General features: G+C 58.9%; 36 protein-coding genes and 1 pseudogene (1 of these 37 only partly in view). 11 read left to right on the forward strand and 26 right to left on the reverse strand.

The genetic code is table 11. The features are described 5' to 3' along the window. Positions 1-283, forward strand: partial view of an aldo/keto reductase gene (locus DD236_RS06960; RefSeq protein WP_109093655.1) — the 3' portion only. 650 nt of this gene lie to the left of the window's left edge; the window shows 283 of its 933 coding nt (coding positions 651-933); its start codon lies off the left edge, out of view; it ends in the stop codon at positions 281-283. A gap of 4 nt (positions 284-287) precedes the next feature. On the opposite strand, the gene DD236_RS06965 is transcribed toward DD236_RS06960, so the two are convergent. After that, entirely contained in the window at positions 288-1,004 is a 717-nt protein-coding gene (locus DD236_RS06965) for an HNH endonuclease family protein (RefSeq protein WP_243410044.1), read from the reverse strand. 108 nt (positions 1,005-1,112) lie between these two features. Between DD236_RS06965 and DD236_RS06970 the strand changes: the two genes are divergently transcribed. Together DD236_RS06970 and DD236_RS06975 are read left to right on the forward strand one after the other, a co-directional pair. Then, the gene (locus tag DD236_RS06970) at positions 1,113-2,663 is read left to right on the forward strand and encodes a helix-turn-helix transcriptional regulator (RefSeq protein ID WP_109093656.1); all 1,551 of its coding nucleotides are present in this window, start codon (positions 1,113-1,115) and stop codon (positions 2,661-2,663) included. A gap of 289 nt (positions 2,664-2,952) precedes the next feature. Further along, the gene (locus DD236_RS06975) at positions 2,953-4,335 is read left to right on the forward strand and encodes an SLC13 family permease (protein ID WP_109093657.1); all 1,383 of its coding nucleotides are present in this window, start codon (positions 2,953-2,955) and stop codon (positions 4,333-4,335) included. 40 nt (positions 4,336-4,375) lie between these two features. Here the strand turns inward: DD236_RS06975 and DD236_RS06980 are convergent, their stop codons facing one another. The 4 genes from DD236_RS06980 to DD236_RS06995 all read right to left on the reverse strand — a co-directional run bounded on the left by DD236_RS06980 (position 4,376) and on the right by DD236_RS06995 (position 10,597). Continuing rightward, positions 4,376-5,647 carry a hypothetical protein gene (locus DD236_RS06980; protein WP_207785730.1) on the reverse strand — a complete coding sequence of 424 codons (1,272 nt, stop codon included), beginning with the start codon at positions 5,645-5,647 and terminating at the stop codon, positions 4,376-4,378. A gap of 335 nt (positions 5,648-5,982) precedes the next feature. Continuing rightward, positions 5,983-6,582, reverse strand: coding sequence for a TetR/AcrR family transcriptional regulator (locus DD236_RS06985; protein ID WP_109093658.1), 600 nt, complete (start codon positions 6,580-6,582; stop codon positions 5,983-5,985). After that, on the reverse strand, positions 6,575-8,227 hold the full coding sequence (locus tag DD236_RS06990; RefSeq protein WP_109093659.1) for an ABC-F family ATP-binding cassette domain-containing protein: 1,653 nt from the start codon (positions 8,225-8,227) through the stop codon (positions 6,575-6,577). Before DD236_RS06990 ends, DD236_RS06985 begins: the two co-directional genes overlap by 8 nt. A gap of 90 nt (positions 8,228-8,317) precedes the next feature. Further along, on the reverse strand, positions 8,318-10,597 hold the full coding sequence (locus DD236_RS06995) for a glycoside hydrolase family 3 C-terminal domain-containing protein (RefSeq protein WP_109093660.1): 2,280 nt from the start codon (positions 10,595-10,597) through the stop codon (positions 8,318-8,320). A gap of 323 nt (positions 10,598-10,920) precedes the next feature. On the opposite strand from DD236_RS06995, the gene DD236_RS07000 reads away from it, so the two are divergent. Then, positions 10,921-11,610 carry an MgtC/SapB family protein gene (locus DD236_RS07000; protein WP_207785731.1) on the forward strand — a complete coding sequence of 230 codons (690 nt, stop codon included), beginning with the start codon at positions 10,921-10,923 and terminating at the stop codon, positions 11,608-11,610. Between the two features lie 78 nt (positions 11,611-11,688). Here the strand turns inward: DD236_RS07000 and poxB are convergent, their stop codons facing one another. Then, a complete protein-coding gene (gene poxB, locus DD236_RS07005) occupies positions 11,689-13,413 on the reverse strand; it encodes a ubiquinone-dependent pyruvate dehydrogenase (protein WP_109093661.1) in 1,725 nt (574 codons plus the stop codon). A 991-nt stretch (positions 13,414-14,404) separates the two neighbouring features. On the opposite strand from poxB, the gene DD236_RS07010 reads away from it, so the two are divergent. Further along, a complete protein-coding gene (locus tag DD236_RS07010; RefSeq protein WP_109093662.1) occupies positions 14,405-15,103 on the forward strand; it encodes a hypothetical protein in 699 nt (232 codons plus the stop codon). Positions 15,104-15,356: 253 nt separating this feature from the next. On the opposite strand, the gene DD236_RS07015 is transcribed toward DD236_RS07010, so the two are convergent. The 5 genes from DD236_RS07015 to DD236_RS07035 all read right to left on the reverse strand — a co-directional run bounded on the left by DD236_RS07015 (position 15,357) and on the right by DD236_RS07035 (position 22,428). Then, positions 15,357-17,078 (reverse strand): alpha-N-arabinofuranosidase, encoded by a 1,722-nt coding sequence (locus DD236_RS07015; protein WP_109093663.1) that lies wholly within the window; start codon positions 17,076-17,078, stop codon positions 15,357-15,359. Positions 17,079-17,081: 3 nt separating this feature from the next. Then, positions 17,082-18,893 carry a glycoside hydrolase family 35 protein gene (locus tag DD236_RS07020; RefSeq protein WP_109093664.1) on the reverse strand — a complete coding sequence of 604 codons (1,812 nt, stop codon included), beginning with the start codon at positions 18,891-18,893 and terminating at the stop codon, positions 17,082-17,084. An 80-nt stretch (positions 18,894-18,973) separates the two neighbouring features. After that, a complete protein-coding gene (locus DD236_RS07025) occupies positions 18,974-20,329 on the reverse strand; it encodes an ABC transporter substrate-binding protein (RefSeq protein ID WP_109093665.1) in 1,356 nt (451 codons plus the stop codon). Positions 20,330-20,449: 120 nt separating this feature from the next. Further along, positions 20,450-21,487, reverse strand: coding sequence for a carbohydrate ABC transporter permease (locus tag DD236_RS07030; RefSeq protein ID WP_207785732.1), 1,038 nt, complete (start codon positions 21,485-21,487; stop codon positions 20,450-20,452). Beyond that, a complete protein-coding gene (locus DD236_RS07035; RefSeq protein ID WP_109093666.1) occupies positions 21,487-22,428 on the reverse strand; it encodes a carbohydrate ABC transporter permease in 942 nt (313 codons plus the stop codon). The genes DD236_RS07030 and DD236_RS07035 overlap by 1 nt, the downstream gene beginning before the upstream one ends. A gap of 115 nt (positions 22,429-22,543) precedes the next feature. Between DD236_RS07035 and DD236_RS07040 the strand changes: the two genes are divergently transcribed. Continuing rightward, the gene (locus DD236_RS07040; protein WP_207785733.1) at positions 22,544-23,647 is read left to right on the forward strand and encodes a LacI family DNA-binding transcriptional regulator; all 1,104 of its coding nucleotides are present in this window, start codon (positions 22,544-22,546) and stop codon (positions 23,645-23,647) included. 104 nt (positions 23,648-23,751) lie between these two features. Here the strand turns inward: DD236_RS07040 and DD236_RS07045 are convergent, their stop codons facing one another. The 4 genes from DD236_RS07045 to DD236_RS07060 form a co-directional block, all read right to left on the reverse strand. Then, positions 23,752-24,039, reverse strand: coding sequence for a hypothetical protein (locus DD236_RS07045; protein ID WP_109093667.1), 288 nt, complete (start codon positions 24,037-24,039; stop codon positions 23,752-23,754). A 62-nt stretch (positions 24,040-24,101) separates the two neighbouring features. Beyond that, positions 24,102-25,031 (reverse strand): VOC family protein, encoded by a 930-nt coding sequence (locus DD236_RS07050; RefSeq protein WP_109093668.1) that lies wholly within the window; start codon positions 25,029-25,031, stop codon positions 24,102-24,104. 142 nt (positions 25,032-25,173) lie between these two features. Beyond that, positions 25,174-26,235 carry a zinc-binding dehydrogenase gene (locus tag DD236_RS07055; RefSeq protein WP_207785735.1) on the reverse strand — a complete coding sequence of 354 codons (1,062 nt, stop codon included), beginning with the start codon at positions 26,233-26,235 and terminating at the stop codon, positions 25,174-25,176. Between the two features lie 97 nt (positions 26,236-26,332). Continuing rightward, entirely contained in the window at positions 26,333-27,904 is a 1,572-nt protein-coding gene (locus DD236_RS07060) for a xylulokinase (RefSeq protein WP_109093669.1), read from the reverse strand. A gap of 232 nt (positions 27,905-28,136) precedes the next feature. Here DD236_RS07060 and DD236_RS07065 point away from each other — a divergent pair, with 232 nt between their 5' ends. Continuing rightward, the gene (locus tag DD236_RS07065) at positions 28,137-29,276 is read left to right on the forward strand and encodes a glycoside hydrolase family 3 N-terminal domain-containing protein (protein ID WP_133246074.1); all 1,140 of its coding nucleotides are present in this window, start codon (positions 28,137-28,139) and stop codon (positions 29,274-29,276) included. Between the two features lie 26 nt (positions 29,277-29,302). Here DD236_RS07065 and DD236_RS07070 read toward each other — a convergent pair whose 3' ends face one another. Further along, a complete protein-coding gene (locus DD236_RS07070) occupies positions 29,303-30,298 on the reverse strand; it encodes a hypothetical protein (protein ID WP_109093671.1) in 996 nt (331 codons plus the stop codon). Positions 30,299-30,446: 148 nt separating this feature from the next. On the opposite strand from DD236_RS07070, the gene DD236_RS07075 reads away from it, so the two are divergent. Next, positions 30,447-31,118, forward strand: a complete 672-nt coding sequence (locus tag DD236_RS07075; protein WP_109093672.1) for an NUDIX hydrolase N-terminal domain-containing protein — start codon at positions 30,447-30,449, stop codon at positions 31,116-31,118. On the opposite strand, the gene DD236_RS07080 is transcribed toward DD236_RS07075, so the two are convergent. Both DD236_RS07080 and DD236_RS07085 read right to left on the reverse strand, forming a co-directional pair. Next, a complete protein-coding gene (locus DD236_RS07080) occupies positions 31,106-31,972 on the reverse strand; it encodes a P1 family peptidase (RefSeq protein WP_109093673.1) in 867 nt (288 codons plus the stop codon). The two genes, DD236_RS07075 and DD236_RS07080, sit on opposite strands and share 13 nt — an antisense overlap. 148 nt (positions 31,973-32,120) lie before the next feature. Next, positions 32,121-33,182 carry an NADH:flavin oxidoreductase/NADH oxidase gene (locus DD236_RS07085; protein ID WP_109093674.1) on the reverse strand — a complete coding sequence of 354 codons (1,062 nt, stop codon included), beginning with the start codon at positions 33,180-33,182 and terminating at the stop codon, positions 32,121-32,123. 163 nt (positions 33,183-33,345) lie between these two features. On the opposite strand from DD236_RS07085, the gene DD236_RS07090 reads away from it, so the two are divergent. After that, positions 33,346-33,768 (forward strand): organic hydroperoxide resistance protein, encoded by a 423-nt coding sequence (locus tag DD236_RS07090; RefSeq protein ID WP_109093675.1) that lies wholly within the window; start codon positions 33,346-33,348, stop codon positions 33,766-33,768. A gap of 3 nt (positions 33,769-33,771) precedes the next feature. Here the strand turns inward: DD236_RS07090 and DD236_RS07095 are convergent, their stop codons facing one another. The 4 genes from DD236_RS07095 to DD236_RS07110 form a co-directional block, all read right to left on the reverse strand. Further along, on the reverse strand, positions 33,772-34,206 hold the full coding sequence (locus DD236_RS07095) for a Fur family transcriptional regulator (protein ID WP_109093711.1): 435 nt from the start codon (positions 34,204-34,206) through the stop codon (positions 33,772-33,774). A gap of 132 nt (positions 34,207-34,338) precedes the next feature. Then, on the reverse strand, positions 34,339-35,946 hold the full coding sequence (locus DD236_RS07100; protein WP_109093676.1) for an aldehyde dehydrogenase family protein: 1,608 nt from the start codon (positions 35,944-35,946) through the stop codon (positions 34,339-34,341). Between the two features lie 69 nt (positions 35,947-36,015). Further along, positions 36,016-36,336: a branched-chain amino acid transporter permease gene (locus DD236_RS07105; protein WP_109093677.1), complete on the reverse strand. Its 321-nt coding sequence runs from the start codon at positions 36,334-36,336 to the stop codon at positions 36,016-36,018. Then, positions 36,333-37,085, reverse strand: a complete 753-nt coding sequence (locus DD236_RS07110; RefSeq protein WP_207785736.1) for an AzlC family ABC transporter permease — start codon at positions 37,083-37,085, stop codon at positions 36,333-36,335. Before DD236_RS07110 ends, DD236_RS07105 begins: the two co-directional genes overlap by 4 nt. Before the next feature lie 141 nt (positions 37,086-37,226). Between DD236_RS07110 and DD236_RS07115 the strand changes: the two genes are divergently transcribed. Further along, a complete protein-coding gene (locus tag DD236_RS07115; RefSeq protein ID WP_109093678.1) occupies positions 37,227-38,348 on the forward strand; it encodes a calcium:cation antiporter in 1,122 nt (373 codons plus the stop codon). A gap of 58 nt (positions 38,349-38,406) precedes the next feature. After that, entirely contained in the window at positions 38,407-41,157 is a 2,751-nt protein-coding gene (locus DD236_RS07120; RefSeq protein ID WP_109093679.1) for a phosphoenolpyruvate carboxylase, read from the forward strand. Positions 41,158-41,320: 163 nt separating this feature from the next. Here DD236_RS07120 and DD236_RS07125 read toward each other — a convergent pair whose 3' ends face one another. The 4 genes and pseudogenes from DD236_RS07125 to DD236_RS12055 form a co-directional block, all read right to left on the reverse strand. After that, positions 41,321-41,866 (reverse strand): YceI family protein, encoded by a 546-nt coding sequence (locus DD236_RS07125; protein WP_109093680.1) that lies wholly within the window; start codon positions 41,864-41,866, stop codon positions 41,321-41,323. Positions 41,867-42,159: 293 nt separating this feature from the next. Beyond that, the gene (gene istB, locus DD236_RS07130; RefSeq protein ID WP_109093681.1) at positions 42,160-42,930 is read right to left on the reverse strand and encodes an IS21-like element helper ATPase IstB; all 771 of its coding nucleotides are present in this window, start codon (positions 42,928-42,930) and stop codon (positions 42,160-42,162) included. A gap of 78 nt (positions 42,931-43,008) precedes the next feature. After that, on the reverse strand, positions 43,009-44,085 hold the full coding sequence (locus DD236_RS07135; RefSeq protein ID WP_165819855.1) for a Mu transposase domain-containing protein: 1,077 nt from the start codon (positions 44,083-44,085) through the stop codon (positions 43,009-43,011). Positions 44,086-44,127: 42 nt separating this feature from the next. Beyond that, positions 44,128-44,420 (reverse strand): annotated as a pseudogene (locus DD236_RS12055) (HTH domain-containing protein); the annotation flags it as partial.

Consider the following 44,420-nt stretch of genomic DNA (forward strand, 5'->3'; position numbering starts at 1 on the left):
GGCATGGTCCCCGTTCCAGAGCGACCTCGGCAAGGGAACCTATTTCGAGAATCCCGATTACCCAGAGCTGAACGAGGTGCTCAACAAACTCGCCAACTCCCACGGCGTGAAGTCTGAAACAATCGCCACGGCATGGATCCTGCGCCATCCGGCAAATATGCAGGTCATCGCGGGCACCATGAATCCGGATCGCCTTCGCGCGATCGCGGCCGGAGCTGACATCAACCTCACCCGCGCTGAGTGGTACCAGATCTATCGCGCCGCCGGTTACACCGTGCCGTAAAGCCCTAACCCTTCGGTACCTCCTGATCCGGACACGATGCGAGTACTCCGGCCATCGCATCGTGTTCGGCTTGGGTGACCCACAGCGAATACTTGTCCTTCACCCCGATCTGCCGCGCAACGTAATCGCATCGGTACGCCTTGTTGGCAGGCAGCCAGGTGGCCGCGTCCCCATCAGACTTTTTCTGATTAGCCGGCCCGTCCACTGCAAGCAAGTTGTAGGGATCGTTCGCGAACTCCCGGCGCTCACCCTCACTGAGCTGTTGCGCGCCCTTTTGCCACGAATCCGAAAGAGCCACTACGTGATCGATCTGCACGGCCGTGGAGGTGTCCTGCCCACGTACGAAATTGATCGCTGTGCCCGTGTATGGGTCGTCTAACGTGCCCGAAAGCACTACACATGTGCCGTGTTTATACGCCTTATCGGTGAGATCCCGGTCCAAAATATCGTTACGCGTATCGCACCCGTTGCGATCCACGTCCGCCCAACGCGGTCCGTATTCTTCGCGCGAGTACCCCGTTTTCGGCGCCCTTCCTTTGATGGGGAGAGTTTCGAGGGTTTCAGCTGCGCCCGTTTGTGACGACGACGAATTCCCTCCGCCGTCCATCCCATCTACGAAATAATCTGCACCGAAGCCGATCATGAGTACAACCGCAATAGCCAGCGCCACCCCGGAACTTCGATTCTTGCGGACATGAGTTCGGGCACCCGGCTTCGGCAATTTTTCTCCTTTTATTGCACGCAATTCCAACCTTCGGAACTTTATCGCCCAATGAAGACAAAGTGGTAAACATAGTAGGTGTGGCCATCCACCAACGAAGGAGGGGACATGTCCAATATGTCACCTGCTAGTCCGAGCACAATAGAGGGCGCGGCAGCTTACATAGCTGCGATTGAAAAGGCATTCAACTCGGGGGATCTGCAGAAGGTTTCTACCCTGATCGAGCATGATTTTGTCACGGCGTGGTTCGGGCTCTTGCCCAGCAGGTTCATTGAGATCGTCAACACGATTCGTCGCGACGGTGGCGACGTTTCCCCGTTCATACAATTCGTCGCAGCGTTCATGACTTCGCCTTTTCCAAGTACGGACGGAAACACCGAGCTCGAGGACCTCGCGATATCGGTGGAAGGACGGGGTTATCCCTACGACTCCTTCCTCTCCTACGCGCGCACTCTCGGATTACGGGTACAAGGGCGTTCCGTGGAGGCCCTCGAAATTGCGGATGAACTAGTGGCGGTGAACCGCGTGGCGTCCCTCTTCGATTCAACGATGGGATGGACGCTGTTCACAACCGTTCAGCACGGCGTTACCGCTATGCTTGCCGGAGACTTCGCGGCAGCTCTGACGAGCTTCACGTCCGCGCGCATGCATGCCACGATCCCTTCACTGGGCTTCTTTGTTCGCGATGCTTGCGTGAAGTCCGCCATGATCGAAGCGCTCTACGGGGATCCAGAACGTGCCCGCGGCCTGCTTCGCGAACTCGACCACACACCGCGTACCGCAAGCTGGGTAGAGGATGGCACAGATGCTCTCCGTACCTTGATAGAAGCCGCCCTTGAAATCTCCGATACCTACGCAGCATTGGAAAAGATCGATGATATTCCGCTGAACGCCGTGGGAGAGATGTGGCCGTTCTATATTGCGTGCCTCCAAAGAGTCATGATGCGGCACGGAGATAATCCAGAGGGCAATGCACGGTACCAGCATTATGAGGGTCTCCCCTTCCCTAAAGTGGAGCGGCAGGGCGTCACGGCCTCTGTTTTGCCGTTGTGGGGAGCTTACATCTCAATAGTCCACGGGAACCTTGACACAGCACGCGAACGCCTAGAAACTGCTGACCCCAATTTCCCTCCCGTTAAGCTTACGTTAGCGCTCATCGAGCTGCTCGGCGGACGCCCGCGTGAAGCACTAGACATCGCCTCAGCTCTCAGGGCTAAAACCACCGGCCTCAGATCTCTCGAATTACAACGCCTCGGCCTGGTTGCAGCCGCTCAGCTCCAGTTGGGATCGGTTGATGGGTGCCGCTCCGCCTTGAAAAGCGTGCTGAAGATAAGTGGCGGGCTGCGCCCCTACGAGGTTGTCTGGTTCCCTGTACCGGTACGAGAGTTCGCTGAAAATGAGTTTAAAGAATGGCCAAAGGCCACCACCAGCTCTGCGCCAGGATTCCGAATGTTCCCGGCATATCAGGATCGGCTGACCGATCGCGAATTGGAAATCCTTCGCTCACTCGCCAAAGGTCTCACCCGCGAACAGATAGCCAAAGCCGATTTTGTCTCAATCAACACCGTTAAAGGGCATCTGAGAGGCCTCTACCGCAAGCTCGGCGTCACCTCGCGTAACGCTGCGGTGATCGAAGGTGAACGGCGAGGTTTGTTGTAGAGAGAGGCAACGTCGTCGTCGTTAAAAAAATACGTAAGGCCCCATACTAGTGGACGGCGGGACTTAGGTCTGCCAGAACAACGCATTCCCAAGGACTAGTCTCGAAACAGTATTGCTCTTGTCAGCAAATGCCGCGTCGCATCTGAGCTGACAATCCTGGCGTCTCGTCCATCCAGACGGAATGCCTGTCCAATTAAGCAGGGTCAGCTTCAGTGTGACCCTGCTTCAGTTTGAGCGGGGCCGGTGTCCTGCGCGCAAGTCAGGAGATGCTGGTTTGAAAAAGCACTGGATGCTTCTAATGCTCGCAATAGTCACGTTCGGGTTAGTCACCTACGTGGTGCCGTTCCCCGAAACACTGAGCCACGAGGCGCGGGCAACGCTGGGAGTAGCTGCGTTCGCGATCATCGTGTGGATGACTCAGGCGGTCTCTCAGGGATTGTCCGGACTCATTATCGTGTTCTTGCTGGCAATCTCTGGTGCAACCGATCTCAATGGGGCTCTTGTTGGATACTCCAACAGCTCACTGTGGCTCATCGTGATCGGCTTCATCATGGCGGGCGCGATGGAAAAGTCTCAACTCTCCAAGCGTATCGCCCTCGCGCTAGTTCGCGTTGCCGGGGGCTCGCCCATCAAAATCTATTGGGCCGTGGCCGCCGTTCTTGCGGTTCTCACCTTCCTCGTGCCATCCATCACGGCGCGAACACTCCTCATGATCCCGATCATTCTGGGAATCGGAAAGGCTTTTGAGGCCGAGCAAGGCAACTCCAACATCGTCAAGGCACTCTTGTTCATCGTGGCCATGAGCGGCACCATGATGAGCATTGGCGTACTCACCGGTCACGTAGGCAACCCGATCACGGCGGGCCTCATCGAAGGCGCCACCGGGGAGGCCGTCAGCTGGTCCGAATGGTTCAAGATCGGCGGGCTACCCGCGTTCTCACTGGCCGCCATCTCCGTCTTCATCATCCAGAAAATGTGGAAGCCCGAGGTAGGCACACTCGAATCTGCCGGAACCTATGTGCACCGCGAGCTCGCCGCTATGGGGCCGATCACCCGGGACGAGAAGTACACTGCCGTAGTGTTCGTGGCCACGCTCTTGCTGTGGGCAACCGATTCGTTCCACGGATTTGCAGTGGGCGTGATCGGGCTGCTCTCGATCATCTTCCTTATGCTCCCTGATATCGGGGTCATGACCTGGAAGGAAGCCCAACCAAAGGTCCCGTGGGACGTCTTCGTGCTGTACGGTGCGGGCCTGTCCATGGGAACCGCGCTCACCACCTCCGGCGCGGCCGAATGGCTCGCGAGCACGCTGTTCAGCCCGCTCAACAACCTCTCGATTCCGATCCAGCTCATCATCATGATCTGGGCCATCACACTGCTCCAAGTGTTCTTCACCGGCGGCGGGCCCAAGACAACTGCTCTGACGCCCATCGTCATCGCCCACGCCGTTACTATCGGGGCCGATCCACGGGCCTTCGCTCTGGTGCTCGGCATGAACATGCACCATCAGTACCTGCTGCCGGTTTCCAACATGCCCAACGCCGTTGCCATGGGAACCGGGGAGATCACCTCCCGCGAGCTCAACAAGACCGGCGCCGTCATGAGCGTTCTGGGCGCGGCCTTCATGAGCCTTATGGTGGTGACTTACTGGACGTGGATCGGGCTGGTTTAAGGGGTTAGCCGGCGGTACGAGACATCCGGTTCTACTCCCGCTATGCCACGGAGATCAGAAGCAGCAAGCCGGGGATCACGAGGAATACGCCGAGGACCCACGAAACAACGTACAGCTTATTCTGAGCGCCGAGCCGCGCCAGCCAGAGCGCGCCCTTAACGGGCAGCGGACGCAGGAACGGCAGGCCGAAGATCACCGCGGCGCAGAACAGATTGTAGAGGACGTGCACGTAGGCGGCTTGCAGCGCGAGTTCGCCCTCGAACCCGGTGAATGCGAACGCGGCGATAAGCGCGGTTAGTGTGGTGCCAATGTTGGCACCAACGGTGAATGGGAAGATCTGCTTGACCGTGAACTTGCCTGACCCCACGAGTGGCACGGCAAGGCTGGTTGTTGTAGATGATGACTGGACCATCACTGTGATGAGAGTTCCCGAAATGAGGCCGGAAATCGGGTTACGGCCGATCGCTGCGTGGAAGATTCTTTCGGCTCTTCCCACCATGAGCGCCTTGAGCATCTTGCCGATCAGGTTGATGACGGCCAAGATCAGCACGACTCCCAGAACGATCAGGATGATTCCTGCCCAGACTTCCGGCAATGGGCTGACTAACCATTTCAGAATGTTGACGCCGGGATCGATGAGCGCACGCACCGCGCCTCCGATGCCCGCGAATGCGGCGGCAACGGGTCCACCTCCAGAGCCGCCCGTAGCCTCGGCGAGCCACGCCGATGAACGCTCGAGAATTCCAAACGATAGCTCGAGAGGCAGGAAGATCAATACCGAGAGCAGGTTGTACATATCATGTACGCTGGCCGCCCCGAATGCACGCTGAAAGACCAACTTGTCCTTCGCCATACCCAGACTCACCAGCGTGGAGGTCACGGTGGTTCCGATGTTTGCGCCCAGCAGGACGGGAATCGCAATTCCGATCGGCAACCCACCGGCCACCATGCCGACGGTGATGGCCGTGGTGGTGGATGAGGACTGGGTGAGAACCGTGGCAAGAATGCCGATCACAAGCCCAACGAACGGGTTGGAGGCGAACTGGAAAAGCTCGCCCGCCTGCCCTCCCGTTGCCATCGTGAAACCGGCTCCGATTCCAGAGACAGCCGTGATCAGCACGTAGATCGCAGCCGCTACAAGGAGCCAGTCACGTGCTGTCTTACCCCGGCCGCTGGGCCTCTTAACGCGGCTGGGCGCGTAAGGCCCTTCCCGAGGAGGCTCAGTGATCGGCTGTTCGCTGATCTGGGGCTCACTCATGGTCTGATCTAGGGCTTGGGCGCGATCCCCGGCAACTATAACTGCCGCGCTCACGCCACTACCGTCCAAACGATTTTGGCCATAGATAGAGTCTGGCGAGCGAACACAAACTCACGGCCACCAATAAGTGAACATTAGGTGAACACTCCACGCACAATCAGTGTTGCCGTGATCGCGGAGACGTTGAGCCCGCCCTAAGTCCTACTTTCCCACGAGCGTCGGGGCCGGCCTACTGATTAGCTGAGCCGACTTACGGATTAGCGGGGCCAGCATACGGATTAGAAGGCCGTGGGTCTGGCATGCCCAACTACCCCACGAGCGCAGCGACCGGATGCTTCTCAACGTTGTGCTAGTAGCCGCAGATCCAGAAAGGAGCTCAATCCGGTCCGTTAGCGACCCGGCGTGACAAGGCGCGTTAGGAATGAACGTAAGAGGCCGCAGGCATCGATGGAGGCCCCGGTGCCGTGCGGCGTGATCATGTCAACCGTCAGCCCACCGATGAAAGCGGCTATGTGCTGAGCATTGGTGCGCGGTGTCTGTGAGCCCAGCGCCGCGAGCGCCTCCTCCAGTACTGCGACTAAGTCCTCCCCCATTTGGCGAACCATGTCAGCGAATACTGGCATCGTTCGTGAGGCCATGACAAGCTCCGTGACCACGATGGCTTCCTCGCGGCGGTCCGCGTCAAGCGGGAGAACGTCCTCCACTATTTTTTGAAGGCCGGCTACAGCTGCGGTGCCACTCAGCCCGCGGAGGGCGCTGGCAGGGTGCATGGCAAGGCGCGCTCCCATCCGGTCCCCTGCCTCGCCAGCCACGGCGATAAGCAAATCCTCGTGGCTGCCGAAGTAGTGGCGCACAGAACCGACGTTGATTCCCGATTCGTCGGCTACCTTCCTGAGCGAGACGCTACCAATTCCTTCCGCAACAAGAAGGCGGAAGGCCGCCTCGACCACCTGCTGGCGGCGAAGGGCCGGATCCACCCGCCTACTCATCACTACCCCATACGAGCTCGGAGCTTTCGTTAACTTCGCCGTCCGCACCGAAAACAAGGTATCTATCGAAGTCCCGAGCAAACCATCGATCGTGAGTCACTGCCAGAACCGTTCCCTCGTATGTCCGGAGCGCCTCTTGGAGGGCCTCGGCCGATTCTAGATCGAGATTGTCTGTGGGCTCGTCCAGCAGCAGCATCGTGGCCCCACCTAATTCCAGCAAGAGCACCTGAAAGCGAGCCTGCTGACCGCCGGACAGCGAATCGAAGTCCTGTTCTGCCTGATGGTTGAGCTCATAGCGGGCGAGGGCCCGCGATGCCTGTTCTCTTGCCATGCCGGAACGGCGTGCATCTCCCCTATGCAAGATATCAAGGAGGCTCCGGCCCGCCAGATCTGGCCGGTCCCGGTTCTGCACGAACCATCCGGGCTGCACGCGCGCACCGAGCTTTGCGATTCCCTCGTGTTCAACCGGCGCAATCGTAATATCAGGAGGTACTTGATCCGCCTCCGGCGTTGTTCCCCCAGCCGCCAAGAGCCGCAGAAAGTGGGACTTGCCCGAGCCGTTAGATCCCAGCACGGCCACACGATCGCCATACCACGCCTCAAAATCAAACGGGAAGATAAGATCTGTCAGCTCCAACTGCTCGCACACAAGCGCACGCTTACCTGTGCGGCCGCCTCCTAGACGCATTTTGAGCTTGCGCTCGGCCGGCTGCTCCTCAGGCGGGCCCGCCGCCTCGAACTTGGCCAGCCTAGTCTGGGCCGCCTTGTAGCGGGAAGCCATACCATCGTTGTAGGCGGCCTTCTCTTTATAGTTTTGGACTAGCCGGCGGAGCTTCGCATGCTCCTCGTCCCAGCGGCGCCGTTGTTCGTCCAACCGCTCAAAGCGCTGATCCCGCGATTTGTGATAGCTGCGAAAGCTGCCCGAGTGAATCCAACACGTGTTGCCGGCAGCCCCCACCTCAAGGGTGGCTATCGAGGTGGCCGTTTGGGCCAGTAGCTCGCGATCGTGACTCACATAGAGCACACCTTTCTTCGTTGCCTGAAGCTGGCTCTCTAGCCACCGCTTGCCCGGAACATCCAGCGAGTTATCCGGTTCATCTAGCATGAGGAGATCATGAGGTCCCCGAACCAGCGCCTCAAGAGCTAGCCGTTTCTGTTCCCCGCCCGAGAGCGTGGATACCGGGCGCTCGCGGCATTCATCGAATGACAAGCCCAATGCGGACACAGTGCACGTGTCCCACAAAACCTCTGCCTCGTATCCGCCCGCATCGCCCCACGCGGCTACTGCTCCGGCATAGGCCATCTGGGACTGCTCACTTCCTTTGGTGAGCATTGCATGCTCGGCCGCCGCTAAGTTCTTGGCGGACCGTTGGATCGCGGCAGGTGCAACACCCAGCAATAGCTCGGCCACCGTCCCTCCCGTGACGAACTGGCGGAGTACGCCGAGGGTGCCAGACAACGTCACAGCACCCTCACTCGGCTGAAGTTCGCCCGTAATGATCCGCAGCAGCGTTGTCTTGCCAGCCCCATTGGCCCCGATTAGCGCTAGCCGTTGACCTTCTCCCACATGAAAAGACACCTCGCGAAGCAGCGGACGGCCGTCAGGCAGCGTGTATGAGATCGAATTGAGGTCTAGATGGCCCATACGCCCGAATCTATCACAGCTGTGATAGAAACGATGAAACTAAGCTACCATTGAACCCCGCGTTTACCGCGTCACTCGGCGTCTACCTAGTCACTCACCATTCGCCGCGGCGATCAGCTGCGCCAACTGCGCCTTGTCCATGCCCATCCCAAACGCCGCCAATCTGCCAATCGGGAAATCAGCGAGCATCCTCTGCATCGCAACCGGGTTCATGATCGCGTCGCCGCCGTCCCCACTCGCGCCGCCTTCTGTGCCAGCCGCGCCCGCCGCATCCATCATCCCCGCCATCTGCTTCTGAAGAACCGGCCCAACCACGGGATTCGCGAGCACGTCCCCGATCGAGGAGTTGAGGGTCAACGGTAGCGAAACCGAATCTCCGGCTATCTCAACGTCTACCTGCCGGCGCAGGTCCCGGCTGGAAGCACCCACATCGATTCGATAGGTTCCGCCTTCCACAACAAACCGATTCACCCGCTCATCCCAGTACGCCAGATCCTCACGCCGCACGATGAGCTCCACCCGCCGGGTCTCGCCGGCCGGAATATCCACCGGCGCGAACGCAGCGAGCTCGCGTGGCGCCCGCTCCACCTCGAAATCGGGGAGGCCCACGTACACCTGCACCACTTCGCGGCCATCGCGGGAACCCGTGTTGGTCACGTCAAGTGAAATCGCCAGATCTCCATCACTGTAAACCGCAACATTCGGCTCCCCGTATCCGAACGTCGTGTAGGAAAGCCCGTGCCCGAACGGGAAGGCCACATCTATGTCCCGGAAGTCGTACCAGCGGTACCCCACGTAGATACCCTCCGCATATCGCACGTGCCCATGGGCGCCAGGGAACGAACCGTAGGCTGGCGTATCCTCCAGCCGCAGCGGGATAGTTTCCGCGAGCCGACCGGCCGGGTTTACCGTTCCACTCAACACGTCCGCGATCGCCGATCCACCCGCCTGGCCGAGCAGCCAAGCCTCCACGATGGCCGGAACTTCTTCCTTGAACGGCAAGGCTACGACGGATCCGTTTGATAGGACGACGACGGTCTTTTCGTTCACCGCCCTCACCGCCTCAATTAGGTCAAGCTGAACTTGGGGTAGATCGATATGCTCGCGATCGAATCCTTCGGATTCCTCCGCCTCGGGCAGTCCGGCGAACACCACGGCCACGTCCTGCTTGGACGCGAGCGCCACCGCCTCCTCGCGCAGCTCCTCTGCATTCGAGCCGTCGAACGTGAATCCGGGTGCGAACTCCATCGCCTCACCCTTGAGCGAGGTGAACGCGTCCAGAGCATTGTCCACCTGAGTCGGGTTGATATGGGACGATCCGCCACCTTGGAACCTCGGTGTCCGCGCAAATTCCCCGATCAACGCTACGGTTTGGTCGGGGTGAAGGGGAAGGACGTCGTCGTCGTTCTTCAAAAGAACAACGGAACGCCCCGCAACCTCGCGAGCCAAAGCGTGGTGGGCGTGAACATCTAGCGGACCTGAGATTTCGGGACGGTTCTGCGCACGGGAAACCAGATCAAGTACCCGTGTAGCAGCTGTGTTCAGAACCTCCGGATCGAGGGAGCCATCGCTTACCGCTGCGACGATCTCCGCGTCCGTGGCCCCTCCGCTAGCCGGCATCTCTAGATCCATTCCCGCCGCGAGCCCGGGGACGCGTTCGTTGACGGCTCCCCAATCCGAGACCACTAGGCCGTCGAACCCCCACTCCTCACGCAGCACCTGAGTGAGCAACCAGGGGTTCTCGGAGGCATAAACGCCATTGATCTTGTTGTAGGAACACATGACGGTCCACGGCTTGGCATCCTTGACCACGCGCTCGAAGGCACGCATGTAGACCTCGTGGAGCGTGCGCATATCCACGTCGGATGAGATGCGCATGCGGTCAGTCTCCTGATTATTCGCCGCGAAGTGCTTGAGCGAGGCGCCCACGCCCTTGGACTGGATGCCTTGCACGAGCGCGGTGCCGAGCGCGCCTGCCACGATCGGATCCTCCGAGAAGTACTCGAAGTTGCGGCCGCACAGCGGGGACCGCTTGATGTTAATGCCCGGGCCGAGAATCACGGCAACGTCCTCGATCGCTGATTCGGTACCGAGCGCCTCACCTACGCGGCGTGCCAACTCCGGATCGAAAGTGGAAGCTAGCGCAACCGCAGGCGGGAAACAGGTGGCGGGGACGCTCGCATTCAGGCCCAAGTGATCCGTCTCCCCCGCCTGCTTGCGCAGGCCGTGGGGCCCGTCCGTCATCATGATGGGAGGGACTCGCTGGTCAATACCTTGCGTATGCCAGAAATCTTGCCCCGAGGTGAGCGATGCCTTCTCCTCGATGGTCAGATTGGCGAGCTGATCTTGGGCATGTGGCGAGGTTGCCATGTGTGAGTCCTTTCGGAGTGCTGGGTTACCGAGTCGAATAATGGGGCGTTTGGAGAAGTGACGCTGGCGAGCATTCCGAGGCGAAGAGGTGCCACATCCTCCACCAGCGGCCGGTTCATTCGCCGTATGTCACCTCCCCTGGTGTTGCGCCTTACCCCGAGCGTGGGTCGGTCCTTCAAACCGATCCCCGGGATTGCGTCAAATCTCCGAGTGAGCGGACGCTATGCCCCACATCACACTGTGCCACCGCTCTTCAGCCATCGCAACCAAAAACCGTGGCCTCTGCGACGCCACCGCGCTAGGCTCGCATCCAGAGGAGAATTATGGACTATTTTGCAATGCCAACAACCGGGCAGATGCTGGCGATTCTGTTTGCATTCGTGCTGAGCGCCCTCATCGGGGCCGAGCGGGAACTACGGCACAAGGACGCTGGGATGCGCACCCACGTGCTCGTGGGCGTGGGCAGTTGCCTATTCACGCTGGTTTCGATCGGAGGATTTCCTGCGGACCTGACGGGGAACCTTCGCTGGGACGGCTCGCGCATCGCGGCCCAAATCGTCTCCGGTATCGGATTCATTGGCGCTGGCGTCATCTGGTTCCACCACGATGCCATCCGCGGCCTCACCACGGCCAGCGCCATCTGGGTGGCCGCCGCGATCGGCATGGCTTGTGGCGCCGAAATGTTCAGCGTTGCCATCATGGTGGTGCTCGCCTACTTCCTTCTGGTACTGGCGATCGCCCCGCTCTTCCACTGGATAACCAAACGCACGGGCCAAACCATCCAGATCTCCTATGAGGACGGGCGCGGGATCCTGCGCGAGCTCCTCCTCGAAATCTCCAAGCGAGGTTTTGGCTCGGAAGTCCTCTCCTCGCGTCGCCTCAAGTCAGGCGAGGAACAATACGCGCAGGTCAACATCCGCCTCAAGGGCAGCCATGATCTAGCCACCCTCGTCAGTTGGCTCTCCGAATTTGACGGCGTCCGTGAGGTGCAGATCGCAGACGAGGTGGAGTAACTGCCAGATTAGCTAACTGAGCGCCGAAAAAGGCCCACCGGTTGTGGCGGTGGGCCTTCGTCGTCGTCCTAAAAACCGCTAGAAGATCTGGCGGAGATTGGTCTTGGCAAGATTCAGAATCTCATCGCCGCGGCCGGAAAGAACCGTGCGCAGCGTGTACAGCGTGAAGCCGCGCATCTGCTCAAGGTTGATCGTGGGCGGCATGGACAGCTCCTGCCGATCGGTGACGATCTCAACGAGTGCCGGGCCATCATAGGCAAAGGCTTCGCGCAGCGCGCCCTCCACCTGATCGGATTCCGTCACGCGCACGCCGTACAGGCCAACCGCACGGGCCACGGCCGAGAAATCTGGGTTCGAGAGTTCAGTGCCATAGGTGACGAAGCCGGCGGCCTTCATCTCCAACTCTACGAAGTTCAGGGACGAATTCGAGAACACGATAATCTTCACGGGGAGGGGCTCGTTCTGCTTAAACGTCAGGAGCTCACCAAGCATCATAGCAAGCCCGCCATCGCCCGCCAGAGCCACAACCTGCCGCTTGCGGTCCGCCGCCTGAACTCCGATCGCCTGGGAGACTGCGTTCGCCATCGATCCATGGTTGAACGAGCCAATCAGCCCGCGCTTACCATTCATCTCCAAGTAACGCGCAGCCCATACAACCGGCGATCCCACATCCGGCAGGAACACAGCATCATCTGCCGCGAGTTCGTTGACGAGGCGCGCCACGTACTGGGGGTGAATGAGTTTGCCGCGGGCCGTTGGCGTTGCCAGCTCGTCAAGCTTCTTGCGGGTCTTCTTGTAGTGATCGATGGAAGAATCAAGATGGGCTTGGGACTTCTTCGGCTTGATCAGCGGAAGCAACGCCTCGGCGGTATCCCGCACGTCCCCAACGATTCCTAGATCCAGTGGCGTCCGGCGGCCAAGATTTTCACCGCGAATATCCACCTGAACCTTCAGCGCATGCTCCGGATAGAACTGCTGGTACGGGAAGTCCGTGCCGAGCATCAGGACCAGATCCGAATCCTCCATCGCACGATAACCCGACGTGAAGCCAAGCAGCCCCGTCATCCCTACATCGAACGGATTATCGTGCTCCAAGTATTGCTTGCCCCGTAGAGCGTGGACGATCGGCGCCTTGAGCGCATCTGCCAGCGCAATCACCTCGTCGTGAGCGTCTGCCGCACCGGCTCCGGCAAGGATGGTCACCTTCTTTGTATCATTAAGCAGGGATGCCGCGCGCTCCAGTTCCGCCTTCTGGGGGATGACGCGCGGCCGGGCCGTAGTTATCTGCGCGATGTTGTTTGAAACCGCTTCGTCTAGAGCCACGTCACCTGGAATAACGACGACGGCGACACCCCTCTTCTCCACCGCGGCCTGCATCGCAAGGCGGAGCACACGAGGCATCTGTGCGGGGGTAGACACGTTCTCTACGTACACCGAGCACTCGCGGAACAGCTCCTGAGGATGAGTCTCCTGAAAATAGTTCGAACCGATTTCCGCACTTGGGATATGCGCGGCGATAGCCAGAACCGGGACGCGGGAGCGCTGAGCATCAAACAGGCCGTTGATCAGGTGAAGGTTGCCCGGTCCGCAACTACCAGCACACACTGCGAGGTCTCCCGTAACGCCCGCTTCTCCAGCTGCCGCAAACGCAGCGGCCTCCTCATGGCGCACATGCACCCATTCAATCTGTGAATTGCGAAGGGCATCCGTGAATCCGTTGAGCGAATCGCCGGGAATTCCGTAGACGCGTTCAACTCCGTTCGCCTCAAGTGTGTCAACCATATTCTGCGCAACCGTGGCCATGGTGGTCCTTCCCCATCAGTTCCCATCAATGCTTTACGTGAAAAGCCTATCGAAGCATGGGAGAGTTCGCGATAGCTCGTTCACCACTCTTCGCGGGACTTTTGGCCCTTACCCGTTGAGTCGAGTCGCTCAAGTGAAATTTGCATGATTCCTCAGGCCCCGATAGTCCTCTCGCCCATGCCCCTTAGTCGGGCTCACTCGCGTTGTGGGAGGCCAGTAGCGTTGGGGGTTGCCAGTAGCGCTATGAGTTGCCGGTATATCGGCAACTCACGGCGCTAACCTCAACCGAAAGCGGCAACCTCAACCCAACTCGAAGCACCGAGTAGCCAAAACTCGTTACAGCGAGAACTCGGCCGCCATCCACGAGACCTAGGGAACATGAGCTCGTCGAGTCCCGCCAGAGGGGTCAGAGCACCGCCCGACATCTCCACAAGGACGTTTAACGCCGTCCATATCCACAGGTTGGCGCACCTTGGTGGCATTCTCTAGCTTTAAGGGAACAAATAATGCCATGAGTATCGACATAAATGACCTTGTTTTGGCACCTAACGATATTGAACTTTCCCGGTCAGCCAGCAGACAGAGCCTCATTCGAATCCGCAGGGGCATCTATCTACCTCTGAACCTGATTCCGAATAATGCGCCGCCGTGGAAAGTGCGGCGATTGATCACCCAGGCACGAGCTGTCTCGCTGACGGCTGCACTCTGTCCTCAGCAACCCCCTGTTCTTACCCTTGAAGCCGCGCTAGCTATCCATGGCTTGCCTTCGTGGATCAACACAGCAGATATCTGCTATAGACGTGATGACCCGACTGCGAAGAAACAACCTCACACATTGCCATTTGTCGAGTTGTACGGTGTCCGAACGCCTCCAGTTTACGATCGCCGCCTCGTCTCGAGACGCCTAACAAATTCCACGGATACAATCGCCGGGATTCGCCTTTCTCCCCTATGGGAGATCGCAGTTGACTGTGCCCGCTACCTTCATCCAATGGCTGCCGTGGTAGGTGCCAGCTCATGCTTGAGGAAGCTAGCAAGATTTGACAAGCATAATCAGTCAGATTCGAGGAAACAGGAACAACGCTGGAGGGTAGACATCCTCAAGAAACTCGACGGGAGCCCGAGATTCAAGAACAGCAGGAAAGTAAGGAAAGTACTCGAGATTGCTGACGCTGGGATAGAGACTCCCGGGGAGGGCTACTTGTTGTGGCTCATGCACTGCATCATCCCGAACGCCGTGCGAGGTTGCCATATTGAGAAAGGGCTGACACCTAGCCCTGCACCAGAGTGGCTCACTACTCCGGCCACCGCCAGTGCCAGAAATCTAAGCCGAAAAACCGCCACCGAGCAGCGCATCAAGATCTTCACGCAATACGAGATCATAGCAAGCGGGCGCCAGTACTTCGGGGATCTGGCCATTCCTTCACACAAGATCATTATCGAGTTCGATGGCGGCGAGAAGATTCAAAATTCACGCGCACGCATCGAGTTTCTCGAGCGGCAAAGGAATCTACTTAATGCAGGCTGGAGCGTTGTTAGGATCGATTCCCGACAACTCGCCCATCCTCAAGAACTCATCGACTATCTCATTAGTAGACTTTCAGCACTAGGAATACCAGTTCGCCATCCGCAAGGATCGCTCTGGAGCACGATTCCACGGGAACTCCTAGATCTCGACCGACGCTACTAGCGGCTGCCGTTGCAGTTATCGAGCGACTGGACTCTAATTACTGGTCAGTCGAACGCCGACCATCTTTGCCGCCATGGCGCCTTGAGGAACGGTAGCACTACCGTGCGCGCCCGACATCCACTGTGGGAGGCCAGTAGCGCTATAGGAGGCCACTAGCGCAAAGGGTTGCCAGTATAGGGGCAACCCACTGCGCCAGCCTCAACCCACTGCGCCAGCCTCAACCCAACTCGAAGCGGCGATTGCCGAAAACACGCTAGAGCGAGAATTCGATTGCCGCCCACGAGACTGGTGGCAGAAGGAGCTCTCCCCCGGCGATTTTGGAGGCGGCCACCTCGCGCAGCGTCACACGCTCGGGATCTTCCAGCGTGTTAGCCGCACGAATATCGTCATCGCACAGCATCCGAACGCGGGTAACCGCGCTGAAGGCACTTTGCTCCAAGGAGTGGGACTGGTCCGAGGCCCGCGCACCAACTCCCGCGGGACTCGCTGAAACTCGCACGTGACTAGCATTAACTGCGCCACCGGCCAACAAATCGTCGTCAGGATGTGTGCCGCCACCGGGACCAGAACCGAGAATCGAGGAAAGACCGAGCGAAACTTCGTCGCCCAGCGAACGATTCACGGCCATGAGCAGGCCTCGCCCTGCCTCACGGTCTACGGTCACCACTGCGTCCACGGCGGGCACCGTGCCAAACTCGGCCGTTTGGACGCTGGGACCGGCCACCGAACACTCCACAACCTCACCACGCGCGAGCCCCGCAGCAACGGCAAAGGGGTAGAAGATGGTTTGACGCCAGGCAGGCCCACCGGGCTCGGTCATGATTGGTGCGATGGCGTTAACCAGCTGGGCCAGCGAAGCAGACGTCACTACATCCGCGCGCCGCACAAGCGAGATGAGTAGGCTCCCAACCACCACAGCGTCGGCAACGGAGTACGAGTTCTCGAGCAATCGCGGGGCAACGGGCCACGGGTCAGTCGCTCCCGTAACCTTCTCCTCTGACTCCCAATGGCGCTGGTACCAGACGTTCCATTCGTCGAAGGAGATGCCAACTTTCCGAGCGCGGGCCTCCCCCGCAGCTCCGTCGGATGCGTCCGCGCCATCGGTTCCGACAATACCGCCACCATCAGCAGCCTTCTCGGCGGCAACCTCATCAATCACGCCGGCAACAACCCCAATAAACCGATCCATGTCCACGGCGGAGGCGAGGAAGGACTGCGTATCCCCATCCTTTTCTTCGTAGTAGGCGTGACAAGAGATATGGGAGATCACGTCCCACGTTTGGCGCAGAACTTCCTTCTCCCATGAGCCAAAGGTTGGCATGGACGAATTCGATGAGCCGCACACAACAAGCTCCAGTCCGGGATCGATCTGCAGCATGCCGGCGCCAACGCGTCCGGCCAGCTCGCCATATGCCTTGGCGTCCCGATGCCCGAGCTGCCACGGCCCATCCATTTCGTTACCTAGGCACCACATACCTACCCCATAGGGCTCGGCTCGCCCGTTGGCCACCCGCTGATCGGCCACGGCCGTCCCAGCGGGTACGTTCGTATATTCGAGGAGGTCGAGCGCCTCTTCCAATCCCCGCGTTCCAAGGTTCACGGCCATCATGGGCTCAATGCCGGCGGCCTCGGTCCACTCCATAAACTCGTCCAGGCCGAACTGATTGGTCTCGGTGGAGTGCCACGCCAGATCCAAACGCGCTGGCCGCCGCTCCTTAGGCCCAACGCCATCTTCCCACCGATATCCAGACACGAAGTTACCACCCGGATACCGCACGGTGGTCACGCCAAGTTCGCGCACGAGATCCAGAACATCCTGCCGGAAACCGTCAGGCCCTGCACTCGGGTGCTCGGGCTCGTAGATGCCGGTGTACACACACCGCCCCAGATGCTCCACGAATGAACCGTAGAGCCGCGGATTAACCTCCGCAACTACTCGCTTCAGATCTGCGTTAAACTTCGCCTGCTCCGCCATGTCCTACCAATCGATTGGGCCCAGATCCGGGCCTTCGAGTAATCCCCACCGCATATCCACAACCGGATCCGTCTCTAGCACGAGGAGCTGATTCGCCCCGGCACGAACGTACGGCGCTGGCACGTAAAGCGTCCGTTGCGGCCCGCGCCGATTGTAGCGCCCGAGCAGATTCCCGTTGAACCACACGAGCCCGTGGCCCCACCCGCGCGTATCGAGGAAAAGATCGGCAGGTTCGTCCAGATCAATCTCCGCGCTCACGAACGTGGGTTCCTTGATTTTTCCGACGACGGCGACATCTTCCTCGCCCTCCTGCTCCACATTCAGCGACGCGAGCACGGGAGCCAGATTATCGAGATCCAGAGGAGCGATCTCCCACTGGCCGGTCTCTTCGCCATCGAGCAGGATGGGACCTATGAGGCCCTTGTGCTCGCCGATGCGCGGGCCGTAGTTTACCCGGCCCATATCCTCTACGAGGATCTCGATGTTCTGGGCAGAACCCTCAAAGGTTATGGTCTGATCATTATCCATGCGTTCCAAGACGCCCACGCGGCGCCCATCAGCATGCACAATGGCGCGATCGCGCACTTCCGAAATGGTGAGGGTGTGGGTGCTGACGTCGTCGTCGTCGTTAAAACAACGATAGAGGGCGAACCCGCTGTACTGCCCTACGGAGTCCATCGTGAGGGACTGGCAGGGCAGCCACTCCTGCGCGAGTGCGGAGAGTGGGGCCGTGGCCGAAAATGAGCCGGAGCGGACGGGCGCCGGACCGCGATCGGAGGGAACTTCGTCGGGGAGCTGGGTGAAGCGGCCGAGGACTTCGCGGAATGCCCAGTACTTGGGCGTGGGGTGGCCGGTTTCGTCCAGCGGTGCGTCGTAATCGTAGCTGGTGGTGAGCGGGCGGTACAGGCCCTTATCGTTGGCGCCGTTGGTCAGGCCGAAGTTGGTGCCGCCGTGGAACATGTAGAGGTTCACAGACGCGCCGGCTTCGAGAAGCGTGGCAAGCTCGAAGGCCGAGGCAGCCGGATCGGTGACGTGATGGTATTCGCCCCAGGAATCGAACCATCCGTCCCAGAATTCGGAGCACATGAGTGGGCCGGTGGGACGCAGTTCGCGCAGCCGTGCAATGCGTTCAGCGGAACGCGAGCCGAAGGAACCGGTAGCCACCAGTTCAGGCAGCGTGCCGTCTTCGAGCATCGTGCCGGCGGGCTGATCCACGGTGGTGAGAGGGACGTCAATGCCGCAAGCGCGGGTGAGGTCCGTTAAGGCTTGGAGGTATTCGTGGTTGTTGCCATACGCGCCATATTCGTTTTCGATCTGGACAAGAATCACAGAGCCACCGCGGGTGATTTGGCGGGGCGCCACGATGTCATAGACGCGGCGGAAGTAGTTGGTGGCGGGCTCCATGAACGCGGGATCGAGCGAGCGCACCGGGGTGTGGCCGGCGGCTTCGCGATTGTTCAGGTGAGCCACGGGAGGCGCGTCGCGGAACAGCCAGCCGGGCAGGCCGCCGCCGGAAAACTCCGCGCAGATGTAGGGGCCGGGGCGCACGATGGCCTTCATGCCCTCGGCTTCGATCGCGTCGAGAAAGGCGCCAAGGTCTAGACGCCCAGAATCTTCCCAGACGCCCGGGAGAGGCTCGTGGAGGCTCCACGGCACATAAGTTTCGATTGTGTTGAGGCCCATGAGACGGGCCTTATGGATCCGATCGGCCCAATATTCCTTGGGGACACGGAAGTAATGGATAGTTCCAGAAAGAACACGGAAAGGCTCACCATCGAGGGCGAAATCGTTTCCCGAGATCTCAAATGTTGTCACTTTCGGTGCTCCTTGGCGGTTGGGAGGGCGACGAAGGCGGTGCCGCCTAGAACAAGCAACACCGCCTTCGTGCTCAGAAACTACTCGTTAACGGTGAAGCCTTGGCCACTGCCGTACTCAATGAGGGAGTCCTGCCAAGCGGCGAGGCCATCATCGAGCGTGGTATCGCCCGTGTATGCCTTACCAACGGTGTCACCAAACACCGAGTTGGCGTACACCTGATAGGGCAGGTACTCCCAGCCGGTAAGAACCTCGGTCGCACCCTGAGCGAGGACCTCGTTGATGTTCTGTCCACCGAAGTATTCGGGGGCATCCGCGAGGAACTCTTCATCCTCGAGATCAGCCGTTGTGGACGGGAAGCCGCCGGACTCCAAGAAGATGTCAATGGACTCTTCGGAATTATTCAGCCACTTGAGGAAGGCTGCGGCCAGCTCGGGGTTCTCGGTCTGCTTGACAACGGCCTGAGCCGAACCGCCGTTCTCGGAGTTTGCCGCGGTGCCGTCATAGGTAGGCATCGGGGCAACGCGCCAATCACCAGCCGTGTCCTCAACACCGGAGATCAGGTTGCCGGGCATCCAAGCGCCGGTGATTAGGGAAGCGATCTTGCCTTGGTTCAAAGCCTGATACCACTCGTTGGACCAGCCAGCGATGGGAGAAATAAGGTCATCCTTGATGAGCTCGTCCCACATGCTCGTGAACTTCTGGGTGCCCTCATCGGAGAAATCGATGGAGACGTTCGTGCCATCCGTAGTGCTGAACGGCTGCCCGCCAGCCTGCCAGATCATCGAGGTGACGAACCCGGCGTCACCTGCGTCATGGGTGATGTAGACCGAATCGTCCCACTCGTGGATCGTCTTAGCATCCTCTGCGAATTCCTCCCACGTGGTGGGAGCCTCGTCGATGCCGGCCTCCTTGAAGATTGCCTCATTGTAGAAGAGCGCCATCGGGCCCGAATCTTGCGGCAGCCCATAGACGGAATCCCCATCGGTTACCCCGGCCCATGGGCCGGGCGTGTACTGATCCTCCAGCTCACCGAAACCGTACTGTGAAAGGTCCAGCAGCGAATCAGTCAGCGCGAACTGGGGCACTGCGTAGTACTCAATCTGGGCCACGTCCGGCGCGCCCGACCCGGCCTTGATCGCGTTCTGGAGCTTGGTGTACTGCTCTTCGTTGGTGCCCGCGTTAACCACGTCCACCGTCACGTTCGGGTAGGCCTCCATAAAGGCATCGGCCTGGGCCTCGCCCGAAGGAGTCCACGTCCAGTACGTCAGCTCCCCGCCCTCTTCTAGGGCCGCTTCGAGCGCATCGCTATCCACCTCTGTGGGAGCATCTCCATTGGTATCTTCATCGTCAGAGCCGCAAGCCGCCAGCCCGAACGTTGCAAGTGCAAAAGCAGCGGTGATTGCGCTCGCCTTGCGTCCTATCTTCCTCGTCATGATTTCTCCGCTTCGTTGTGTGAATCGAAATTGTTGTTCTTGCTTATATCCACGCCAGCTTGAGGACCGGCGTGGAAGTTCTTTTGGGGTTTGGCACTTGTCCTTCTGTCCGTGCCCCCTTTACTGCTTAACTCCGCCCGCGCTGAGGCCTGACTCCCAGAAGCGCTGCAGCATGAGGAAGATGATGACGATCGGGATAACCGTGACCAGCGAACCCGTCACCACCAAATTGAAGATCGGTTCGGGCGAAGAGCCCGTTGCCTGAGCGTTCCACTGGGACAGACCCACTGTCAGCGGGTACCACTTCGGATTGCTCAGCATGATCAACGGAAGGAAGTAGTTGTTCCACGTTGCCACGATCGCGAACAGCAGCACCGTGACGATTCCTGGGGCAAGCAGGCGCGAGACGATCTGGAAAAAGATCCTGAACTCGCCGGCCCCGTCCATGCGTGCCGCCTCGATGATCTCCATCGGGACCGCGTTCACCGCGTAGCTCCATATGAGGTAGAGACCGAAGGGGCTCACCAGTGACGGAAGGATAACCGCCCAAGGCGTGTTCGTGAGCCCGAGCTGGGCGAACAGGAGGAACGTGGGAACCGCGAGGGCGGTACCTGGCACGGCGATCGCACCAATCACAGTGGCGAATACCCCGCGGCGGCCAGGGAAGTTGAATTTGGCTAGGCCATAGCCGGCCAGAGTGGCTAGCAGTGTTGCGCCGCCAGCTCCCACCACCACGTACAGCAGCGTGTTTCCGAACCAACGCAGGTACACGCCGTCGCGGTAGGTGAACAGTTCCTTAATGTTGTCGAATAGGTTGAATCCGTTTCCGAACCATAGCCCGAAGGTGGAGAGCAGATCTCCCTGCGTCTTCGTTGAGTTGATGATCAGCCAGAGCAGCGGGGTCAGCGTGTAGATCGCCAAGATGATCATGAACATGAGCATCACTGGGGACTTCTTGACCTGACGGTCAGAATCACCAGCTTTGAGCTTCTTCCGCTTCTTTTCAGCAGCCGCGCGCTTCTTGGCGTGCTGGCGCTGCTCCCGAGTCATCTCGTTAGGATCGTGAGCATCTTTGGTAGCGATCACGCCGTTCGTACCTTTCGAAGTGTGGGCTGCCTGCCCTGCATGCTGCTGTGTACCGCCGTGTTTCGTAGCCATCAGTTGCCCTCCTGCTTCTGCGACCGGGCCTGAGTTGCGTAGGCGATGATCGCCGTGATCACACCCATCGCGATAGCCACCGTTGCCGAGTAGTTGTACTGGTTGCCGTTCATCGAAAGGTTGTAGGCGTACAGGTTCGGGGTGTAGTAGCTGGTGATCACGTTGGAGGCCAGCGGCTTCAACAGGTTCGGTTCGTTGAACAGCTGGAATGTACCGATAATCGAGAACATGAAGGAGATGAGGATCTGGCCCTTGATCGCCGGGATCTTGATGTACCACGCCTCTTGGAACCGCGATGCACCATCAATCTCCGCTGCCTCGTACAGCTCCGTTGGAATGGTCTTGAGGCCCGAGTACATGATGAGCATGTTGTAGCCCATGAAGGACCAGGTAAGGATGTTACCGATAGACCAAGTCATCCATGAACTGGACAGTGGCTTAAGAACATGCGAGCCAACGAAATCGTTGAAGCTTGCGGAGAGTCCGAACTGATCGCCGTAAATGAAGCCCCAGATTAGGACGGCCACAACGCCGGGAACCGCGTAGGGCAGGAAAAGCGTGATGCGGAACGTCCCACGCCCGCGCAACCTATTCGAGTCAATGGCAAGTGCGGCAAGGAGTCCCAGTCCCAGCATGATCGGCACCTGAATGATGAAGATCCTGACCACGCGCCCGAAGCCATCCCAGAACTGATCGTCACTGAACAGCGTCAGGTAGTTCTCAAAACCAACAAACTGGTTCCCGCCCACCAACTGCTCTTTGAACAGGCTCAGGTAGATCGCGTAGATGATTGGCGCACCCACCATGGCGAGGAACACCACCATGAAGGGCCCAACGAACATCCATCCGGTCCAGCTCCGCTTCGGTTTGGCCTTCTTCTGTTTTGAACGCGCGCCCGACGTATTGTTCGCGATCGCCGGCGTGATGGTGGCGGCTGCCATAGGCGCTTCCCCAATTCCTGTCTCTTCGCATCAATGCGATGTTGTGTTTACGTAATCATCCGCAACACCGTGGGGTTGGTTACGTAAACATTCGTTGTGGATTATAGTTGCACCTATGAGAGCAAACGTCAAGCGCTCTCACCAATCTGACGGCGAGCTGATCGAGGAGAAGGAACTGATGAGCCAAACGAATGGCGCAAAGAAGCGACCATCAATGGGCGACGTTGCACGCCTGGCTGGAGTGTCCTCACAAACTGTCTCGCGGGTGTCCAATGGCGAACCAAACGTGACCGAGGAAAAGCGGGAGCGCGTGCGCGCCGCAATGGCCGAACTTGGCTACCGTCCCAACTCCGCCGCCCGCGCGATGCGACGCGGCGCCTTCAACACCATCGGGGTGATCTATCACAGCCTTCATCCGGTGGGTAATCACCGCACCCTCGAAGCGATCTCCGAAGCCGCCGCAGCCCAAGGCTATGCCACCACTCTCCTACCTCTCGATGCCTCGAGCCAGACGGCAGCGAACGGCGCCTTCACCCGCCTGAGCGAGATGACTGTTGATGCCGCAATCGTCATCCTCCCCTCTCACTTTATCGAGGACACCCGGCGCACAGAACTGCCCGTTGGCGTCCCGATCGTCGTGTTGGGGCCGCCCCTGATCGATGGCGCCACGTCGCTCGACTTTGACAACTCCGTTGGTACCCGCGAGGCCATCGAGCATCTCCTCAGCCTCGGTCACCAGACCGTGCATCACATCGCTGGCCCAGCCGAATCCTTCTCCGCCAACTCCCGCGAGCAGGTTTGGCGCGAGGTACTTCAAGAGAATTCCCGGCGCATTCCAGAGCCGACGCGCGGCGACTGGTCTCCCAACTCCGGTTACCTCGTCACCAAGGAGCTTCTCGAACGCGAGCGCCCCACCGCCCTCTTCGTCGCCAATGATCAGATGGCACTCGGCGCTCAGCGAGCGCTTCTGGAAGCCGGTCTCACCATTCCCGGCAACGTCTCCATCATCGGCTTCGACAACCTCGACGAAGCCGTCGCGTTTCCCACGCCGCTATCCAGCGTTGCCCAAGATTGGGAGGTCCTAGGGCGCGACGCATTGGATGCCGCGCTTGAGGAGATTGGCGGGGGCTCTGCCCGCTCATTCACGATCCCGACGCGGTTGATTCTTCGAGATTCAACGGGGCCTGCCCCTTCCCCGGGGAGCGCGTCAGATCTTTAAGTAGCTAGACTGTGCCGAATCTCTTTAGGGCCGACGACGTGTCCTCACGTACGTCCCAACCTCGGCAAGTTTGTGCAAAGGCGAGCCTTCACCGCCGTTAACTACTACTTGCCATACACAATGACGTCTATGATCTGCCAAGCGAAGGACCCGAACAGCGCCAACGGCCCGCATAACGCAAATGCGAACGCCATCCACTCACCCATCGCTGGGCGCCGCACATTGACACGTTCCTTATTCACCCGTGCTGCAGCATAGTAACCTGAGGCAACCCACGCCAAACCAATGATGACGCTCAGGCGCAGATCCAGCCGCGTGAACACGATAAGTGCAACAACGGAAAACAGAGTGGCAATCAATACTGCCAGAATCAACCGAACGTAGCGCCCCATATTCCTATTATCTCTAATAAGGGCCGGTGGATGTTGGGAATACACTGTTCCGTTGCTTACCTCTAAGCTGGCCGCTCGATGACCTCCTCGGCAGAGCTACCGGCAACCGAGACTGTCACGTCTGTTCCCCATGGGTCCTTTGCCGTCAGTGAGCGACCATCTGAGGAGTACGGAATGTGCAGGTGCCCTAGCCGAGCGCTCAAGGCGTCAAGATCCTCGCGCACCGGAACCGAGATCGCCACATTGCCAAGTCCAAGACTCGCAGCACGCGGCCCAGCACCGCGGCTATTCCATACGTTCATTGCCAGATGATGGTGATAGCCGCCTGCGGAGGTGAAGAGTGCACCCGGGGTCGCCGTTGTTGTAACCTCGAAGCCCAAGCCGTCCACATAGAATCTTCGGGCTGGCTCGATTGCCCCAACCTGAAGATGTACGTGCCCCACGCGGGCGGCGTCAGCCGGTTCCGAATCGGGCCGCCGTAGGGCGCCAGTATCACTAGCACGGAGATGGGTAGAGATGTATTCATTGGGGTCGAGCCAAAGAGTATCCATTTGGACCTCACCGTTAACGTAGGTCCACTGCGAGCGGGGACGATCGCGGTATAGCTCCACGCCGTTTCCCTCGGGATCGGTGAAGTAGAACGCCTCGCTGACCAGATGTTCCCCGGTCCCAACGAAGCGGGAATCGGGCTGCTGGGCTGCGCGCAGCACCACCTGAGCCAGCGAGCGTTCGTCCGGAAAGAGGAACGCCGTGTGGAAGAGCCCGGGCTGGCGCGGATCTACGGGAGGAAGATCCGGGGTATGGATCAGGCGAACCATGGGCAGCCCGCCCCTGCCGAGAACACGTCTCACCTCGCGGCCAGCAGTCCCTTCCTCGATCGGTTCCATGCCGAATGCGCGCGAGTAGTACCCACTCATGAGCTCCAGATCGTGGACTCGCAGGGTCACTGCATCCATACGAGTAGCCGGGTTGATTATCCGTTCGTCCTGCATCACCCTGGTGCCTCCACATTCTCCAGAACATTCACGCATTTTTAGTGGTCAGCGCTGGCCGAACTGAGCTCGCGCCACCACCTTCTTGAACTAGTTTAATATGCAACTAATTCCCGGAAGTCTGGGCTGTGAGGCACGGCACCTACCGATGAATCTCCCCATTGGGTAGCAAGACGGACTTGAGAGCTTCACCCGAGCGGGCGAGTTCTAATGCCCGGTTGATCTCGAAAAGTGGCAACACGTGAGTGATGAGCTGATCTGCCGGGAACCTCGGATCAATTGACAGCTCGAAAGAGCGCTGCACCTGCATAGTGTTGGAGGCATAGTGCCCGTAGATCCACAGGCCGTTGTAGTGAATGAGGTTGGTATCCAGCTCCGTCAGCGATCCCTTCGGCACTCCCCCGAAGAACACAACGGTTCCGGCCTTTCGTGCCATGAGCAGTGCCTGCTGCTGAGCAATCGTCGATGGATTCGCGGAGATTACCTTGTCTGCACCACGTCCACCGGTGAGCCGAAGTACCTCGCTCACAGCGTCAGTTTCGGCAGAGTTGACCAGCGCGTCAATCTCAAACTGCACAGTCTTATCCAGCCGCGCTTGGTTCGTGTCCGTGACGATCACCTGGGAAGCTCCGCGCATCCGCGCGAGGATAGCGAGCATGATCCCCACCGGGCCAGACCCGAGAATTGCAACGGAATCACCCATCTTCACGTCAATATTCTCTAGGCACGCATAGGTGGACGATAGCGGCTCAGCCAGAGTTGCTCGGACCGGATCCACGCCATCCGGGATCTCGAATGTAGCCCCGCGGTCTACTCGCTTCGAGCTGTAGGCAATGTACTGAGCAAATCCACCAGGATTGGCGGTGTACTCCTCCACCTCAGAACACTGTTCGCTGTGGCCAGACCTGCAGTTCTCGCACTTGAGGCAATGCGCCAAGGGGTACACGTAGATCCATTGACCTGGCCGATAGGCGGTAACGCCCGGCGCAACTTCCGCCACACGCCCCACAACCTCGTGGCCGTAGATCCATGGGTACGCTCCGGAGCGGGAATCACTGGTCAGATTCCGGATGTCCGATCCGCACATTCCGATGGCGCCAACTTCCACAACAAATCCGCCATCGGGGCACTCGGGAACCTCAACCTGCTCCACCCGAATATCTCCGGGTCCGTACATTAACGCCGCGTCCATCATCTTTGCCATAACACCATTCCTCTTTTCTTCAATCGTTACCTCCCTAACCGGGTGCTGCGAACGGAGGGCGCCCGGTTAGGGAGGCTTACATTGGTTACAGAGCTCGCTACAATTCAGCCTGCGGTGATTCAGGCCTAGAGCTCGGGTACTTTTCTGCCAATTGATAGAGCTCTTGGAAGGTGTCCTTCAGTTGCGGATATAGCTTCCTCTGAACCCGAGCCACTTCCCTATACTGCTCATGCAGATCCATGTTAGGCTCCACCGTAATTCCGAAGTGTGCCATTTCGCGAGCCGATTGCTCCACGCCGCCGGATCCATGGGCACCGATCCCAGCCATCGCAACAACGGCAGCCCCTAGGGCTGAAATCTCGTCTTCCGCACACAACGTGATGGGCACACCTGCCGTATCCGCCATAATCTGACGCCACAGTTCGGAACGCGTTCCGCCTCCCATCGCTCGAAGCGTCGTGATCTTTGTTCCGGTACCGGCCTCGATCGATTCGAGGTTGAGCTTCATTTCGAAGCCGATGGACTCCAAGATTGACCGGTACATGTGTGCTCTGGAGTGAGTTCCTCGCCAACCCACCACGGCGCCTCGAGCGATGGCGTCCCAATAGGGAGATTGCACCGCGTTCCAATACGGCAGGGTGATGAGGCCCTCGCAACCTGGAGGAATCTCTGAGGCCGCGGCATCAAGTTCAGGATCAGGTTCGCCCAAAAGCTTGGGATCACCGAGTGTCTCGCGGAACCATCCGGCCAGATACGAACCCGAAGATTGCACCACCTCGAATACGAAATCTCCAGGCACGCCGCCAACAAGAGTGCGGAACACGGGATCGTATACGTAATCATGAGAGGCAACTCCGGCATTCACCGCAGTGCCTAGGTTCAGATAGGCCACATCGGGAGTTACGGCAGCGGCGCCAACACCGGCGGCCTGACCGTCTCCGAGTCCGGAGATGATGGGGGTCGATGCGGAAATGCCCCATTCGCTCGCAAGTTCTGGCTTCAGGGTGCCCATGACGCTTCCCGGTGGAACCAGATCGGGCATCTGATCGCGGCGCAACCCAGCTATATCCAATAGTTCATCTGCGTAGTCAAACCGCTTGATATCGAGAATGCCGAGTGAATCTGCAGAGGCGGTAGACGCAGCCCAGCGCCCGGTCAGATTGAACGTGATGTAGGCGAGAACATCGGTCACCTTATCGGCGCCCTCAAGAACTCCCGGTTCGTTCTCCTTGACCCAGATCATCTTATAAAGCGCGGGTGTCACTCCCGCAGGCTTCCCGGAAAGCTCATGAATGTGTGCGGACCCGTAGCGTTCAATCTGGCTTGCCGCCCTAGAATCCAGCCACAGAATACCGCGCCGTAGTGGTGTCCCATCAGTTGTAAAGGGTGCGAAGGATTCACGCTGATGCGTAATGCCGATCGCTTTAACCCGGTCCTTGTCCTGCGTTGACAGCTTCGATAGAACTTCGGCAATCGTGTCGCGGGATGTCTCCCACCAGCGGCTCGCTGTGTGTTCATACTCATCCATCGCAGGCGTATGCAGTTGGATGTTTCGTTTCGCCGTATGCCAAACATTGCCGGCAGCATCAACAACGATCGCCTTCGTTGACGTAGTCGAGGAATCTAGCGCCACAACTAGCGGACCATCTTGTAGAAATTCGGAACTCATCTCGCCTTTACCTCCCTGATCTGGATTGCTGCAGCACTGCGAGCAATCCAGCTGCCATGCTACCTGCCTCTTGTGCTCTGGAACACATTCGGGCCATAAGCGCGCAATTGTGCACCGGAATGGGAGCCTAGGCTGCTAATGCAGAGCGCCCGCAAACGCACCAGTCAGATAATGCGCCAGCTCTAGGTGTCACCAGTTCAATGTGTGGGAGCACCTTGATAGCGTTGGGGCCATGAGGGGCATTCGCAGGTTCGCTGGGCTAGTGGCCGCCACCCTCATCACGTGTGCTGTGGTGGCGGGGTGTGGGGGTTCGTCGTCGTCGCCCTCTAACTCCCCTACGCAGCCGCCCTCTACGCCCCCTACTACCACCCAACTCGCCCAGGAACGCTGGGAGTCCATGGACATAGAGGAGCAGGCGGCAAGCCTACTCATGCTGTACTACCCGGGTACGGACGCGGGCGCTACGGCGGAGTTTGTCCGGGAAATCCAGCCGGGCGGGCTCGTTCTCATGGGCGACAATATTCCGGCCGATGAGGCCACGCTTGCGGACAGCATCGAGTCGTGGAACGCGGAAGCTGCCCATCCGCTACTCATCGGGATTGACGAGGAGGGCGGAACCGTCACAAGACTGCCTTCGGACACATTCCCGGCAGCGCCCCAGCTGCGCGATGGCGCCCCCGCCAATACGCGCGCGGCGTTCACGGACCGCGGCCAGCTGCTTCATGATCTGGGGATCACCGTCAACTTCGGGGTGATCGCCGATGTGACGGACGATCCGGGTTCGTTCATCTGGCCGCGGGTCCTCGGTTCAACGCCGGAGGCTGCCTCCGAAAACGTAGCCGCGGCCGTTGAGGGAGAGGGCGGCAGCGTTAGCTCAACCCTTAAGCACTTCCCCGGCCACGGCCTCGCCGCTGGCGATTCCCACATATCCATCCCTACCTCAGACATAGCGCTGGACGAATGGCGTGAGAGCGCCGCGCCACCGTTCGCTGCCGGTATCGATGCCGGTGCGGAGTTTGTGATGATCGGTCACCTTCGTTTCCCCGAGGTGTCGGATCAACCAGCCTCCCTTTCCCCTGAATGGCACAAGATATTGCGCGATGAGCTGGGCTTCGACGGCATCGTCATCACCGATTCGATGAGCATGTTGCTCGATTCGGGCGAACCACAGTATGCCGATCCGGTACAGAATGCTGTTGACTCGCTGGCTGCCGGTTCCACGATGGTTCTCATGGTCGCGCCGGGAACCACCGAGAACGCTCATGCCCTAGTGGACGGGATTGCCTCAGCTGTCCAGAGCGGAGAGATCGATCAGGACACCTTCGATTCAGCGGGCATCCTACTTATGGAGCAACGCCTCGAACTTGAGTGATCCTGCAGGGGCAGGCGATCGCGCATCTACAAATCCCACCAGAAGGACTCAAAATCGATGAGCCAGTGGCTACGAATCGTCAGCGCTCTCTCCAACGCGGCAACAAGCCCGGCCGCGAGGAGGCCGTACTCCACCGCCGGCGCCACATTGATGGGCGAGACAAATGGATCCACGTACCCGGAGACCGCGTCCCAATGAGTGACCGTCTCGATCACCTGCGGAATCCACACCGCGAGGCCCGCGAGGAGGATCGCCACGGCGATCCAACCCATGATCCTGCTCAGCTTCGGAAATCTCCGCCCGAACTGCGCCCTTCTTCCCTCGGCGCTCCGCTTGTCGGGTTGCAGGAGCCTCTCGGTTTCGGCGCCGGATTTGGTGGGAGTGCCAGGAACGAAGTGCATCCTCCTCAGGCCAAATGTGGAGGTCGCAACCTCAATCACGCCGCCCGGAACCTCAAACGTTGCAGGCACATTTGAACGGTAAACCTGAGCGCCATCACGGTAAAGAGCGGCGGGAGGGGTAGCTCCCTCCCCGTTGGCCGTGGTCTTGAAGCCAGAGTCATCACTGAGGCCAGAGTCATCACTGAGGCCAGAGTCATCACTGAAGTCAGAGTCATCAACGGAACCAGACTCATCACCGGAACCAGTCCCGAACACCCAGTCAAGCCCGAGGCCCCACGAATCGTCAGACTCCTCTGCGACCTCATCAACACTGTCCGAATCGCTTATCCAGTCCGCCCAGTACCTGACATCTACCGCATAGACGTGTGCTGCGCGTCCGGCTGCGCGGCCCCAACCGGAACGCGTGTCATCAGCTGCCGCCTCCGCTGGCCTTGATTCGCTTTCGATTTCCGGTCCCGCCACCGGTTCCATGTCCGGTACCGCTCCCGGTTCAGAATCCTGCAGGGAGATGTAGAACAGCGATCGAGTAAACACCTGATAGAACCGAAACGGCCGCAACCGGGAGCCGTCACCCGGCTGTACCTTGTTCAGTTGGCGGCGCCGACGCCACTTCTTCCACATTGTGCGCTCCCTGAATCGTTCTCCCCTTCAGCCTAACTTAGGATGCTCGGGCCCTTACAGGGCTGGCGCTGGGCTGCCCGGCCTCAGGCTCTCCTAGCCCTACCCCCGGAAATTGTGTCACCGCACCGGCTCTCGCTAGGCTCAAGCCATGACTTCAGAGCCCTCGCAAGCACACCAGTCGGATAATTCGCCAGCGCCGGAGATCCTCCGAATTGCCCGCAAACTCACCGCAATTTCAGAATCGGGCCTGTGGTATTGCAAGGACCAATTCGATATTGGGCGCTTCCACGAGATCGGCGAACTCGCGCAGGCGCTCACAAACCTTGTCGGCGAAAAGGAACTACCCCCGTACCGCCGCGAAGTTGCGTCCGTGGCCGGTTACACGACTCCTAAAGTAGACGTCCGGGGCGGGGTTTTCAATAACGACGGCGAAGTTGTCCTCGTTCGTGAAATCGCCGATGAAGGAAGATGGACTCTGCCAGGTGGCTGGTGCGATATCAATGAGAAGCCCTCTGAGGCAGTTGAGCGGGAGGTTCGCGAGGAGGCCGGGCTTATCACGAAGGTGAGCCAGCTCGCCGCTCTCATTGACCGCGATAGCTGGCCGCACTATCCGCCGATCGATCATCAGGTGTACAAGCTCTTCTTTATCTGCGAGCAGCAGTCGGCTGAAGATCTAGCCTTCACCAGCATCGAGACCAGCCAGATCGGTTGGTTCGATGTGGACAATCCTCCCGAATTATCGTTGAGCAGGACGCTGCCCGAGCAACTCGTCTTACTCAAGGAGCACTGGCTGAATCCGGGGCCCGCTTACGTGGACTGATTTCCCACCGATCGGATCGCGTCACATGTTGCGGCTACGGTGAGAAGCCGTACAACATCAACCTGTGTGGGGACCTCACCCGTTGCCGCAGAGATGAAGGCATCGCCGTCGAATCGGGTATGTGGCGGGGTGAGCGCACGGGCCAATCCATCGTGAGCTCCCTGAGCTAGGATCTGGCAGCCCACCTTGTCTAGCTGTGCGTTGGTGAGGACGGCACCAACTGTTGTGTGCGTACGCGTGGGGATCATCTGAGAAATGAGCTCCGCGGATTCGAGGGAGATGGGCGCTTCCCCTAGATCGATATCACCGAAGGCGTTGACCACACAGATAACGGAGACAACTAGCTCACCTAGATGGTGTTCCGCGTAGCCCACACCGCCCGGGCGCCTATCTTCCCCGCGCCACTGGCTCACGTATGCACCGGTGCCCGCACCGATTCTTCCGGCAAGGATTTGGTCTCCTTCGGAGGCTTGCGCGGCAGCGTATCCAGATTCTCGCGTGGGGCGGACGGACGGATCCCCGCCGGCCAAGTCGTAGATGCCCAAAGTGGGAACGATCGGCACCTTGCCTGCGGCAGTGGGCACGCCGCGGTCATGTTCTTCGAGGTAGGCCATGACGCCGTCTGCGGCGGCCAATCCGAATGCCGAACCGCCCGTGAGGCAGATGGCGTCAATTGATTCCACCGCTTTGTCCAACGCCAAGAGATCGAGTTCGCGAGAAGCGGGCGCTCCCCCGCGGACCTCGCCGGACCCGACTGTTCCTTCTGGAAGCGTGATAACGCTGCAGCCCGTTTGTGCTTGAGGGGCAGTCCAGTGCCCGATCCTGACACCCGATACCCCAATTGAGTTCGCCATTTCGCTAGCTTATCGGAGACGGGTTAGCGAAAAGAGCAGCGGAGATCCATCCTAGGAGAATGCCTGCGACCACTCCGAACGTGCTACGGCCATCCCATTGCCACAATTTCATGATGTTGTCTCCTTACTTTCTGCGTTCCGAACGCCGCTAGAAGGCTCTCGCATACTGCGACGGAATATACGGCTCCGGGTACCTCAACTGGCGGGCTGCGCGAATCGGGAAGTTCTGGTCACGGAGCATTTCACGGCCAAGATAGACCACGTCCGCCTGACCGAGAGCTACGATCTGTTCGGCCTGTGCCGGATCAACGATAAGGCCAACCGCACCCACGGGCATATGAGAGCCCTCACGCAGGGCCTGAGCCACAGGAACCTGATACCCAGGTCCGACGGGGATTGAAACTCCCGGTATATTGCCCGCCGTGGAGATGGACAGGAAGTCCACACCCGCTGTCCCAAGCCACGTGCACAGATCGATCATCTCTTCTAGCGAGTACCCCTCAGGAGTCCATTCCGTTCCGGACAGCCGCACGATGATCGGCACAGATACCTCTGCACGAACGGCATCGACGATCTGGAGGAGGAACCGCGCACGGTTTGCCATAGTGCCGCCGTATTCGTCCGTGCGGCGATTACTGGCGGGAGAAAGGAACTCATGCGCTAAGTATCCGTGCGCTCCGTGGATCTCGACGATATCGAAACCGGCGTCAACTGCTCGGCGGGCAGCCCGAGCGAAGGCCGCCACAAGTTCATGTATCTGATCAACGCTGAGCTCGCGAGGCTCGGCTAGCCCCTCAAAGGCCACGGGTGAGGGAGCCACCGTCTGCCAACCGCCTTCCTCAATGGGCACCGAACCTTCGGGGACACCGGGCCAACTGCGATACGTCGAGGCCTTCCGCCCGGCGTGCGCAAGCTGAATCGCTGCCCTAGCGCCCTGGGAATGTATAAGTTCAGTGATCGGGGAGAATGCCTGTGCCTGCTCCTCGTTCCAGATGCCAAGGCACTGAGGAGAGATTCGACCCTCTGGTGCGACTGCGCTCGCTTCCACTGTGACTAGTCCTGCACCGCCACGAGCAAAGGCTCCGTAGTGCATGAGGTGCCATGAAGTTGGGATTCCATCCTGCTTCTCCGCCGAATACTGGCACATTGGAGGGACCCACATCCGGTTTCGGATCGTTGTATCCCTCAGCGTTATCGGTTCAAAGAGCATGTGCGTCACGTGTGCTGTCCTTCCGTGTTCTCTTATCAAGACTAATGACTGCTTCTACCGCAGGTCTGGCACCGTCCCAACCTTTTCGCTCGTGGTGGATAACCCCTTGTGTTACACAGCACAGAAGGGAAGACTCGAGCCACGCCAAGAGAGAGGAAAGATCATGAAGCCGCTGTATACAACGGAAGCACTTTCAACTGGGGCCGGACGCGACGGCCACGTACGAGCCGCCGATGGCGCGCTGGACCTAGATATGGCAACGCCCAAGGAAATGGGCGGACCGGGTAACGGATTCAATCCCGAACAGCTCTTTGCCGGCGGATACGCAGCCTGCTTCCATTCTGCGCTGAGTCTGGTAGCTGGCCAGCAGAAGGTCCAGCTTCAAGACGAGTCCGTGGGAGCCAAGGTAACGATTGGCGACGACGGCAACGGTGGCTTTGAGCTCGCAGTAGCGCTAGAAGTTGTTATCCCTAGTGTTGATCATGACGTAGCCCAGAAGCTTGCTGATGCGGCGCACCAAGTGTGCCCATACTCGAATGCCACCCGGGGAAATATTGAGGTGACAGTTACCGTCTCCGACGATTAGTACCTATGCCGCTGAGTGTGCTGCTGCAGTACACTCAGCGCACATCCCGTGGTAAATCACTTCAGCGAAATCGATCGTTAGCTTGCCCTCCTCCGGAGGATGAATGCAGGGCGTTTCTCCCGCTGCGCACGCGACATCCACCAAACGCCCACAGCTGCGGCAGAGTAAATGATGGTGATTATCGTGATGTTCGATTTCGTAGAGCGAGGCGCCGCCATCGGGTGTCATACACCTCAAGATGTCCACATCGGTGAGCGCATGGAGGGTGTCATAGACCGTCTGCTGGGAGACTTTCCCCAGTTGATGGCGCACCTCGGTAATAATCGTCTCGGCATCAACGTGCTTGCTCTCCGAAATCACGGATAGTACAGCGAGCCGAGGTGCGGTCACCCGTAGCCCTGCACCGCGCAGGGCCGCCTTGAAATCGTGATCGCTCATATCACTATCGTAACCGCTATTCTGGACTAACTCCGGTTTAGGCCCAATCAGTGACGAGAAATACTCAAGTTTCGTCCACTTCAAGGTAGAAGTTTCCTGATGACCAGTAGTACCTCGCGTGTTATAGCGGGCCTAACCGCCCAGAAACTTCCGCTTCACCGCCGCAGTGACTGAGTGCTCGACACTACGAGCGGCCCGTTTGAGAGAAGCTGGAACGGTCGAAAATGGGCCGAGATCGTTAGAATTCATAGATTCGGCAGACACAGAAGTTTCGGCAGAATCAGTGGCATATGGCGGCTGGACAAGCTTGAGGGTGTCCGGCCGCAACGGCTTTCGCAGCACGGGCTTGAGATGGCTCAAGGTATCGAATGAGTACCTGCCATGGTACCTCCCCATTCCGCTCTCACCTACTCCACCAAAAGGAATCGAATCCGCGCCTGCCTGGATCATCGTGGCCCCAACCACGAATGCACCGGAAGACGTCTCGCGTTCCAAGCGATGGTCTTCATCATCATTCGCGGCAAACGAGTAGAGAGCGAGCGGCTTGTCCCCGCTATTGATGTAGGCGATGGCCGTATTCAAGTCTGGGACCGGGACAATGGGCAGGATCGGCCCAAAGATCTCCTCGTCCATTATCTTGAAGGATTGCCCTATCGTTTTGGGACTGTAAGCATCGGACTGGGGAATCAGGGCAGGCAACACCGCAATCGTCGGTTCTATATATAGATTCTCGCGATCCACTCGGCCGCCGTGCGCGATTTCGAAGGAGCCTGTATCGGGGCTAGTACCCGTTACGTGGTCAACCTGAGGCTCCGCGTGGGCACCTATGGAACCAGCTGGAAGATAGGAAACCAACCGATCGAACTGCTTCTCATTGATGATCCGGCCGTAATCGGCACTCGCTCGGGGATCTTCTCCCCACCGCTGCGCGATGGCCCGCTTTAGTGCTTTGGTGAGAGGGCGGACCAGATCGGGCGTAGTGAGTACATAATCGGGCGCTACGCACGTTTGACCCGCGTTGACGTACTTCCCCCAAGCGACACGACCGGCAACCGCATCGAGTTGCTCGGCATCCGAAACCCATACAGGCGACTTGCCTCCGAGTTCGAGCGTGACGGGGGTCAGATTCTTCGATGCGGCCTCCATAACGATTCGGGCCACCTTGCCGTTACCGGTGTAAACAATATGATCGAACCGCTGAGCAAGCAGCTCGGTGGTTTCTGGCACGGCGCCTTCGATAACTTTGACGGCACGCGCATCCATATATAGCGGGACGTACCTCGCGATAGCTCGAGACGTTGCCGGAGCGAGCTCACTGGGTTTGAGCACCACTGCGTTACCCGCGGCGATCGCGCCCACTAGAGGCAAAAGAGTCAAGTGAAGCGGATAATTCCACGGGGCGATAATGAGGACAACACCCAGCGGTTCTGGCACTAACTTCGCGCTGGCAGGCTGAAACGTCAGAGGTGTTACAAGGTGCCTCGGCCGTGCCCACTGGGACAATTTCCTTAGAGCTAGCTTGATCTCGCCACGCACAACGCCAATCTCGGTGAGTTGAGCTTCGGTGGTGCCTTTGTGGAGATCTTCGAAGAGTGCTTGAACGAACTCGGGTTGGCCCAGCATTGCATCCAACGCCCGCAATTGGTTTCGGCGCCATTCGAGCGGGCGAGTACGCCCAGAATCAAAAGCCTCGCGGGTAGCGCTGACTACTTCCTGTATGGCTGTGTCTCTATCTACCATAGAGAAATTCTACGCGGGCTATCTGTCCCTAGGGCACAGCTAGAAGCGAACTCGCCCATTACCTAGCTGTTACAGCAAGGTAGACGCCAGCACCACGTACACACCTGTACCCGCAAAGATGCTAATCAGCGAATTACCTTTCCACAGATGCATCGCCACGGTAACGGCCACCGCAAGACCGACAGACCCAATGGCCTGCCACGAGACGGCAGTATCGCGCAGCGTGTAAGCCGCCAACAGGAACATGACACCAACCGGCATCGCATCCCCGATGTAACGCAGGATAGCGCTGTTGCGAAGTGGAGCGAGCATGACGAAGGGTAGGGCACGGAGGGCCCAGGTGACAGCCGCGGTCACAAGTATCGCTGCAAGGACGTATCCGTGAGTCATAGCCGCCCCTCCCCGCTAGCGGAGTCCAGCTGGGAAGCCCCAGTGCCCCGGCCCCTAAAGAAGTACATGGCGATCAGACATAGGATGAAGAGCGCCATCGAGATAACGAGCATGTTCGCGGGAGAAATCAACGCGCCAATGATCGCGCATCCAAGCGCGATGATCGGTATCGGAACCGATCCCTGGGCCTTGAACCCTTCAATCCCTAAAACAATAAACAGGGCGGTAGCGGCGAAGTCTAGGCCTTTGACCGACGAAGGAATCAGCGTTCCCAAGAGGGCGCCCGCTGTTACGCACACAACCCAGCACAGGTGGAAAGACGCTTCTAAAGTGATGATGCGCGCGCGAGACCATGTGTGTGAATGTGGCGTTGCAGAAACGCCATAGGCCTCATCCGTCAGCGCAAACGTGGCGTAGAGCTTCCATCCGATCCCTTTCACACGCTCCAAAGGAAACGACAGCGCATAGAACGCATGCCGGAAGTTGACCAGTAGGGCACTTAACGCAATTTGCGGTAGCGGTGTCACTGCAGATATCAGCCCGAGAAGGAGGAACTCCATCGATCCAGCGAAGACGATCGCAGATAGGATCGGAGCCCACCACCACTCGAGACCGGTCTGGACAACAAGCACGCCTAGCGCGAGGCCGAGGGGAACAGCTGCAAGCGCCGCCGGGAGAATTGTGCGCCATCCCTTAGCGAGCTCTTGGCCGAGGGCGGCCTTATCACGGTGAGACGAGGATTGAGACACTGCTCCAGCCTAGACGTGAAATGGCGGCTTTGCTCAAGAGGCCGCATGGCGGAAAGTTGGCTATAATACTTCCCAAAAGCCAACGGGACGGCCCGCTGGCTGATTCAGGAGTGGGGACGGCCCTACAGAAGTTGACTGATCTTGTCTGCTAACACTCCTTCCCCTGCGCAAACCTTCAAGCAAGTATTGACGCCCCTAGCACTTTTTCGCTTAGCACTCGGGTGGCTCGCCTTCCTGTTTTCGCCCTTCATCCCGCGTCAGCCGTCAACCACGGTGGCTTTGATATTCCTTGCGGCCCTGATCGGCATCATCATCTTGTCCTCTTTCGGAGTGGTTGCCCAGGCCGAAAAGCTTGCTGAGCGCCTAGGCGATCCGTACGGAACCATTATTCTCACCCTGTCGATTGTGGTGATCGAGGTTGTCCTAATCTCGGCAGTGATGCTCGGTCCTGGCGAGCATCAGACAGTGGCCCGTGACTCCATCATGACCGTTTCGATGATCATCATGAACCTCGTTGCGGGAGTGGCTTTGGTGGTGATGGGTAGTTCGTCGTCGTCGGCCAAAAAACCCAACTCGGCCGGAGTTCGTGCATACCTAGGGCGTATCGCAATCCTCGGGCTCATTGTGTTCTATATCCCGGTGGTTACGGGTACGTATGATGCCTTCCAATCGGGGCTCGTGGCCGTTGGTGTAGCCGTGTGTTACGCGCGTTTTCTTCAGCTTCAGCTAGGTAAGCGCCACCAGCACTTTCAGGAGGTCGGCACCGCACCCAAAGCGGCCACCCGCTCAGATGTTGTGCAAACTAACAACACAGAAATCGCTCTACGCTCTATTGTCCTGTTACTGACCGCCATCCCCATCGTGATGCTCGCTCACAATATGGCCTCTCTCCTTGAACTTATGGCCGGCCGCTTCACGCTTCCAGTTGCGCTACCCGCCGCAATTATCGCCATCATCGTGTTTCTGCCCGAGACCATTACCACGATCAAGGCCGCCCTCAGAGGTGAATCTCAGCGAGTATCTAACCTTTGTCACGGGGCCCTACTATCCACATTTGGTCTGACGATCCCAAGCGTCTTGGTGATCGGGGACGTCACACGGCAGACTGTAATTTTGGCCGAGAGTACGGCGAACCTGCTTCTGTTTGCCGCGACAATAGCGCTCACGTTGGTCAGCTTTCGTGGGAGGCCGCGGGTTCGGTCAGGAATCGCGCACCTTGCCCTTTTCGTGGCCTATACGGTGTTTACCTTCGTGTTGGTCTAGATGCTCACTACTCGACACTGTGGGATGAAAGTCCTATTCAACGCCCTACAATGGCCACATGTCTGAAGAGAATGTCACGCCCGCTGCCTCGCTCGGCGCCCGCGCTGTGGGCGATATCGAGCTTCCCGAGGAACTCCGAGCAGACGTCAGGCTCCTGACGTCATTGCTGGGCCGCGTGTTGCGCGAGAGTGGATCGCCGGGCCTTTATGAGGACGTTGAGCAACTCCGCCAGACCATGATCACAGCGTATTCAGATGAGACTTCGGCCTCCTTCGAGAAGGCCGAAGAGATCGTAGAGAATTTCTCTGTTGAACGCGCGGACGAAGTAGCGAGGGCCTTCACGGTCTACTTCCATCTAGTGAATCTAGCTGAGGAGTTCTACCGGACTCGACTGCTGCACCAGGAGACGGGATCAGATCTAACGGGCACCGACACGGTGGCTGGCGCTTACAGCCGACTGATCGAGGAAATTGGAGAAAGTGCCGCACGTAAGCGCCTGAGCACCATGCGGTTCCACCCGGTTTTCACCGCTCACCCCACTGAGGCCCGGCGGCGCGCCGTATCTAGTTCCATCCGCAGGCTCGATGATTACCTCGAAGAGCGCTACGCAAATCCGAGCAATCCCGTGTACGAGCACCGTATGGAGCGGCGGCTGCTGGAAGAGATTGACACCTTGTGGCGCACCGCCCCGGTCCGAGAGCATCAGCCAAAGCCCGAGGACGAAGTCCGCTCTATCATGGCCGTGTTCGATGAGACTCTCTACACCACCGTACCCAAGGTGTATCGGCGCATCTGCGACATCCTTCAGGGAGACGAATCCGGGCGCACTCCCCCGGCCATCAAGCCTTTTCTTCGGTTGGGTACATGGGTTGGTGGAGATCGCGACGGAAACCCGTTCGTGACAGCCTCCGTCACGAAGAAGGCTCTGGCCATTTCGTCCGATCACATCCTGCGCGGGCTCGAGGTAACCGCCGATCGAGTTGCGCGTACCTTGACGCTATCAGCGGATACCACTCCTTCCAGTCCCGAGCTGAAGGCGCGCTGGCACCAGCTCACTACGGCGGATGAAGACGGCGCTGCCAGCGCCATCACCAAAGCCCCCGACGAGCCACATAAGCGGGTACTCATGCTTGTATCGCGCAAGATTCAAGCCACCCGCACTCGTAACGCCGATTTGGCCTATTCCGCACCGGAAGAGCTTATCTCCGATCTGCGGTTAGTTCAGGATTCTCTGGCTCGGGCTAGGGCGAATCGCCAAGCGTACGGCGATCTGCAGCAGCTCATCTGGCAGGTGGAGACGTTTGGATTCCATCTGGCAGAGCTTGAGGTACGTCAACACTCGATGGTGCACGCCCGGGCCTTGGCCGAATGCGAGGCTGGTGGCGAGCTGAGTACCGAGACTGAAGAAGTCCTTGAGGTTTTCCGCACTATCGCTCAGCTTCAGGGACGCTACGGGGTGGAGGCCTCCCGGCGATACATCGTTTCCTTCACTCAGTCCGCAGCCGATCTTGAGAACGTCTATAAACTCGCCCATTTCGCGGTGGGACCGGGTGGTAAGGCCCCCGTGCTGGACGTCATTCCGCTCTTCGAAACCTACGCCGATCTGCAGGCGTCCACCGCCATCCTGAGCAAGATCGCGAAGTATCCCGAGTATGCCGAGCGGTTACAGGAAACCGACGGGGATGTCGAGGTGATGATCGGGTACTCCGATTCTTCGAAGGACGTTGGGCCGGTTGCCGCGACCTTGGCGCTTTACGAGGCTCAGGCGAACATCGCCGAATGGGCAGTTGAACGCGGCCTAAAACTCACCTTATTCCACGGCCGTGGCGGATCGCTCGGGCGCGGCGGCGGGCCTACCAACACCGCCATTCTCGGCCAGCCCCCTCATTCGGTTGGCGGCCGCTTCAAACTCACAGAGCAAGGTGAAGTGATCTTCGCCCGTTATGGCGATCCAACAATAGCCATGCGCCACATCGATCAGGTTGCGGCCGCGACCTTGTTAGCAGCGGCCCCTTCCATCGAACAACGTAACCTCAACGCCTCTGAACAATTCGCTGATATTGCTCGCGTAATGGATCGCTCTTCCAAGGAGCGATTCCTCGCACTGGTGAACGCGGAGGGTTTTGCCCCGTGGTTTGCAACAGTGACTCCTATGGAGGAGATCGGCCAGCTTGCGCTTGGTTCGCGGCCGGCGCGGCGGGGCCTGTCCGTTAAATCCCTCGCCGATCTGCGTGCCATTCCCTGGGTATTTTCGTGGTCGCAGGCCCGGCTTAATCTCGCGGGCTGGTACGGATTGGGGACGGCACTCCAAGAGGTTAACGATCTGAACGTGCTTCGCGAAGCGTACGAGAAGTGGCCGCTATTCACCACGATGATCGATAACGTGGGCATGTCCATCGCCAAGGCCGATTCGCGAATCGCTGAGAGGTATCTGCAATTGGGAGACCGTCCCGATTTCACCGAGATGGTTTTGGATGAGATGGCGTTGACTCGCCGTTGGATCACAGATATCACCGATACCACTGGAAACGGCCGAATCATCGATAATCGCCCCGAACTCCAGCTTGCAGTCAAGATGCGAAGCCCCTATGTGGATGCGCTCTCGCTGCTGCAGCTACGTGCCCTGCGCGTCCTCCGTTCACAGGAGCCTTCGCCTAACGACACGGACTCGCAGGCACCCGGCTCCCAGATGCCCATCGGCCAATCGCGCGATGGCTCCACATCCGGTGCCCAAGGTGCACCCGAGTGGCAGCACCTGCTCTTGCTCTCCGTCTCCGGGGTTTCCGCAGGATTGAAGAATACGGGGTAACTTCTGGCAAGCCTACGAAAGTGGGCGGCACCCGCTGGGGTGCCGCCCACTTTCTTGTTCTAACTACTTCTCGCTCCGAGAGAGTCTAGTTCCAACAGCGACTAGTTCGCCGGTTGGTGCCTTGCCCAAAACCGCTACAAGTACCGCCCGAGCCAATCCAGTGTTACGCTTTAATCGCAGAAATCTCGATCTCGAGGGTGACCTTATCGGACACCAACACGCCACCGGTCTCGAGCGCGGCATTGAAGGTTACGCCGTAATCCTGACGATTGATGGTGGTGGAGCCTTCCCAGCCCATGCGGGTGTTACCGAACGGATCCTGTGCCACGCCACCCAGCTCGAAATCAATGCTGATCTCCTTGGTGGTTTCCTTGATGGTGAGGTCGCCGGTGATGCGGGCGGTTTCCTCGTCAAGTTGCTCCACCTTCGTGGATTTGAAGGACATAGTTGGGTACGTATCTACGTCAAGAAAATCGCCGGTGCGCACGTGCTGATCGCGCGCTTCATTGTTTGTGTTGATGGAGGCAGTCTTGATAGAAACCTCGACATGGGAGTTACCTGGCGTCTCCGCGTCCGTGTATGCGGATCCCTCGAACTCGTCGAACGTTCCCCGCACCTTCGTCACCATCGCGTGACGGGCCGAAAAGCCGATCGTCGTGTGAGCCGGATCGATCGTCCAGTTACCAGTCAGTGCTGCCGTATCTACCATGTTTCTTCCTCCGATCATCGCGAGCGGTCCATCCGTCGCGTTCAATAACAGTAACTTAATTGAATGTTGCACTATTCCAAACCCATGCTCCAACTTGTGTTACGTACATCACTCTACCTGCGCCCGAAGATTCTCACACTGCTGCCCCGGCGGATCTTGTCCCCCAGCAGACCGTGTTGAAGCGGCCGGGGTCTGGTGGAGATGTGGACTAACACGGAAGGATAGTCTCATGTGTGTTTTGCAAGTTATTTGTAGGCCGTTTTGTGGTTTGTTTTTAGGGTGTTGTGTGGTTGTTATTTCATGAGTGCGTTTTCGACTCTCCATGAGGTGCCGGTGTGGCGGATGAGGTGTCCGTGGTGGATGAGTCGGTCGATGATGGCGGCGGCGATGTTGTCGTCACCGAAGATGGTGCCCCAGCGGGAAAATTCGATGTTGGTGGTGATGATGAGGCTGGTTTTCTCGTAGGTGTTGTTGATGACTTGGAAGAGGAGTCGTGCTCCTTCGGGGTCGATGGGGAGGTAGCCGAGCTCGTCGATGGTTAAGAGCTGGAATCTAGCGAGTTGGGCCAGTTCGCGGTCCAGGCGGCCCTCGTTTTTAGCTTTTCGGAGGGTCATGACCAGATCAGCGGCGGTGGTGAAGCGTGCTTTGATGCCGTTTTGGCAGGCGGTGTGGGTCAGCGCGGTAGCCAGGTGTGTTTTCCCGCAGCCGACATCGCCGTAACAGATGAGGTCTTCAGCGCGGGTGAGGAATTCTAGCTCGGCGAGGTTGGCGGGTGTGAGCGTAGATGGCAGGGTGAGGCGGTCCCAGTCATACCCGGTGAGGGTTTTGATGGTGGGTAGATGCGCGGCAGCGATCAGACGCCGGCGGGCGGAGGCGCGCCGGGAGGTGATTTCAGCTTCGAGATAGGCGGCAAGGAAGACGAGTTGGTCACTGGTGATCGTGGCGAGTTGTGTGTCGAGGACCTGACCGGTTAGTCGGGCTTCTTTCGCGTGGGCACGCACGGTTGTCAGGAGCTCTCCTGGATGGGGACAGGTGGCGGGTGTGGTGATGGGTTTACTGGTCATGGTTGTCCTTTTGTCAGGGTGTGGCAGATCAACCCCGTGGCTGTGGCCCGGGGCAAGAGGGTGTACAGATTGGGTGGTTTAGCTCGCGGCTAGGGTGTCGTAGATGGCCAGATCGACGGCTGGGTTGGGGTGATAGATACTGCCCGCGCTAGAGGCCAGAAGATCCAGAGAGGCCTGGCTTAAGGGCTGGGAGCGCTCTAGAAGGTGTTCGGCAGCGTTCATCGTGGCATCAAACCCGCAGGCCGTGCTGGTGGCCGTGAGAGCTTTAATCGCGTGGCGTTTATCGTTGTAGGACGCCTGATCTAAAGCGCTCACCAAGGCGGTGGGCATGAGAGAGCGGAGCGGGGAATGGCTAAAAGCTCCGGGACGAGTAACAAGAATATCGAGCAAGGACTGTTCAGCCGCGATGGTGGTAGCGCTATGGGTGAAACACCGGGTGAGCCTGCCAACCTGGATGCCATCAGGAGTGAAGAACCTAAGGTCCTCAGCCCCGATCGAGATCGTCAGCTCGCGGCCAGCGTAGGCCCCACCGATCAGGTAATAGTTGTTCTCAAACTTGATCCGCCCGTCCTTATCGGCTTGCCGTGTGTCAAATCTGACGGGCTGGAAACGATGGACTGGTAGAGGCAGCCCGGCTTGTTGATCGTCACGATGCAGAAGAGACAGCTTGTCCTTTTTCCGGTAATGGTCCTGTTCTAAAAGCTCATCACAACGATCCAGCAGCTCCTTGTTAAAAGCGTGGATATCATCGATCTTGGGTAGTGGAACACACAGGTTCCGGCGGAGGTATCCCACCGCGTTTTCTACATGCCCTTTCTCGTTACCTGAATACGGATTACAGAAACGTGAGTGGAAGCCGTGATGCGTGCGAAAACGAGCGAACAAGTCTGACTCTTTGACGATCTGTCCGACACGACGCCCGATCCCTGTCGCGTTATCAAAGACCTGAAGACAGGGAACGAAACCAATATGGTCATAGATCGTTTGCAGCCCGTGGCACACACACTCGGCAGTTTCCCCGCGATATAGCTGACCATAGCGAGCGTTCGAGTACGGGAAAGAGACCACGAGCATCGAATGAGTCTCATCATCACCATCAGCATTAATCACATGAACCTGCCCGAAATCGATCTGGGCATCCCCTGGGCCCCACACCAGCTCTCCAAACCCATCAGACGGGGATTGGTGGGCCTCATGTCACTCTTTGACGTAGGCACTGACAGTTCGGTAAGAGCCCTGATAATCTTTCTCGGCGACAACACGCTCGAACACCCGTTTGGCGGTATGACGCTGTTTACGAGGACAGCCACGATCGAGTTCAAGGATCTGATCAATGAGCTGCTTCACCGGGTCCGTCATCACACGCCGGGTCCGGCAGGCTTTCACCGGGACCTGTGGGGAAAAGTCGTCTATCGCCACATATTTAGCGACCGTGTCACGAGAAACACCGAGCCGGCGAGCGATCTCGCGTCCACTAGTTCCATCACGGT

This window comes from Ancrocorticia populi (assembly GCF_003123745.1).
Lineage (GTDB): Bacteria > Actinomycetota > Actinomycetes > Actinomycetales > Actinomycetaceae > Ancrocorticia > Ancrocorticia populi.

Coding starts and splice junctions, on each gene's coding strand:
- DD236_RS06970 (WP_109093656.1), top strand. CDS start 1,113: ATGTCCAATATGTCACCTGCTAGTCCGAGCACAATAGAGGGCGCGGCA.
- DD236_RS06975 (WP_109093657.1), top strand. CDS start 2,953: ATGCTTCTAATGCTCGCAATAGTCACGTTCGGGTTAGTCACCTACGTG.
- DD236_RS06985 (WP_109093658.1), bottom strand. CDS start 6,582: ATGAGTAGGCGGGTGGATCCGGCCCTTCGCCGCCAGCAGGTGGTCGAG.
- DD236_RS06990 (WP_109093659.1), bottom strand. CDS start 8,227: ATGGGCCATCTAGACCTCAATTCGATCTCATACACGCTGCCTGACGGC.
- DD236_RS06995 (WP_109093660.1), bottom strand. CDS start 10,597: ATGGCAACCTCGCCACATGCCCAAGATCAGCTCGCCAATCTGACCATC.
- DD236_RS07000 (WP_207785731.1), top strand. CDS start 10,921: ATGGACTATTTTGCAATGCCAACAACCGGGCAGATGCTGGCGATTCTG.
- poxB (WP_109093661.1), bottom strand. CDS start 13,413: ATGGCCACGGTTGCGCAGAATATGGTTGACACACTTGAGGCGAACGGA.
- DD236_RS07010 (WP_109093662.1), top strand. CDS start 14,405: ATGGCTGCCGTGGTAGGTGCCAGCTCATGCTTGAGGAAGCTAGCAAGA.
- DD236_RS07015 (WP_109093663.1), bottom strand. CDS start 17,078: ATGGCGGAGCAGGCGAAGTTTAACGCAGATCTGAAGCGAGTAGTTGCG.
- DD236_RS07025 (WP_109093665.1), bottom strand. CDS start 20,329: ATGACGAGGAAGATAGGACGCAAGGCGAGCGCAATCACCGCTGCTTTT.
- DD236_RS07030 (WP_207785732.1), bottom strand. CDS start 21,487: ATGGCTACGAAACACGGCGGTACACAGCAGCATGCAGGGCAGGCAGCC.
- DD236_RS07035 (WP_109093666.1), bottom strand. CDS start 22,428: ATGGCAGCCGCCACCATCACGCCGGCGATCGCGAACAATACGTCGGGC.
- DD236_RS07040 (WP_207785733.1), top strand. CDS start 22,544: ATGAGAGCAAACGTCAAGCGCTCTCACCAATCTGACGGCGAGCTGATC.
- DD236_RS07045 (WP_109093667.1), bottom strand. CDS start 24,039: ATGGGGCGCTACGTTCGGTTGATTCTGGCAGTATTGATTGCCACTCTG.
- DD236_RS07050 (WP_109093668.1), bottom strand. CDS start 25,031: ATGCAGGACGAACGGATAATCAACCCGGCTACTCGTATGGATGCAGTG.
- DD236_RS07055 (WP_207785735.1), bottom strand. CDS start 26,235: ATGGCAAAGATGATGGACGCGGCGTTAATGTACGGACCCGGAGATATT.
- DD236_RS07060 (WP_109093669.1), bottom strand. CDS start 27,904: ATGAGTTCCGAATTTCTACAAGATGGTCCGCTAGTTGTGGCGCTAGAT.
- DD236_RS07065 (WP_133246074.1), top strand. CDS start 28,137: ATGAGGGGCATTCGCAGGTTCGCTGGGCTAGTGGCCGCCACCCTCATC.
- DD236_RS07070 (WP_109093671.1), bottom strand. CDS start 30,298: ATGTGGAAGAAGTGGCGTCGGCGCCGCCAACTGAACAAGGTACAGCCG.
- DD236_RS07075 (WP_109093672.1), top strand. CDS start 30,447: ATGACTTCAGAGCCCTCGCAAGCACACCAGTCGGATAATTCGCCAGCG.
- DD236_RS07080 (WP_109093673.1), bottom strand. CDS start 31,972: ATGGCGAACTCAATTGGGGTATCGGGTGTCAGGATCGGGCACTGGACT.
- DD236_RS07085 (WP_109093674.1), bottom strand. CDS start 33,182: ATGCTCTTTGAACCGATAACGCTGAGGGATACAACGATCCGAAACCGG.
- DD236_RS07090 (WP_109093675.1), top strand. CDS start 33,346: ATGAAGCCGCTGTATACAACGGAAGCACTTTCAACTGGGGCCGGACGC.
- DD236_RS07095 (WP_109093711.1), bottom strand. CDS start 34,206: ATGAGCGATCACGATTTCAAGGCGGCCCTGCGCGGTGCAGGGCTACGG.
- DD236_RS07100 (WP_109093676.1), bottom strand. CDS start 35,946: ATGGTAGATAGAGACACAGCCATACAGGAAGTAGTCAGCGCTACCCGC.
- DD236_RS07105 (WP_109093677.1), bottom strand. CDS start 36,336: ATGACTCACGGATACGTCCTTGCAGCGATACTTGTGACCGCGGCTGTC.
- DD236_RS07120 (WP_109093679.1), top strand. CDS start 38,407: ATGTCTGAAGAGAATGTCACGCCCGCTGCCTCGCTCGGCGCCCGCGCT.
- DD236_RS07125 (WP_109093680.1), bottom strand. CDS start 41,866: ATGGTAGATACGGCAGCACTGACTGGTAACTGGACGATCGATCCGGCT.
- istB (WP_109093681.1), bottom strand. CDS start 42,930: ATGACCAGTAAACCCATCACCACACCCGCCACCTGTCCCCATCCAGGA.